Origin of the sequence: Clostridium sp. 29_15 (genome assembly GCF_001916075.1) — a bacterium.
Classification (GTDB): domain Bacteria; phylum Bacillota; class Clostridia; order Clostridiales; family Clostridiaceae; genus Clostridium; species Clostridium lentum.
This window is the reverse complement of the sequence record NZ_MNRT01000036.1, coordinates 1-57671: the sequence shown is the minus strand read 5'-3', so window position 1 is coordinate 57671 and position 57671 is coordinate 1. Positions and strand designations below refer to the sequence as shown.

Here is a 57671-nt window from a genome sequence, read left to right as displayed (position 1 = left end):
GCTGAATTATATTTAGGTTTAGAGATCGAGTATAAAGAGCTACTTGATACTAAAAAATTGGCTATGTTAGTTATGAATCCTATGAAGGTAGTTGCAAGGATAGATTCAGAAGATGAGAATGAGGAGGAAATACTTGAAATATTAGCGGTTCAAGGGAAAACTATACTTATAAATTTAAATGAGTCTAATAATAGAAATGAAGGTGGATTGAGATTTAGTATAGCACATGAAATAGCACACTGGATATTACATAGATTTTATTTGGAAAGTGAAATTGATGATGATATTGAAGTTGAAGCTAATTATTTAGCAGCAGCGCTACTTATGCCTAAAGAAAAATTTAAGCAAGAGATTGAATTGTTAAGATTAGAAAATGATAAATATAAAGGTGAAGAATGGATAACAAATAAGTTAGCAAAAAAGTTTAATGTATCAAAAACTTCCGCCAGGATAAGAATGGAGTGTATTATGGGAAAAAATGAAAATAAAAGTTCGCAAAGTTGCGTACATAATAAGGAAGATAAACCTAAAAAGACGAAGAGTGCAGCTGTAACTAATTACACTTGCTTAAATCAACAGCTGAGTTATGAAATTACAGAAGAATTTTTAAAAGAAAGTTATGTTTATGAAAATAATATAAACAAATCATTTATAGATTTATATGAAAAGATAAAGAAGATAGCAAAAGATAAAGATATAGAACAATGGAAAATAGAAACATTGCTGAATATTCCTAAAAAGATAAGTCAATTAGAACCATATCAATTTATTGCATTTAACGAATGTAGAAATAAGTTTTATTCATTAGATATATTAAGTAAAGGTCAAATAATACAAATAAATAGTAGGTTTAAAAAACAAATAGAAAAATTTGTAAGCGATAATTTAGAGATATTTAAGGAAGCAAAATTAGAGTTGGATAAGTTAGATTTTTCTGTTGAGGAAAGTAAAAGAGTTTCATTAAATGATATAGATTTTAATGAAGAGTTAATAAGTATGAAAATATTAAGAGATATTTCAAGTAAGAATTTTGAATATGATGGTAAAATAATTGATTTTTTACCTTGTTATAATGTAACAATAGGGATAGAAGTTATAAGTGATTTAATAGAAGATAATGAACTTAAAGATGTAATTAGAAGATATTCATTTGTGATACAACCTAATATTGTTGAATATAGGAATAAAAAATATTTTGAACCTAAGATAGTTTTAAGAAGATTTATAAGTAGTATATTAACTGAAGATTCTTTAGGAACACAATTTAGAAGTGAAAGTAATAAGTATATAGATTTAAATAGAACTATATTTATAAAGTGTGATGATAAGTTTATTACTGTTAGAATAGCAAAGAAGAAAGATCTTGAAGAAGGTGAAGCTATTAAAATACGACCATATTATAAGGATTACTTTATATTTAAAGAAATTAAGGAAAATATGGATATAGGAATAGAGAATATAAATTCAGCTTTATTTGCAGAGAAGGCTAATCCAGATATATTAATAGCTTATCATACATCTATGAAATATGATGTAGACACTAAAATAGGTGTAGGGGTTCATAGTAATGATAAGGTATTAATAAAGGATCATATTTTAAAATCTTGTGAAAACTTAAAGTTAATAGAGCCAATTGAATGTATAGTTGCAAATAAAAAAGATTTTATTAACATATCGGGTTCGGCTACTGATCAAGGCAAATTAAAGTTAGATAAGGTATTTGTAAAAAATAATCTTAATGAAGTAAATTTATATGTTTTTAGAATAGCTAATAGTAAATTTAAATTAGAAGATTATATAAGAAGATTTATAGAACATCCATCAATTATAAAAAAGGAAAAATATAAAAAAGAACCTAATATTGAAAAAATCAATAATAATCAATATAGTATTAAACTTTACAATAAAACAATAATTTTTAATATTATTGAGATAATTAGTGATAAAATTGCAGGGCGAAAGATATCGGAAAATGAAAATTATGAAGATAGGAAGAAAATAATATTGAATGCTATGGGACAGGTAAAGGAAAACTCAATAGCAAGTGTATTAATAGATGATTTAAGAAAAAGCCCTAAGGTAGATTCTAAAAATATTATAAGGCTTGCTCTAAATTCAATTGGAATTGTAAATCAATTTATAATTGATGATGTTGGAGCTGAAAATAAGACTGATGAAGATAGAGATAATGCATTTGATAATAAAACAAGAGCAGCCATGTTAGATTTACTAAATGATATTGGATTTGTAAATGCATCAGGAGTAATAGAGAATAAAGTTATATATTCTTTTTGGGTGTATAGGATAGGAAAAAAAGATAATAAGAATAAATATATTCCATTTATAATAAGAACAAATTTTAATGATATTGAGTTTATGATATTAGAAGGTAATGAGTGTTATGAATGGATGCCATTATTTAAGGCTAATAGTGCTATAAGTAGTTTAGGAAGCTGGTTAAATAGTTCTGGAGATATAGAGGAATTAACACAAGAAGAGGTTATTAATGAAATAATAGAGGAAATAAATGAAGATTCAAGAGAAAAAATAGTAATTGTATCACATGAGAATAATTTTGATAATAATTTGTTTGAAAATAAATTTAAAGAATTTATTAATGCATCTGTAGTAATGACTAATATTTCAGAAACTGAAGTTATACAATATCATAAAACGGCAGGAAATACAGGAATAACAAGTTGTATTTATAAGATAGACGATAATTATTATAGAAGTTATGGGCAAAAGGTAATAGGAATGGAGCAGAATTCCGCTTTATATAAAAAGGATTATTTAAAGAAAGAATATAAGCATAGAAATTTATTGGATATTAAAATTTTAAAAAGTAACATAAATAATAATATGTTGACAGAAATAATTCATAGATTAAGATTACCTTTGACAAATAACATACATGCTAATATGGATATACTTACTGAGCATTTAAGTTCTTTTGAAAGACATATAGAAGGGAGTATAACAAAAAAATGATAAATAATGGAGGCGTAGTGGAGAATTTCAACTTATTATTAAGAGATATAAATTTATTTGAAGAAAAAGAAGATTTAAAAAAGTTATATCTTGATTTACAAAGAGCTAAAAATCAATTTATATGTTTTAATGACTGTTTTCAATTAACAGACTTTATAAGGAAGCTTGCTATTATTTCACCAGCTGACTTTGGAATACAAAACGATAGCGGTTATATAAATAAAGGAATATACTCATTATCTATTTTAGATAGTGAGTATAATCTAAGAGATGAATGGAGAAATTATTTATTCAAAAATACTGGAGAAAAATTCTTGAAGAAAAGATTTAGCAAATTAATTAACTTATGTTTAGAAATAGAAAAAAATGAAGGGGATAATTTGGGGCTTAAGTGCTATATATTTTTCAGAATGGACACTGTAATAAGAAATCCTATTACTTCAATAATAAAGTTTAAAGAAGAATTAGCTGTATTATTACAAGATAAATTTGAAGTATATAAAGATAGGTTTATTGAATTATTTAAAGAATTTTATGAAAAGGTAAAAGCAAAGGGCAAATATAAAGTTTGCAATAATTGTGGATATTGGGATGATACAAGTAATAAACATGTGTTTTGTAAAGAAAATAAATTTAAAGAGCTTGAGTTAGGTGTTAATGATTGGATTATAAAGGAATCGGTATATAAGGATTATACGTCAGTAGGTCTTATAGAAAGAGATGTATTTGATAGATTGAAAAAAGAAGGTTTTGAGGTAATATTATATCCAGATATAGAAAGAGAAGGGGATTTAAAAGTTATAATTTATAATAAACAAATATTTATAGATTGTAAGTCGTATAGTAATATTACTGATTTAGTAGATGAAATTAAAAGGGATAAATATTTGGATAGAGTTATAGTGGTACCAGATATTTATTATAAAGAACATAAAGAATATATTGAGGCAGAATTACCTAAGTATTTAAGTAGAAAGTTTTTAAATATAGATAATTTAATAAAGTATTTAAAAGTAGAAGGGCGAAAAGTAAATGAATAATCGTAGTTTTTATGAATTACATAGAGATAATAATCTTAAAGAGATATATAGTTTTTGGGAAGAATTTGATAAAAAGATATTAATATTTGATAATCCAAGTGAAGGAAAAGTATTTGATATTAAGAAAACATCTTTTATATATGCTGAGCATGTTTTATTTTCAGCATATTATGTTTACGGAGAAAAATTTAAAGTAGAGGATGTTTTAGCGTTATACACATCGATGCCTGAAACTTTTATATCTAATATGGATGAAATGAAATATAACTTTGCAGTTAAAGGTATTTATTATTTAAAGAGTTTTTCAAGAAATGAAAGAGAATTATTAACTAATATTAAATTTTATTTAAATCAAAAAAATGATATTATTACTAAATTTAAAATGTTCTTTTTAAATGAAGATAAACAAACTATAAATTTTAAAAGTCCTGATTTTTATAGTGAGAGAATAGGGATATATATAAATTTAATAGAAAATTCATTTTCAAAACATCTAAATAGTGAAAAAAAGCCTGGAAGTAAAGTTGATGATAATAGAATAGGACAGGAAATAACTAATAAACTTAAGGAAAAAAGAAGTTACCATGAAAGTATACTTAAAAATATAAATAATATATTAGATACAATAGATGATTCTTTTATAGAGAACATGGGAGAGAAATATAAATATCAAAATGATAAGATAAAAGTATATGATGTGCTAAAAGATAGTATTATTTATTCGGAAAATAAATTTAGGCTTAATGAGTTTTATACTCACTTAGCAGGTAAAACTGGTGCAGGAAAGACTGTGTATACAGATATAATTATAAATAAACTAGCTAAAGAAAATAAAAGAATGCTAATAATAACTGATAACACTATTAATAGTAAGCATTATAAGGAGCGTCTTGACAAATTAGGAATAAAAAGTACTATTTTAACTGGTAAGAAAAGAAATCATTATATAGAAAGATATTATAAATCTAAGAGACAGAATGTATTGCTAGAAAATAAAGAAGAAGGAGCTTTAAAGAGTATTATATTAAATGAATCTATAATAAATAATTTAGATTATTTTTGTAGTGAAGCAAAAGAGCCAGAAGAAAGTGACTATGATCAAATTGATGTAAAGAGAGATTGTAGCAAATGTAAAGATGGATTCTTAAAGTGTGGATATTATAATATGTATAGAGAAATGATAGACTCTAATGTTATTATAGCGACAGCAAAGACATTATTATTATCTAAGATGCCAAGAATATTTGATTTAGAGGAAAGAACGTTATTTGAGATATGTATTTTATATTCGGATTTAATGATTATTGATGAAGTTGATGAAATACAAAAAGAGTTTGATGGAGCTTTTATTGATGAAATAAAAATATATTCAGGAAATGCTGTAGATGATACTTATAGTAGAGGAGATATAGAAAGTCTTTTAAAAATTGTTAATAATATTGATAGATTAGATATTTCAACTAAATCTGTAGTTAATGAATTTAAAAAGGATGTTAGAATATTAGATAACATTGTTGATATATTAATAGTATTATTTTTAAATAAGGGAAACCAAGATTTTATTAGAGAGTCTATAGGAGTTAATAAGAGTTTTAATTTAATATCTTTAATAGAATTATTTTTTGAGAAATATATTCGTAAAATGCAGGTAAATCAAATGGAAAATAGAAAGGTTAATAATAAATCAGTAATTAATGATTATTATAATTTTTTTGTTAATGAAGATACAATAAAATATATTACATCTAAATATTTTAAGTTGCTAGAGGAGTATGATGTAGATAAGGTTAATTTAGAGAATGAAGAGGGTTATGAGTCTATAGAAGAAGTTTGTCATAAGATATATAATGGATTAATGAAAGACTTAAAGGAATTAAATAATAAATATAATATAAGATTTAAAATTCTTAGAGATAGTAAAAAGAGTTTAAAAACTGAGAAAGAGGAAATGAGAACTAAATTTTTAATATTTATAATGCTTATTTCTTTAATTGATAGTTACTATAAAAATGTGAGAAGAAGATTAAGGTCAGTAGTACCATATGTAAAGGAATCAAAAGACAATGGGTTAAGAGATTTAGTATTTAGGTATTTATATAAAGAGGATATTCCACTTGTTCCAGAAAGTTTTTTAGAAAGTTTTATTAGTGGATATACTTTAACAGAGGAAAAGGAAACTAATAAAAATATTCTTGTTCTTAAAAAAAATAATTATACAGGAATAGGAAGAGAAGTGTTGTTTAATACTACTAAAAATTTAGCAGCATTATACGATACTAAACAAATACCAATGTTTATGGCATCTGCAACTAGCATAGATACTAAAAGTTCATTATATACAATAAAATATAAGGTGAATAGATTATTAGAAAATGATAATCAAAAAAGAATAAGTGATGCATCGCTAACAAGAAAAGAGCTTAAAAAGTTAAAAAGAAAAAATAAAATTCCTATAATATTAAAATGTCATATATTTAAAGATGAAAAAGGATTGTGCTTTATTTCGGGAAGTTCAAATGATAAAGAAAAGGATAATATTCAAAGAATAACCACTCAACTAAATAATAAATTATTACCAGATTTAATTAAGGATTTGTATAATTATTATGATGAAAATAAAATAAAAAAAGGAATTTTAATAACAGCCTCTAGTGCAAGAATTGCAAAAGTTATTTTTGATAATATAAATATTAATGGAGTAACTAAAAAAATGTTATGGATACCTGCTTTTAATGAGGAACCTAATAAGGATATTTATATAGAAAAATCTAATGTTGAAAGAATATCTGATTTAGGTATAGATATACTTATTGCAGTAAATAAATCAATAAGTAGGGGATATAATATAATGGCATCAAATACAAATGAAGCATATTTTAGGCATATAATAATTGCAAATAGATATCTACCGTCTCCAAGTGATAACTTAACAATAATATCATACTTACATGATTATTTAACAAGACAATTTATGAAGGATAAGAAAAAAATTTCTATTGATTTTAAAGTTTTAAAGAAAACATTAGGAAAATTACAGGTTAAATTAAAATTCCAAGATACTTATAATAGTAAAGACGATGATATAAAAAATATGATAGCAGGTAATATGTTTGCAGATTTATGTCAGTTAAAGGGAAGAGCTCAAAGAGGTGGAGCACAATGTATTATTCATATCATAGACTCAAAGTTTTATTGGGAAACGGCAATTTTATCACAGGAAAAAGAAGATATTGGATTAAGTAAAGTTATTGATAAGATAGATTTTTATAAAGATGGAGAAGTTAAATGTGCAGATGATACTGATTGCATATTTAATAAGTTTAAAAATATTTTAGATAAAAATGATCCATTAGTTGTAAGGTTATTTGATGATATGATAGAGGCTTTTGAAAATCATCAATTGATTGTACATTAGATATATAAGTAAATAACTATATAAAAGTTAAGTAAAGCTTTTATATAGTTATTTTTAGTTTGTTCTAAATAAGATTAATATATTATCAGAAATAAAAAGTTTATCATTATATCAACAATAACAGATTTTATCCCATTTAGAGGAACATCTTGTTTTAGGTTCACAAGTTACTCAAGTAACTAAAGAAGTTAAAGAAATGATATTCTCTAAGGGGAAAGTATGTTCTCATCGTACAGGTGAGGATATATTAAGGAATGGTAAGTATAATTGTAAGCAAAGATGCATTTGTAGAAGCTGTAGAAGGACTTTTATCGAGTTTACCAACTATGCAACATATAAAAGCAAGAAGTTTTTAGATAAATGGATGATTAATTTGAAGGAGTAGAGGAATATTGCCTTACTGATATAAGTTCAATGTTTTTAACAGAAATGAGAAGTTAGGGGCCATGTTCAGCGGGGTTTTATGAAGCTATGTATTTAGCACTAGACGATTTAGATTATGCTTTTAAGAAATTTTCTAAAGAAGAGTTTAAAGAGTATGTTGGAAATTTAAAATATGCTGAATATATATGTGAAGAAATATATAAAAGATTTGAAGAAATAGAAGAAGAGGCTTCAGAGTTAGAGAAATAATTAATAAAGTAAAAGAAGTAAGGGCAAAGAGTAGGAAGGTAGATATAAATAGAGCTGATATTGAATATACAAGTTTATTTGGAGAAAAAATGATTTATAGGTATATAGAGTCAAGCAAGTAATTACAAAGGAAGTGATAAATTATATATTCTTAAGGGAGTCAAAACTACCACAAAATAAAGGGAAAACTTTAGAGCTTTTTAATTATGAAAAAATCATTAGAGTTGAATTAAATGTGCAATAAAATACACCTTTATTTACCAATCAGTGCATGACAATTTTCGACAAAGAAAATTTGGTGATTTTGTTATACTTTTAATATCAATAAAAGTTAGAAGGAGAAGATAATGATAAGTATAAAAAATAAAAACTTATGGAAGTTTTCTTCTATTCAAGGAATAGAAGAGTCAACATTTAATAAAGTTTTAGAAAAGTTTTATGATCTTGGAATTTCTGGACTTGTGAGAGAAAATGTTCAAAATTCACTTGATGGTAAATTACCAGGGAGCAATGAAGCTGTTATAGTAACTATAAAAACAGGTAAAATAAATAAAGAATTTATTCCAGGTTTAGAAGATATAAAAGAAAGAATTGCATGTCTTCAAGGAAGAAATAGTTATACTAAAGAAACTGTAGAACATATGCAAAATAAAATGAATGCTGAAGACGTTGATTATATTTCTTTTGAAGATTCAAATACAAAGGGATTAACTGGTGCTAAAAATGGACAAAGTGATTCTAAAAAAGATACATGGGGAATTTATGCTTATAATAAAGGTGTTCATTCAGAAGAAGAGGATTCGGCAGTAGAAAAATCAAGAGGTGGGTCTCATGGTATAGGTAAGATTGCTTCAAATGCTGCTTCAGAATTACATATGATGTATTTTGCCAACTGTGATGCAGAAGGTAATAAACATTTAGGGGGAACAGTTCAGCTTATAGAACATAAATATAAGGATAATTATTATCGTTCAACTGGATATTTTACAGATATAAAGCATATAGATCAAAATAAGACGAAGTTTTATCCTTATGAAAATACATTTAATGAAGTATTTGAAAAGAATACGAGAGGGTTAAAGATTATAATACCTTTTTTAAGAGAACAGTTTAATAATGAGAAAGAAATAATAAAGAGTATTTGTGATAGCTTCTTTATTGCAATTTTAGAAAAGAAACTAGAGGTAGTAGTAAACGATAAAATTATTAATAGCAAAACCATAGAAAAGTATATAAAGAATAAAGATTATTATATTCAAGAAGTTTCTGAAATAAAAGATGAGTTTACTCCTTTATATTTAAATACATATAAAAATATAGAGGCAAGGGAAATTCAAATACAAGATACTAAAGATAAATATAACTTCAAGCTATATTTTAATTATGATGAAGAAATACCAAAAGGTCGTGTTGCTATAATAAGAACTATTGGTATGAAGATAGAAGATAAAAAGGTTAAAGGGAATGTAAACAAGCCATTTAATGCTGTACTTATACCTGAATCAACGAAAGAAGATGCATTTCTAAAATCACTAGAAAATGAATCTCATACTGAATTAACTTTTGAACATATAAAAGATCAAGTTCTACAAAGAAATGCTAAAAGATTTATTAATAATATATCTAAAGAAATAGCAAAGATCATTGAAGGTGAAATTAAAAAGAATAATCCTACAGATGGCGTAATGGATACTAAAGATATTTTATATGTAGTTGAAAGTCAATTTAAGAAAGATTTATCAAAAACTATAGCAACAGTAAAATTGAATAAGGGAAATAAAGAAACAACTATTTCAAAAGTGAAAGAAGATATTCCTAAAAAGGAAAAAAAGAAAAAAGATGAAAAGAAGCCTAAGAAAAATAAGCCGTTAAAGAAAGTAATGAAAGATAGAAGTGAAGAAGATTTAGATGGAGAAAGTAAAGAAAAACTAGATAGATATAGCACATATCCTGATATGGTTGAAAGACTAATTATAGGTAATAAGGAATTTGTTAAGTTTGATTTCAATGGATCAGATGAGATCAAGAAAGCAAAAGTATGTGATATTGCCCTATCAGTGGTTGATGGTATGGGTGATGAGTGTTCTAATGTGGAATTTGACATGAATGATAATTATGAAGCTGCAATAGATAAAGCTACAGGAAAAGCATGTAAAATAGATAATAATTTAATTAAAGATGTAAAAATAATTAAGGGAATAGCACAAATAGAATTAAGGTTAAAAGCTAATTATAATAAAGCTTTAAAATTTGTCTACTATGTGGAGGTGTAAAGATGATTTATAAGAAAGACGTAAACTTTCCATATCCTTTATTAACAAACACATCTAATAGTTATGATGGATGTAACTTTATTTTAGATGTTAATTTAGATGAAAACACAAATAATTATAGATTTCAGATTAATTATGAAATTGGTTCTCCATTCATAAATAACTTGTTAGAAGATGGACAAGCACAGCTAATTTTAGTAATTCAATCAAAGGATAATAAATTTTATAATCTAGGATTAAATGAAAAGGTTAAGGAGATACCAAAAAACAGAATATCACTAAGCAAAAGAACAACGTTGCAGCTTCTTATAAAAGCTAAAGATGAAATATGCTTTAAAGAAAATATGGATTTAAGCTCTTTTTATGAAGAATTTAAAGATGAAATAATTGTACCTAAGAGTTCTATTCTTGGATTTTCAAATAGCGTAATATTTGAAGGAAGTAATGCTAAGCCATTAGAATTATTTGAAAAGAAAATAGATCCAAATTTAAAATCAGATATAAAGATAGAGTTAAATTCAGAAACAATTGTAATTAATTATAAAAATGAGGCATTACAGTTTATTGATTCACCACAAAGTGCTACACTAAATAATCCTTATGTGTATATGGGATTACAAAAGGCTCTATTCCAATTTATCAAGAATAATAGTAGAAATGGAGAAGAAGAGGTTGAGCTAGAAAGTATTGATCCACCAGAAAATGGTTTAGATTTTAAACTTTATAACCTTATGAAAAAGAAAATGATAACTGAAGTTAACATAGATAATATGGATGAAGTTATATATGCTATATCAGATAAGGTTATTGAAAAATATTGTGCAGCTGTAAGGAGATTATATTCTGATGGAAATTAGATTACTTAAAAGTGGATATAAAAAAAGTGAACAATTTTATAAAGATTTTTTAGATGATAATATTAAGAATAATGATGATTATTTTAGCGGAGAAGTAGTTAATATAGATGTAGCACCAGATTTTCCAATATATATGGGTGTTGGATATGATAAATGTAGGGACAAAATGTTTAAAGAAGCTTTTGAGATAATGTCCAAGTATTATCTAAAGACAGACAGAGATATACATTTTGATGAATTATTTTGGCATTCATTGTTATGTGTTTATAAGAGAGAGTATTTATTAGAAAATTATCCTGAGATAAAGGAAGGGATAAATAAGTTTAAAAATATAGTAATTAAGAAGTTTGACTGGGAAAACTACATATATAAGTGCTTATTAGGTGCTCAATATATAAATGATAATGTTGAAGATGAAGAACAAAGAAATAGATATTATGATTTAATAATCGAAAATCTTGATTTATATAACTATATTATTAAATATGAAATCTTTAGAAATGATAAGTTTTTAATAAATTTACTTGATGTTACAGATGAGCTTGGTTTAAGTAAAGTATTAAAAGCTAAAATTAAGGGCAGAGATGACCTAGGTAAAGATGAACGTGTTGGAAGAAGAGTTATCTATGAATTTAATAAGAGCTATCCAATAGTAATGTCTCCAATGATGGATAAAGATGAATTTAAAGAAGTGTTTTTGAAGTATTTAAGCTTTTATTTAAATTAGAATAAGTATTATAACAAAAAAATAGAAGGATTTGATTGGGTAAGTATGGCAATAAGTGAAGTTAGAATAAAAAATTATAAATCTTTAAAGAACATTATTATGAAATTTGACAATGAAAGCAATATTAATTGCTTGTTTGGAAAAAATGGAGTAGGAAAATCTAATATTTTAGATGCGATGAATTATTTCTATAATAATTTAAGCCAGTATAATCTAGAAAGAGATATTATTGATAAAAGCAATCCTTATGTATATTCAATGGAAATAAGTGTACTGTATGATGTGGATAGAATTTATAATATATTAAGCGAGCATGAGAATTGTTTTATAAAAGAGGAATTAGAGAGTATTAATAAATATATAGTTGTAGATAAAAATACTAATAAAAAAATGATTTTACTAAAGTTAATCCAAAATAAAGATAATATACTGAACTTTATTCCGAATGATAAGAAATTGTTAAAATTTATTTATAGATACTTTCCAATATACTTTTTCGATACAAGATTTATTTCATTACAAAACTGGGATATTATATGGGGAATGATAGCTGAAATAACGCAAACTAATTTAAAAATAAATCATGGAGAAGTAATAAGTGAGTTAGATAGTACTTATAAAAATATATATGGAGAAATGTATATAAAAACAGTGAAATCTATTGAAGAAATATTTAAAAGTGAAAATATTGATATTAATAAATATAACTATAACGAAAGATATAAAAATATACTTATATCAAGATTAGCAGGAAATGAATTTATAAAAGAGGGTAATAAACTAAAGTATTATTCAGATGGATTAAATTCTTTGAATTTTTTAAAGTTAACATTAAAATTAATATTTAAATTATCAGAAAACGGTCTTAAAGAGCCAATAGTTATAGTTGATGAAATAGAGATAGGTCTACACCCACAGTATATAATTAAATTAGTAAAAATAATAACTGAGACAATTAATAAATGGGGAAACGTTATAATTTCTACACATTCACCAGTTTTAATAGCAGAATTAATTAAGTGTACTGACTTAGTACATCTGTATAGAGTTGATATGTTTAAAAATATAAGTAAGATTGAAAAGATGCAAGAAATAGTATCCAATGAAGATAGAGACATATTTACTATAAATGAATCATATTGTTACTTTGCAAATAAGCTTGTTTTTGTAGAAGGTGCATCTGAAATGCAACTTTTTTCTCATAAAAAAATAGTAAAACTCTATAGTTTTTTAGATGAAATAGATATATATCGTTACGATTCAAATAATACAAAATTAAATTTTATTTATCCAGATAAGACCAAATTTGATTTGCCATATTTGGTTTTAGTTGATATGGATAAAATACTATCTTATAAAAAAAGTAAAAAATTTATTATAAAAAAAGAATCATTAGTAAATCCATTGTGTAAAGAAAAAATAAAAAGGAAAGAAAAATTTTTATATTACTCTGAGCATAAGCGAAAAACTTATAGTCTTAGAAATAAAATAGAGAGTAAACTAAAAGAGTGTAAATTTGAATTTGATAAAGATAAGCTAGGTATATACAATAAAAAATATGATGAGTTAATTAAGGAAATACAGAGATATTGCTTGAATTATAATGTTTATCCAGTTACAACAACTTTAGAAGGTTTATTGATAAATAATAGCAATGTGAATATATTTATAAAATGGATAGAGAAAGAAATAGTAGGGAGTGACGCTTTAATATTGAAAAATATTCTAGAATATAATAAAGATAATAGTGCTTACTATACTGAAGTATTAAGAGTTATATGTAATGGTAAATTTAATAATTTAAAAACACTAAAAGAAGTTGAGGGTACAATTGATAAAGATCTATTGAAAAATATAAAGTATTTAAATGGGAAAATAGGTAAAAAGACCGGAGGGTGGATAATTAAATTTATAGATTTTTATTTTGATGAAAATATAGATGATAGCAAAGGCGTAAATGTTAATAGAGAAATTTTCAGAAAGTGTTTTCCAGAATTGGATTGTATATTGAAAATAATAAGAGATATGGTATAATTGAATACATAAGTAGAAATGTGATAATAAGAGTAAAATCGTATTATTACTCCTTGATGTTTTATTAGAACTAACTTAAAGAATTAGTTCAATATATTAAAAAGCCAAGGATATGTATATACAAAATGCTAAGTTTATTGTATATATTATGGATCGCATTTAGCGCTACCGCGTGAATATGAGAAGAAGTACTTATGTAAAAAGTTCTCAGAGATGAGAACTTTTTATTATGTAGAGAATTATGAGTTTAGTACAAGTATAAGTTTAAGGGATGTATTTCTATTTTATAAGAGGTAAGAGATGAAAAGATGGAGAATTGATAATTATAGGGATTTTTTTAACAAGATATTAAAAGTTGAAGAAGATGAACTAATAGCGCTTTTAGAAAATAAGAATAATGTATACTCATCATATAAAATTAAAAAGAAAAAAGGTCATAGAACAATTTATTATTTAAAAGATAATTTAGATTTAGCTAAAATACAGGGAAATTTGATAAAAAATTTTCTATCAAATATTATGTTGTCAGAATCATGTTACGGATTTCGTTGTAATTTAAATTATATTGATTTTTTGGAGAGACATACAACATTATCAAATGATAGATATTTTTTAAGATTAGATATTAGTAATTTTTTTGAAAGTATAAGCATGGAACTTCTTATAGATGTACTAAGCTACTATATAGAAGACAGTGAATATGTTACAAGTGATGAAAGTAACAAGATAGTATACTACATAAAAGAAATAGTAACTTTTGACGATAAATTAGTTCAAGGAATAGCTACTTCACCAATAATATCTAATATAGTTTTTAGACAATTAGATATAAGAATTGAAAAATATTGTAGAAAATTAGGAGTAGAATATAGTAGATATGCTGATGATTTGCTTTTTTCAAGCGAAATAAAGAGCAAGATTCATGGGGATTTTTTCATAGGAAAGATAGCAAAAATATTATCGAGTAAAAGTTTTAATTTAAATCATAAAAAAACAATTAAAGCCGATAAAGAATTATGTATTAATGGATATGTTGTTGGGAAAAATATTAGAATATCAAGGAAAAAAATGCAGACTATTTCAAGGGTATTGTTTTTTCTTAATAGTGTAAATATAAAGAAAAATTTAAATTTTTTAGATGAATTAAATCATAAGTTGAAAAATGAAATGAAAGATAATAGAATATACTTTTTAAATAAAATACAATTAATTAATTATTTATCGGGTAATAGGGCTTATTTAATCTCAATTTTAAGATATTCAGATGAATATTTTGGAAAGAGAATAATAAAAAAGATAAATAATATAGAGAAATTAATATTAGAATTAGATGAAAGTTAATAATATGATAGATAAGATAAGTAAAAAAACAATAATAGAAAAAGAAATAAGCGTTACAGAAGAAGTTAGCAATGCAATTACAGGTAACAAAAATTACTTAATTAATAGATTAAAAACAAGTATTAAAAATGCAAAAAGTATAGATATAATAGTTTCCTTTCTTATGGAATCAGGAGTAAAGATGCTTCTTAATGATTTAAAAGAAGCGTTAGATAGAGGAGTTAATATAAGAATACTAACAGGAAACTATCTTAACATAACTCAGCCATCAGCTTTATATCTTTTAAAAGATGAGCTTAAAAATAGAGTTGATTTAAGGTTTTATAATAATCCAAAGAAATCATTTCATCCTAAAGCATATATGTTTCATAATGAATTAGATAGTGAAATATATATAGGATCATCTAATATTTCCAGAGGAGCATTGACCTCTTCAATAGAATGGAATTATAGATTTAATAAAAGTTCTAATCCAAATGATTTTAATGTGTTTTATGAAACCTTTGAAGATTTATTTTATAATCATTCCTATGAAATAACAGATGATGTTTTAAAAGATTATTCAAAGTCTTGGAAGAAACCAAAGGTTCAAAGTGATATTGAAAAAGAGAAAAATAGTGAAGAAAATAATGTGCTTAATATTTTTGAGCCAAGAGGAGCTCAAATTGAAGCTTTATATGGATTAAAGCAAAGTAGAGAAGAAGGATATGATAAAGGTTTAGTTGTAGCTGCCACTGGTATAGGAAAGACTTACTTAGCAGCTTTTGATTCTAGAGAATATGAAAGAGTTTTATTCATAGCTCATAGGGAAGAAATATTAAAACAAGCAGCTATTAGCTTTAAAAATGTCAAAAATTCTGATGATATAGGATTTTTCTATGGCAATCAAAAAGATACTAAAAATAAATTTATTTTCTCATTAGTTCAAACATTAGGAAAAGATGAGTATTTAAATGAAAATTATTTCTCAAAAGATTATTTTGATTATATTGTGGTAGATGAATTCCATCATGCAGTGTCTAATAATTATAAAAAGATTATGGAGTATTTTAAACCTAAGTTTTTACTAGGGCTTACAGCAACACCTGAAAGATTAGATTCTAAAGATGTATTTGCTCTTTGTGATTATAATATGGTTTATGAAGTAAGATTAAAGGAAGCTATTGAAAAGGGATGGCTTGTTCCTTTTAGATATTATGGTATTTATGATGAAACAGTAAATTATGATAATATTGAATATAAAAATGGTAAATACAATGATAAGGAATTAGAAGATGCGTTAATGCTTAATAAAAGAGCAGAACTTATAATAAATCATTATAGAAAATATAAGTCATCTAGAGCTATAGGATTTTGTACTTCAAGACATCATGCAGAATATATGGCAAAAGTATTTAGTGAAAATGGAATAAAAGCTGTAGCTGTATATAGTGGTGAAGGTGGAGAATATTCTTCTAATAGAAATGAAGCATTAAGTGCTTTAGCTAAGGGAGAAGTACAAGTACTATTTTCAGTAGATATGTTTAATGAAGGATTAGATATTCCAGCAATAGATATGGTAATGTTTTTAAGACCTACACAATCTCCAACAGTATTTTTACAACAACTTGGAAGAGGTTTAAGAAAATATAAAGATAAGCAATACTTAAACGTACTTGATTTTATAGGAAACTATAAAAAGGCTAATTTAATACCATTCTTATTAAGTGGACAAAGCTATTCAAAAGAAGTTAGTAGGAGAAATAGTCAAAGTGATTATGAGTTTCCAGATGACTGTTTTGTAGATTTTGATTTTAAGCTGGTAGATATATTTAAAAAGCAAGCAGAAAAAGAAATGACCATTAGAGATAAAATTAGAGAAGAATATTATGCTATAAAAGAAGACTTAGGACATGTTCCTTCAAGAGTGGAATTCTTTAATAATATGGATGATGACATATATGATAATATTAAGACTAAGAAGGGGTTAAGTCCTTTTGCTAATTATATGGTGTTTTTAAATAATATTAATGAGTTAAATGAAGAAGAAAGTGTTTTATATAACACAAGAGCTAGAGAATTTATTAATATGATAGAAACTACAAGTATGAGTAAAACATATAAAATGCCAGTGCTATTAGCTTTTTATAATAATGGTGATATAAAGATGGACATTGATGAAGAAGATGTTTATAAGAGCTTTTATGAATTTTATCACCAGGGATCTAATAAAGTTGATATGTTAAAGGATAAGAGTACAAAGGACTTTATGGAATGGGATAGTAAAAAATATATTAAATTAGCTAAAAGTAATCCAGTGAAATATTTATTACAAACTCATAGTGATTTCTTTAAAGAAAAAGAAGGATATGTTTTAGCTTTAACTGATGATTTAAGAGAATTTATAAATAAAGAAGAGTTTAAAAAGCATATGAAGGATGCAATTGATATAAGGGTACAAAGTTACTATAGAAATAGGTTTGTTAAAAATAAATAAGATGCTTATAATTATCAGAAAGAACATTTTTATTTAATTAATAAGTAACCAGGAGGACATATGAAAAAATATAATAAATTAGTTAGGGATCTTATACCTGAAGTTATAGAAGCAGATGGGAAAAAGTGTGAAACTGAAATAGTTTATGGAGAGGAAAAGACTAAGTTCTTAGAAGATAAGCTTAAGGAAGAGGTAGATGAATATTTAGAAGATAAAAATTTAGAAGAGCTTGCTGATGTTATGGAAGTTTTATTTGGACTTGCACATAATCTTGGATATAGTGAAGAAGATTTACTTAATAAGAGACAAGAAAAGCTTAAAGAACGTGGTGGATTTAAAGACGGAATAGTTTTAAAGAAGGTGTAGTAGTATATATTTACCCTAAAATAGTATTTGAAAATATATAAATATTAATATGAAGAAATCACGGGAAAAATAAATAATGCACTTAGGATGTTAGCAATTCTTAGAAGTAGAAAAAAGTTACAAGAAAAGAATTAGCAGAAGAATTAGAAGTAGATATTAGACAGCTAATCATCAAGAGGAAAGTGAAAAATGGCTTACTATTAATGATGGAATTATAAATAATAGAAAAATAAAAATAAAATATATGGATTCTCAAGGAAATATAACTGAAAGAAAAATTCATCCTTATGGATTATATACTTATTATGGATCTAATTATTTTATAGGAAAATGTGAAGAAAGATATGCATTAAGACAATTTAAATTAGTTAGAATAAAAGAAATTCAATTATTAAAAGAGAAGTTTGAAAAAGATAATTTTAATTTATCAGATTATCTAAAAAATACAATTGGAATTTTTAAAGATAAAAGTTATAAAGTAAAACTAAAGATAACATATCCATATGCCATGGGTTTTAAAGAGTATTCATGGACTGAAGATGAAGAAATAGAAGATTATATTGAAGAGGGATATATCATTTACAATGCAACAGTAGAAGGTAAAACAGAAATTATCCCATGGATAATGGGAATGGGAACAGCTTGTACTGTTTTAGAACCATTAGAATTAAAAAAAGATATTATAAAAGCATATAAAGATGTGCTTAATAATTATAAATAGTATTTAATGAAGCTATATAAGGATAAAATATTAATTCTTATATAGTTTTTTTATTGATTTAAATTTAGTAACTGATCTATAATGATGTATTAAATAATATTTAATTACGGAGATTAAAAGAATGAATAAATATAGATTTAACATAGAAGAAATATTAAATAAGGAAGTAACAGTTGAAGCTGATGACTTTGAGCAAGCTATGAAAATAATTAATAAATTATATAGAGATGAAGAAATTGTATTGGATTATGATGATTTTGTAGGATATACAATAAATTATATTAATGAAGAAAAATAAATTAAAAAAATATTTCAAAAGGACTATATATGTCACTATTAAGATTTATTATATAGACATAGAATAAATTACTTAAGAGGTGGCAGAAATGATAAAAATAAAACATAATTTAGATGCAAATAAATTCAAATGGTTATGGTGTAAATATGTACAAGCAGGAAATGATGAGAAGCATTGTACAAATTCTTTAAAGGGAAAGTATAGTAAAAAATTTAGTAAGCATAATGAAAATTTTAATAATGAAACAACAATAATATTTGATGAACAACCAGAAGATAGCTTCAAGGCCATTTATATATGTGGAGTTATTAGCAAGGGATATAGTGCAAAAAAAAATTATCCGCATAATGTTCATTTAGCAATTGTTCCAAAGAAAGGTGCTAAATGCTTATATCAATTTGAAGAGTGGACTATAGAAATTGAAGGTGGAATGATTTCTATGATTCCTGAAATTGAAGAGCTTCCAGAAAAGTATCAGGATTTACCAGATCAATATGTTACTTGTAGAATATTTAGATGGGCTATTGGATATTTCTTTAATGGGGAGGTTAATAATAATGAAAATATATGTGGTTAATCATATATTATTTATATACTCTCCTCATGAAATTGAAGTAACTAATTATGTGTTTAGTAAAAAAGAAGATGCTTATAAACGTTTTAATTATCTTATAAAGGAAGCTAGAATATTATCTTATGGATTTGAAGCTGAACAAGGTGAATTAAGAAATGATGAGTGTTTTGAAATGGAAGTGGATGAAGAATTTAATATTTTATAAAGTTGAAATAGAGGTATAAATTTATGATAAGTCCAAAAGCAAATGAAATTAAGGGGTTATATTACAAAGATTCATATACATGTTATTAGAGCATTATAATATCAAAAAAGGACAATCACACAATGCATTACAAGATGTTTTGGATCTATTAGATTTATTAAAAGTTATAAAGCCAGAAAGATGGTGTGCTTTAAGTATATCAAGATCAGTTTCAAAGAATGATAATAAACAAGGAAAAGATGGTACTAAAAGCTCAGCAAAGTCTAATAGTTTTAGAAAGTTTGCAAAGGATAAAGAAACAGGTATGAAATAATAACAAAGTGAGGTTTGTTAAAGGATTTGTGTTAGTATAAAGTAGTGGATATATTAACTAAAAATAATATTAGTCTTCTTAGAGATGATTCATTTATACATTTAGATCAAGGAGCTCATTATACAAGTCCGATATTTCAAAAGAAATTTAAAATTTATAATTTAGAAATATATATAGAACAGGCTTATTGAATGCATATACATTTTATGGTAAAATTGAAAGGTGGAAATGATTCAGATAATAGAAAGGAAAACTAATATATAAGATTTATCATAGGAATTGTACATATGGATATACATAGGAGAAAGCAAGAATAGAGGACAAAGGCCTCTTTTTTTAATGTAGAAATAAGATTTATAAGAGAAGACTTATAAGGTCAGTAATATAACTTCAGAAAAGTTTAAAAAGATACCAGTGAAGGATATTAGTAGGTTAAAAGGAGTATGTTTAATAATTGGGAGGAATCAATATGAATATTCAAGATTTCTATATAGGTAAGTCTTTTGATGCATATGAATTTTTTGGAGCACATAAAATAGGTAATAAAATTTTATTTAGAGTATATGCACCAAATGCAGCAAAAGTATCATTAGTAGGCGAATTCAATGATTGGCAAGAAGAAGAAATGGAACAACAGTATCAAAGTGGAATATATAGTATTACCTCTGAAAATGCACGTGTAGGTATGATGTATAAGTATTGTATTCATACACGAGATGGACAAGTGGTTTATCATTGTGATCCTTATGGATTTGCTATGGAATTAAGACCTAATAGTGCTTCATATATAGTGGATTTAGAAGAATATAAGTTTAGTGATGATGAGTGGATGAATAAAAGAGATAAGTGTTATAATAAGCCATTAAATATTTATGAGATTCATATGGGATCATGGATGAAAAAAAATGACGAAACTTATAATAATGGATGGTATCGTTATAATGAAATTGCTGATAGACTTATAAATTATGTAAAGGAAAATGGTTTTACTCATATAGAGATAATGCCTTTATGTGAACATCCTGTAGATTGTTCTTGGGGATATCAAAATACGGGATTCTTTAGTCCAACATCAAGGTATGGTACCAATAAGGAACTTAAAGAGCTTATAGATAAATGTCATAAGGCCAATGTAGGCGTAATATTAGATTTTGTTCCAATACATTTTGCAGTAGATGATTATGGATTAGCAAAATTTGATGGTACGGAACTTTATGAATATCCACATAAAGATGTAGGCGCTAGTGAGTGGGGAACTTGCAATTTTATTCATTCTAGAGGAGAAGTATGCTCATTTCTTCAATCAGCAGCAAATTATTGGCTTAAGGAATATCATTTTGATGGTTTAAGAATGGATGCTATAAGTAGAGCTATATATTGGCAAGGAAATCCTGCAAGGGGGGTAAACTCTTGTGCAATTAATTTTATTAGAAATATGAATGTTGGACTTCATAAACTTCATCCTACTGCTATGATAATAGCAGAGGATTCTACTGCATATCCTAAAGTAACTGCACCTGTAGAATATAACGGATTAGGCTTTGACTATAAATGGGATTTAGGTTGGATGAACGATACATTGGAATATTTTAAGATATCACCGAAAGAGAGACCAAATCATTATTACAAGTTAACTTTTTCAATGGAATATTTTTATAATGAGTTATTTTTATTACCTTTTTCACATGATGAGGTGGTTCATGGAAAAGCTACTATCATTCAAAAGATGTGGGGAGACTATGAAGATAAATTTAAACAATGCAGAGCACTATATATGTATATGTATACTCATCCAGGAAAGAAGCTTAACTTTATGGGTAATGAAATAGCACAATTTAGAGAATGGGATGAAAAGAGAGAGCAGGATTGGCAATTAATTAAGATGCCGTTACATTATGCTTTTAATAAATATATAAAGAGATTAAATGAAGTTTATGATAATTATGAAGCTCTATATAAAAATGAATATGATAGCAGTTATTTTAAATGGCTAGAAGTAAATGCACCAGAAAAGTCAGTATATATATACGAACGTGGGCGTAGTGATCATAGAATCATAGTAGCACTTAATTTTTCAGATAATGAATATGCTCCATTTACATTTAAAGTTGAAGAGGAGCTGAGGTTGAGAGAAATAGTAAATAGCGATAGTGACATTTATGGTGGAAGCACATGGGGAATGAGAAGTGATGTTACTACAACAAAAGAAGATAATTATTTATATAATTTGAGTATTAATTTAAAGCCTTTTTCAGGTATAATTTATGAAGTAGTAAATGATTAGAAAGGCATGAGTATGGTAGCAAAAACTCCATACTCAGAAGTATTAGAGGGTCAATGGTTGACTCCAATGCCAGTAAAAATCTTAAAAAGATTAGAAGATTAATTAAAGAATGCGAATTTAAGATAGCAACTAAAGCTTTTCTAGTAATCAAATTAGAGATTTTTTTAGAGAATACTAGAGTATTATATTTATCATATTCCATAAGATATTTACTATCAATAAAAATAGCATTAAGTTTATAGGCAATTTCTTGAAAGGGAGCATATCAAAGGCATGTTTTTTTTAAAATCATTAAGAACATACTTTCGAGTAAGAAAAAAATATAGTATAATTAAAATAAAAAAGAAAAAGTATGGAGTTGTTAAATGAAAGGTAAGGAACACATGATGATAGGGACTACCGCTACAGCTACCATGGGTATTGGTTTTTTAATGAACAATAATATTGGCGATGTAGTACATTTAGTTCCTTTAATAGCCGGTGGCTTTATAGGCTCATATATGCCGGATATAGATTCTCATAAATCTAAAGCAAGTCAGGTATTTAATAAGATAATTATGATATTAATGGTTGCTTTAGTAGTAGGATATAGTTTTGGCTTAGCTCTTAGTGTGGATGATATATTAAATATTTTTAAATATACTAGTGAAAATTATTTGGGATTAGTTTTTTTCTGTGTCAATACTGTTCTTGGAAAGCTTTCTCCCCATAGAATGTTTACTCATAAAATATTAGGTACAACATCCTTTTGCTGGAGTGTATTTTTAATAGGTAATAAATATTTGGCTCTCGGTTTTACAACAGGTTATATATTACATATTGTATGTGATAGATTTTCGCCAAGAGGAAAAAATCTTAAGTTTTTTGAATTTAAGCTTCCTTGTAGGAATAGTAAAAATAAAACATCTGTTGATTGGTAGAGTTATAAATTCTTAAAAAAAATACGTAGTTAGTGATAAAGCATACATAGTGTATGTTTTATTTTTTTGTGTATAAATTTTAGTGCAAATGGCAAATAATATTCGTAAATGCTTAAAAAGAGAGGAAGGTTATTATGGAATATAGTGAGAGAATGAAGGAAAAGTATATGACCAAGATAGATAAAATAAATAAAATAGATGATGAGGACACAAGAGTGCATTTAAAATTAAAATTAATGGCAGATATAATTAATGAATTAGATAAAAATTAAACAATAAAAAATTTAGATAATATTTTGGAAGTATATATGGTTATGGTGAAGAATTAAATAATTATAGTTGTGGTAAAAATTTTTGATTAAATATATAAATTAATTCATATAATTAAACTTTTGATAATAATATATAATAGATAGAATTAAAGAGGGTGATTGATATGATTAATAATAAAAAAATTATAGAGAAATATTACAAGAAGATGGAAACGATTAACAAGATTGAAGATGAATTCACCAAATCTCAAAATAAAATGAAGTTAATAATCGATATGATGATGTATGAAAAAAATGATAAAAAATGTGAAAAAGAAGCTTAAAATAAAAAAGCAATAATTAATTCTTTTATAGAGTAAATTATTGTTTTTTTTGTTTGTTAAAGAATGTATAATAAAAGTGATAAATGAAAAATTATGCATAAATAATATTATGAGGTGGTGAATTATGACTGTTGATTTATTAAGAATAATTCAGAATATGTTTATGGATAAATACAGTAGAAAAGATATAAATGGCCAGTTTGCTTCATATTTTAACAGGATTATAGGTGTAAGTAATAAGGAAAATTATGATGATATTCTTAGTACATTAAATAAAAAATGTTATGAGAATAGTAATGTATCATTAATTTTTGATGGTGAGATACCTTTAAACGGTGAAATTGAGCTTATTGAATACATTTATAATGAACTTAACTCTATGAATATATTTAATATAGTTAATGAAGATATAGTTATTTTTGATGATTTAGCAATAAATACAGCTTTTTTAGAGGCTTTACAGTATACAATTGAATTATCAGTAAAAAATGAAAGTTTTTTTAATGAATCTATAAGAAATAATTTTATAACTAAACTTATAGTATGGGCATATTCATGGATTAAAAATCTTGATTATAAAAATTCCATTAATCCTAAATGTATATATTATGGAAAGATAAATAAACATGAAATATATTTTTTAATAATGCTTTATAAGATGGGATTTGATGTTTTATATTTAAATCCTTTAAAAGAAGAATACTGGAATGAGGTTGATACTGATAATTTAAGTAAATGTTATGTGAAAAGTAGCATTACTGATCTTGAAAGTTTTAATATTAAGACTCATAGAGGTCATGAAATAGAAGTTGTTGAAACAGTAACAAAGCAAATTGAAAAAAGTATTCATGAAGAATTATTTTCTAATACAGGAATGTATAAACCATGGAAGTTTAGAAAAGGATTTACTAAAAGTGTATTATTAGATACTATTTTAGAGGATATATATATTTATTGGAATGAACCAGCTAAGCTTAGACCAGGATTTAAAGTTGAAGATATGGTAGTTACAGTTCCAAGCATTTTTTATAAAATTGATGGACAGTATTGCAGTATTGCTGAAAATCAGAAAATACTAAAACATTGTTTAAATGCACCAAATACATTGTTTTTTAATGGAGGAAATATTTCTAGAGATATATCAGTATCTAATGATATGTTCGAATTAATGTTTTGTCAGTTAAGTGATGGTACATTTGATGTGGAAGAAATAAAAAAGAGTAGAGTTTATACGTTAGGAAAGTATAATGAAGAGTTGCAAGATTTACTATTAAATAAGTTTAATCAGTTTATTAAAGAAAATAAGATATTAAAGATGAGTTTTGATAAAAAGCTATCTTTAAAGCTTTTAGCATTAATTTTATATCTAAATGAAAGCATAATAAGAATAATAGATAATTTCGATTTTGTTTTTTCTATACCTAAGATAGTTATTTATTTAAATGGTGAAGATACTATTAATGAATGGATGGTTATCTTATTATGCTATTTACATAATATAGGTATTGATATAGTTATTTTTAATCCATCAGGATCTTTCAATATAAATAAATATATTAAGGAGAATAAGATTGTTATTAATAGATTAGAAGAAATACGCTATGATTGTAAATTTGATGAGATAATAAATTATAAGCAAAGCTTTTTTTCAAGGATTATGAATAAGTAATTAATAAAAGAAAGTAAGGAGAGAATAATAGTGAATGGAAATAATTTTAATAGCATGATGAATATGACTGATAACACTATGTTTGCTACTGAAAATAGCATGGCGGAGATCACTAATAATTTAGAAGAATATAAAGAAAGATTAAGGTCTCTTAAGGAAGTACAAGATCTTACAAGTGAAATAGAAGTACAAAATCCAAATTCAATTTTTCAATTTGGTCAAAAAGCTAGTGAAAATATATCAAAAATTTCTGATGAACTTTTAAATTCTATGAAGGAAATAAAAGCTGAGGAAACAACAGAAATGTTAGTTAACTTAACAAAAATAATGGATAAGTTTGATGTTAAAGAAATTAAAAATATAAAACAAGAAAGTTTTGTTTCTAAGATTTTCAAAAGTGCAGGAAATACTATAGCTAGATTATTCCAAAAATATGACACCATGGGATATGAAGTGGAAAAGGTTTATGTATTATTAAAGAAATATGAAAGCGATATTAAGGAATCAAATAATAAATTGAAGAGATTATATGATGGCAACATGGCTTATTATCAAGAATTGGAAAAATATATAGTGGCAGGAGAATTAGCTTTAGAAGAAGTTGAACAATACATTTATCAAATTCCTCTAAATAATACTATCAGTGAAGAGGAAAAGAATATGATGGTACAAAAGCTTGAAATGTGTAAAGAGATGTTAAACCAACGTATATATGATTTAAGAATTGCTGAAAATGTAGCAATACAAGCCGCTCCAATGTTACAAAGCATGCAAATGTCTAATTTTAATTTAATGAGAAAAATAAATTCTTCATTTATTGTAACACTTCCTATTTTTAAACAATGCCTTGCACAAGCAGTTTTATTAAAGCGACAAGAAATTCAAGCTAAGTCATTAAAGCAGTTAGATGATAAAACAAATGAACTTATCATGAGAAATGCAGCTAATACTTCTAGACAATCAGTAGAAATAGCTAAAATGGCTTCAAGTAGCTCTGTTGCCATTGAAACTTTAGAAAAATCATATGAAACAATAATGAGAGGTATTGAAGAAACAAAAGCTATACAACAAAGCAATGCATTAGCAAGAAAAGAAAATACAACTAAGCTTGAAAGTATAAAAATGACAATGAAAAAAAGTATTTCCTTATAAGGGTTGAAAATTAATTCTTAAAGTGGTAATATATACTACATAAAGAAGGGAAAGAAAAGAGGTGCATTGAATATGGCAATTAATTTAGGATCTATGATGGGAAACAGAAGTGGAGAAGTAGTTAATGCGTTGAATTTGCAAAAAAATCAAATTTTAGATTTAACTAAGAAAAATCCAGGCTTAGAAAAAGTAATTTTAGGAGCAGGTTGGGATATAGCAAAGAATGGTTATGATTTTGATTTAGATATTGCTGCTTTCTTATTAAATAGCAATGGTAAAGTACAGAATATACCGCAAGATGTTATATTCTTTAATAATATGGAAGCCCCAGGTATTGCCCTTGAAGGAGATAACAGAACTGGTGCAGGTGATGGTGATGATGAAAGAATAACTATAGATTTATCACAAATTAGAAGTGATATAGCAAAAATAGTTTTTGTAATTACAATTCATGAAGCACAAGTTAAGAGACAAACATTTGGTATGGTAGAAAACTCATATATAAGACTATTAGATGCTAAAAATAATGAAAAAGAAGTCTGTAGATTTAATTTAAAAGAAGATGGGTCTACTAGTACGTCAGTTATCTTTGCAGAATTATTTAGAGATGGATTTGGATGGCAGTTTAAGGCTGTAGGTGAAGGAAAAATGGCAGATTTAAATGGTATTTTATCGCTTTACATGTAAATAAATAAGTAAAAAAAATATATATATAGGAGAAAAAATTATGGGAATTAATTTAGGTGGAAATTTTGGTATGTCAAATAATGATTCAATGCCAGTTTTAAATTTACAAAAAAATGATATATTAGATTTAACTAAGAAAAATCCAGGATTAAAGAAAGTAATTTTAGGTGCTGGTTGGGATATATCAAGAAATGGAGCAGATTTTGATTTAGATATTGCAGCATTTTTGTTAGATAGTAATAATAAGTTCAACACTGTATCTAATGTAATTTTCTTTAACAATCCAAATGGACAAGGAATTACACTAGGTGGAGATAATAGAACAGGTGCTGGTGATGGTGATGATGAAAGAATATTAATAGACTTACAAGCAATTGACTCTAATATAGCAAAGATAGCATTTGTAGTTACTATACATAATGCACAAGCTAAGAGACAAACATTTGGAATGATAGACAATTCATATGTAAGACTATTGGATGCAGAAAATAATGAAAAAGAACTTTGTAGATTCAATTTAAAGGAAGATGGTTCTACTAGTACTTCAGTTATATTTGCTGAGCTGTATAAAGCAGGTTCAGAATGGGAATTTAAAGCTGTTGGTGAAGGACGTATAGCTGATTTAAATGGTATTTTAGCATTATATGCATAATAGATAAAGGAGAATTGAGGATGTTATTAAATTTACAAAAAAATGATATATTAGATTTAACTAAAAAGGATCCTTCTTTAAAAAATGTGATTTTAGCAGCAGGTTGGGATGTAGCAAAAAAAGGTTTTTTTGGATTAGGTAAAGATTTCGATTTAGATTTAGTTGCGTTACTTTTAGATGAAAGTGGAAAGCTAATAGCTAAAGATGGAATGGTCTATTTTGGTAATAAAAGAAATAATGGAATATTTCTGCATGGAGATAACTTAACAGGTCATGGAGATGGCGATGATGAAAGAATTTCAGTTTCATTAAATAATCTTCCAACAAGATGTTGTAGAATAATGTTTGCTGTTACAATATATGAAGGAAAAGCAAGAAAGCAGTCTTTTTCAAAAGTAAAAAATGCTTATGTTAGATTATTAAATGAAGATAAATCATGCCAAGAAATATGTAGATATAATTTAACTGAAGATGCTGGTAATAATACTTGTGTGAAATTTGCAGAGCTTCGTAAAGAAAATGGTGAATGGCAATTTAAAGTTGTAAGTGAAGCTATAGAAGCATCTATACAAGAGCTATATAATAGCTATAGATAACTATAATTATTAAATAGTTAAGAAAATAATAAAAAATTTCATATATTTTTAGTAACTAGGGGGAAGAAAATTGTTACAGGGATTAAATGATCAAGAAGTTTTAGACAATAGGCAGAAATTTGGTGATAATAAAATAATTGAAGCAGAGCCAGAAACATTCTTAGATAAGTTTAAAGATGCTTTTGGAGATCCAATGATAAAATTACTAATAGCCATTGCGTGTATAATGGCTATTATGGCTTTTTTAGGCTATGCTGAATGGGGAGAGCTTATAGGAATAGTTATTTCTGTATTATTAGTTACAGTTATATCAGCTAAAACTGAAATGTCCAGTGATAATGAGTACAGAAAATTAAAAGATGGAGCTAAGAAAGAGCTTTGTAAAGTTTATAGAAATGGCAAAATAGTTGAAATAGAAGTAGATGATGTTGTAGTAGGTGATAGAATTATCATACAAAGTGGAGATAAAATTCCAGCAGATGGAGTATTGTGTTCAGGAGCAATTGCAGTAGATAATTCAGCCCTTAACGGAGAATCAGAAGAGTGTAAGAAGTATGCTATACCTAATGATTTTATTTACAGGGAAGTTGCTATTACTGGAGATACATTTGTAGACAAGCATTCTTTATTTAGAGGTGCTGTTGTGGTAAATGGTGAAGGTGTACTAGAAGTTAAAAAAGTGGGCATGATGACTATGATGGGTGAAATGGCTAAGGACATGCAAGATGATGATGTAGAAAGCCCATTAAAAGTTAAGCTTTCTAAATTAGCTGATAGTATATCAAAGTTTGGATATATAGGAGCAGTGGTTATTGCAATAACTTTAATGATTCATAAAGTTATAGTAGCTGGTGGAGTATCTCCATATTTTGATCTTGGTATGATGTATGTATTTAAAGATTTATTAGAAGTTTTAATGTTAGCAGTTGTTATAATAGTTATGGCTGTTCCAGAAGGACTTCCTTTAATGATTGCCATAGTTTTAATGCAAAATACATCTAAGATGCTACAAAATAATGTATTGGTAAGAAAGCCTATAGGGATTGAAACAGCTGGTTCATTAAACATATTATTTTCTGATAAGACAGGAACAATTACTAAAGGTGAGCTGGAAGTAGTTGAATTTTTTGATGGAGATTTAAAAGATAGCTATCAATCTAGTAAGTATACAAAAGAATATATGGGACTTTGTATTGGAAAAAATACAGGTGCTATGTTTGATAATAATGATAAAGTTATCGGTGGAAATGCTACAGATAAAGCTTTATTAAATTTCTTAGGTAAAAATGAAATGAACTCTTTAAATGATATAAAAGTTGTTAAGAGTCAAGGTTTTAACTCTGCTAACAAATATTCAGCTGCTGAGCTTGAAAATGTTACAGTATATAAAGGGGCACCAGAAAGATTGCTTGGTAAGGCCACTAAGTATATCAATCAAAATGGACAAGTACTTCCAATAGATAAAGATAAATTAAATGCTAAAATAGATTCATTAGCTGATAAAGCAATGAGAGTTTTATCATTTGCTTACTCTGAGAGTGAATTAATTGAAGATGCATTACCAGATGATTTAGTTATTGTAGGTTTTGTTGGTATAAGGGATGATGTAAGACCAGAAGCAAAGCAAGCAATTAAAGAAGTACAAAACGCTGGTGTACAAGTTGTTATGATTACAGGTGATAGAAAAGAAACAGCTGTAGCTATAGCAAAAGATAGTGGGTTAATTAAATCAGATGATGAGTTAGCATTTACTTCTGAAGAATTAAATAAAATGACTGATGACGAGATAAAAGCTGTTATTACAAAGATAAGAGTTATTGCAAGAGCATTACCAACAGATAAATCAAGAATGGTAAGAATTGCACAAGAGTTAAATCTAGTTTGTGGTATGACTGGTGATGGTGTTAATGATGCACCAGCATTAAAGAGAGCAGACGTTGGTTTTGCAATGGGATCAGGTACTGATGTTGCAAAAGAAGCTGGTTCAATAGTTATCTTAGATGATAATTTTAAATCTATAGAAAATGCTATTTTATATGGTAGAACTATTTATAATAACATATTGAAGTTTATTAAATTCCAATTAACTATAAATGTAGCAGCTGTTGCAGTATCGGCTATTTCGCCTTTCTTTGGTGTTGAAGAGCCATTAAAGATTACACATATCTTATGGATAAACTTAGTTATGGATGGATTAGGTGCTTTAGCTTTAGGAGCTGAGCCAGCTTTAAAGAAGTATATGAGTGAAAAACCTAAATCAAGAACTCAAAGTTTAGTGAATAAAAACATGATGTCTCAAGTTTTATGTGCAGGGGCATGGCTTGGGGTAATAAGTTTTGCATTCTTAAAGCTTCCATTCTTTAAAGAGTTCTTTGAAAATGAAGGACAACATTTAACAGCATATTTTTCAATGTTTGTTTTTTCTGCTGTAGCCAATGGATTTAATGTACGTAGTGAAGGTATTAATATATTTGATCATATCAAAGAAAATAAAGGTTTTATAAAGGTAATGTTAGCGATTGTTTTAGTTCAAATAATTTTAACATTTGTAGGTGGGGAAATATTCTCATGTACACCTTTTGGAATTAAAGGATGGTTAATTATTATAGTTATGTCATTGACAATGATACCGGTAGATATGTTAAGAAAGATAATAATGAAATCATCTGAAAAATCTTTAACATATGAAAATGATGTTGAAGCAGTTTAATTGAAGATGAATTAATGAAAAAGACTATTTCTTTTGAGATAGTCTTTTTTTATTAATTTTCAATTGAAAATATTTATATATTTTGTTCATAATTATATTTTATATTATAGGTAATCGATAAATGGGCTGGAAAAACCTCTAGATGTCAGCGCAATAATTTTATAATATGAAGACCTTACAAGTAAGAAAGCTTTTTTTATCCATAATTTGATATACTGATGGAAATTAGGAATTGAATCAGCATCAAGACTATTATCTTTAATATATGATTTTATATCAAGTAATTTAATGTAGCTTTCTTTGGAAAATGGAATATAGAAGCCAGGTATGCTTTTACATATATCATATACCTCATATTTATTGTAGTTTATTACTCCTGCAGTATAGGCTAAGATTGTTAGGGTATTACGGATTATATAGCCAATTCGCTTAATTAAGGTAGCATTTGAAACAGTCTTAGTATTAAAGTCATAAGATATGTTTCTTAACTTCTTATAATTTGAAGCAATATCATTAGTCATGTTGGTATATAGTCTAAGATTATATAGGCAGTATTCGAAAAAACCGCTACGAGAATAAAGGATTAAACCTTCTAGCTTGACACTCCAGAGAAAACTATCGCCATATAAGCATAAATCATAAATTTCATCGGTAGTATAAATTGATATCCATGAAGGAGGAATTTGCATTTCTTCAGCAATATTAAGTTTAGTTATTAATTTTTCACTATAGGAACAGTTATCGATTACTATCAAAAAATCAATGTCGCTATGGATATTATTATCACCACGAATAAATGATCCAAAAACTATAATACTTTCTATGGAGTAGTCTTCAGGATTTACATTATAAATTTTATCATTTAAAGTAATTTCCATATATTTTACTCCTTTATCTATAAATATAAGAGTTCTTTATATTTATAGTATATGTAATGGAAATATTATTGTCCTACTTAGAAAAAAGTTATGAGTGATAAGCATTTTTTGTAGAAAATATTTAAAGAATATTGAAGCTTGGTAGCAATAAATATATAATTGTAGTAAAAAAGTAAAAGTGGTGATTTGTTTGTAAAGCGTTGAGGTAAATAAACAATAAAAATATTTTATTAAATGGCTCTTTAGTATATAATATATCTAAAATATGTTAAGGATATTTAATGTATATTATAAAAAGTAAGGAGTGGTTTTTTGTTTGGTTATGTTACTCCGCTTAAACCAGAGTTAAAGATAAGGGAATATGAATCTTTTAAAAGTTATTATTGTGGAGTATGTATGCATATAAAAGATGGTTTTGGAAATATACCAAGAATGTCATTAAATTATGACATGACTTTTCTTGGGTTGTTACTAGATGGATTGCATGAAGAGGAAAGAAGCTTTAAGATACAGCGATGTATAGCACATCCATTGAAGAAGAAACCTATGATAGTTAATAATAAGGCTTTAGCTTATGCGGCAGCAATGAATGTTTCCCTTGTATATTATAAATTATTAGATGATGTTGCTGATGATAGGAGCATGAAAAGTAAAGTAAGTTCAATAATATTATCACCATATAAAAGTAAATTTAACAGAAATGTTACAATAATAAATGATATAATAGAAGAAAATTTGAAAAAATTATCATATTTGGAGGTTGAAAAGAGATTTTCGTCTATCGATGAAATAGCTCATCCTTTTAGTGAAATAGTAGGTAAAATATTAAATTTATATCCTGAGGAGTTTGAAGGTGACAGTGAAGAAATAAGAGGTAATTTATATGAATTAGGATATTCACTAGGAAAGTGGATATATATTATTGATGCGCTAGATGACTTGAAAGAGGATATGGAAAAAAATAAATTTAATCCTATTAATTACTTGTATAATACCAATAATAAAACGTATGAAGAGCTAATGGGAGAAATAAGGGATAGAATGGAGTTTACAATTTTTAATTGTGGATATACATGTAGAAATGCCTTAGAAAAGCTTCCAATTAAACGTAATAAAGAGATATTAGAAAATATTATAAGCTTAGGTATGATGGACAAGTACACGAAAATAACTAATGAATGCGAATGTAATAAGAGGAGTGGTAAAAATGAATCCATATGAAGTGCTTGGTATTAAACCTGGAGCCAGCCAGGATGAAATAAAATCGGCATATAGAAAATTAGTAAAACAATATCATCCAGATCAATACGTTGATAATCCATTAAAGGATTTGGCAGAGAAAAAGCTTGCAGAAGTAAATCAAGCTTATGAAATGCTTAAGAACAATTCAGGAACCAGCAGTAGTTCTTATAATAGCAGTAGTAATAATTCCTATACTAATGGAGAAAGCTATAGTTCTGATACAGCACAATATGCTGAAATAAGAAGAATGATACAAAGCGGTAATAATATCGCTGCAGAAACTAGATTAAATAGCATAAGTAATAAAAATGCAGAATGGCATTTTCTATATGGAATGGTGATGTTAAACAAGGGTTGGTTTGATGCAGCTATAAATAATTTGGAAACTGCTTGTAGAATGGATCCAAATAATTTTGAGTACAGACAAAATTTAAACAATCTAAGAATGAGGGCTAGGAGTTATACTAATACATATAGAACTACTGGTGGAAATGCCAATGCATTTGATTGCTGTATAAACTTATGGTGTTTAGATAGCATATGTGAATGTATGGGTGGCGATTTAATTGGTTGTTGTTAGAAAAAAATAGGGGGAATAAAATGAAGTCGGGAAATATAACATTAGGTGGAATTCTTATAGCACTAACTATAATAATATTATATTCAGCATCTATATTGCCTGTAAGCACAATTTCGGTGTTGACTATTGCATCAGCAATAGTTCCTGTATGCATAATCAGGAGTGATATTAAGACTGCAGTGATGGTTTATTTAGCATCTAGTATTATATCAGTATTTTTTATTCCATTAAATATATGGCTTTTATATACTCTTATTTTTGGAGGATATGGTATTGTAAAATACTTTATTGAAAGATTAAGAAAAGAGAAAGTTGAAATTATTTTAAAGTTTATTTATTATAATGTAATATTTATTTTGGCAGTAATATTAGCAAAAGCTATTTTAGGAATAGATGTATTGTTAGCTGCTGAAAAGATTATTTCTAAATATATTGCAGTTAATGGAAGGCTGCTTAGCGGAGTGTTGTATTGGGCTATTGGAGCAGTTGTATATTATTTATATGATTATGCAATGACTTTAATTATTACTTTCTATATGGAGAGAATACACAATAAAATTAAGTAATTATAAAAGATTAATTGAAATTTTTCGATTAATCTTTTTTAACAATTCAGATGAACTTCTATTAGAATTATATTAAAAGTATCAGTATTTTTAAAATTACTATAATAATTAATATCTGTATAATATATAATGATTTATATTAAGAGTGAGGTGTAGCATGGCTAAAGAAAAAATGTTAAAAACAAATGCAATGAGGATTTTGGATTCTAATAAAATAAATTATGAGATTCTTATGTATGAAAGTAAGGATGGGAAGATAGATGGTATATCTGTAGCTCATAAGATAGGTATAGATGAGAAGGAAGTATTTAAAACTTTAGTAGCTCAAGGAACAAGCAAAGAATTATATGTATTTGTTATACCAGTTGCAGAAGAACTGAATTTAAAAGTAGCAGCTAGTATTACAGGAGAAAAGAAAATAGAAATGATTAATGTGAAGGATATGCTTAAATATACGGGATATATTAGGGGAGGTTGTTCACCTATTGGATTAAAAAAGAATTACAAGACATATTTAGATAAGAGTTGTAAAGTATTAAAGTACATTATTGTAAGTGCAGGTAAAATTGGATATCAAATAAAGATATCACCTAATGATTTATTGAATGTAGTATCTGGAGAAGTAGAAGAGTTAACTAAATAATTATTAAAGGGACTGTTGAAATAATTGTGTAATATCAATTCTATCAGCAGTCCATTTAAGTATGATCTATAAAATATCAGTTATTTTTATCTATTAATAGCATAATCAATAGTATCAATTTTAAAAATTTTCTTGTATTATTTTATTAACTTAATATGCTCCTTTATTCCAAAGACATCTTTTTCTGTATCAGCTACTTTATGATTCAAGAACTTAACATCTGATTTCAATTCTTGTAACTGATTAGAAAGTAGATTTCTAACTTCTTTACTAACTATTTCACCTAATTTACAAGAAAGATTATTCATTGCTGTAATATTAGCTATTTCATAGCTATTTTCTTTAGTTATTGCGCTCACATTAACTTCAATTAAATTATCAGTTTGCTCTATAACACTATCTAATTTTTTTTTAGTTTTTCTTGAGAAAGTTCAAGAGTGGTTAATCTTTCATTAGTTTTAATGTGTTCTGTCTTTAGAGCATTAATATCATTTCTTAAGCTGTTAATTCCGTTAAGTATTTCATTTAATATTTGTTCCATAAATTTCACCTATTCTATTTTTAATTTATTAGAATGAGTATAACATATTAATTAGAAAAGTTATAGTTTTTTAAATAAAGTATTTGACATTCTTGTTAAAATAGTAATAATAACCATAGTATTGGCAAATACTATGGTTATTATATTTTACCTTAAAGAATGTAGAGGTGTTTATGATGATAAAAACACGATATTTCAATTTAATGAAGGTATATGATGTCACTGGAAAATATCTAGGTTCAGTGCAGGACATTGCAATAGATTTTTATAGTGGAATGGTTACGGGAGTTATTATAAATAGCTTTAGCATAAATAAGAAAAAAAATTATATAGCCATATCAGATGTTATTTCTTTAGAAAATGTAATAATAGCTAAAAGGGTAAGTGATTTTTCTGGAATGAGATTAAAGGAAATTCAAGCAATAGACATTGTCAATGAGAAAAATGTACTAAAAGGTATACTAGAAGATTTGATAATTGATGAGAGAAACTTTGAAATAAAAGGTATTATAATGTGTTCAGGGATATTTGATCGAATGTTTAGGGGAAAAGAGATTTTGCTTATAAAACATTGTATCTTATGTGAATCATATATTCTTTATAAAGAAAATGAAGGTGTAGTATTTAAGACTTTACCTCATATATTTAGGAGTGTAGATAAATGAGACGAGAAAAAAGAAAAAAAATAATAAAGAATATAGTAATTATAGTAATACTTTTAATATTATTTTTAAGCTATTTATATGTAGAAGGGATAAGAGATGTGGTAAATTTGGTGGTTATATCATTTATTGTTTCGTATACTTTGAAGCCTATAAGAGATTATATTGTGGAAAAGTATAGGCTTTCTATAAGAAAGGCAGCAATGATTATAGTGTTGTTTTGCATAGCGTCTTTTATAGGAATAATGTATTTTATGGTTCCATCATTGCTAAGTGAAAGTAGAAATATAGGGGGGATGTTGGATAATTTAGAGGCATATGCTATTTTAGCGGCAGAAAAATTTGATCTTGATCAAATACCTTTATTTGAAACAGTTTATATTCAAATTGGTGATAAGATTAATACAATACTTTCAAAGGAAGCAACAAGTCTATTTGATAATATTATCGCCATATTAGAAAATTTAATAGGACTTGCAATAGTACCTGTAGCTGCATATTATTTTCTTGCTGATGGTAACGTTTTGTATAATAAAGTATTGCTTATTTTCTCTACGGAAAAACGAATAATTGTTAGAAAAATTAATTCCCACATAGATAGAGTTTTAAGTAGATATATAATAAGTCAGATAATATTATCATTAATAATAGGGGTACTTACATTTATTTTAATGATAAGCCTTAGATTGAAAATGCCATTAGTTTTATCAGTTGTTAATGGACTAGTTAACATAATACCTTATTTCGGACCTATAATAGGTGGGGTGCCTATTGTATTTATTGCTATGACTTCTTCTGTAACAAAAGGGATAATTGCATTAGTAGGAGTATTTATCATTCAACAAGTAGAAGGAGATGTTTTAGCACCTAAGATTACTGGGGATTGTATAAGTATGCATCCAGTAACTATTATATTGCTTTTGATTTTAGGAGAAAAGCTTGCTGGAGTAGCTGGTATGGTTTTATGCGTGCCTATAGCTGTAATAATTAAAGTCATATATGATGATATTAATTATTATTTATTTTAATCATATAATTGACATAATTCTAGAAATGCAATATAATTTTCCTATAAAATAATTGTATAAATTGTTTGGAAAATGTTTATAAAGTTCAAAATATATTAAAGCTATGATAAGGATGAGTAGATATGACTTGAATATATTAGAGAGGAAGTGGATGGTGAAAACTTCTTATTTTTCATATTGAAGCTACCTTGGAGCTTATTTTACTTTAAGTGATGCATATTATTTATGCATAATTAGGGTGGTACCGCGGAAATATTGTTTTCGTCCCTTGCTGTTTATATAGTGAGAGATGAAGACTTTTTTTATTATATAAAATAAAATATAGTTAAAAAATAAAAGTCGAAATTGATAGTTTAGACAAAAATCTTCAAATGGTTTTATCTTAAATTATTAATTATCAATTAATACTGGAGGTAATATTACATGAAATTCATGGGAGCAAATGAATTAAGAGACACATTTACAGGTTTCTTTGAAGAAAAAGGTCACTTAAAAATGGAAAGTTTTCCACTAGTACCTAAGAATGACAATAGTTTATTATTAATAAATGCAGGTATGGCACCATTAAAACCATATTTCACAGGTTTACAAAAACCACCAAGAACTAGAGTTACTACATGTCAAAAGTGTATAAGAACAGGTGATATTGAAAATGTAGGTAAAACTTCAAGACATGGTACATTCTTTGAAATGTTAGGTAACTTCTCATTTGGAGATTATTTTAAAGATGATATAATTCCATGGTCATGGGAATTTGTAACAGAAGTATTAAAACTTCCAAAGGAAAAATTATATGTAACTATATATCTAGAAGATGATGAAGCGTATGATATATGGACTTCTAAAACTGATATAGATCCAAATAGAATATTTAGATTAGGTAAAGATGATAACTTTTGGGAAGTTGGAACAGTTGGTCCATGTGGTCCATGTACTGAAATACATTTTGATAGAGGAGAAGGTTTAGCTCCAGTTATTAATGTTGATGAGTTTGTTGCTGCATCAGATGCTGATAGAATAGTTGAGTTCTGGAACTTAGTATTTATCCAATTCAATAAAGAAGAAGATGGAAGCTATAGTCCATTAAAGAACAAAAATATAGATACAGGTATGGGATTAGAAAGAATTGCAACTATAATGCAAGGTGTTGATAACATATTTGAAATAGATACAGTTAAGAACATATTAAATAAGGTATCAAGTCTTTCTGGTGTTGAATACGGAAAAGATAGCAACTCAGATATTTCATTAAGAATAGTAACAGACCATGTTAAAGCTGTAACTATGCTAATATCTGATGGAGTACAACCAAGTAATGAAGGAAGAGGATATGTTTTAAGAAGACTTCTAAGAAGAGCTGCAAGACATGGAAGATTACTTGGAATAAAAGGATTATTCTTAAAGGAAGTTGTTGATGCTGTTGTTGAAAACTATGGTGGAAACTATCCTATATTAGTTGAAAATAAAGATTATATCACTAAGATAATCACTTTAGAAGAAGAAAGATTCAATGAAACTATAGACAGTGGAATGAACATATTAAATGGTTATATTGAAGAATTAGAGGCAGAAAAATCAAAAGTATTATCTGGTGAAAAAGCATTTAAATTATATGACACATATGGGTTCCCTATTGAATTAACAGAAGAAATCCTAGAAGAAAAGGGAATGTCTGTTGATAATGACGAATTCAAAAAAGAAATGGAAGCACAAAGAGAAAGAGCAAGAAGTGCAAGAGGAGAAACTTCTTATATGGGAAGTGAAGAAACTCCAATCAATAAAATAAAGGCAGATGTTGAAACAGAGTTTGTAGGATATGGTTCTACTGAAGGAAAAGGTAATATACTAGTACTTGCAACAGATGATGCTTTTGTAGATGAATTAAAATCAGGAGACAAGGGTTATATAGTAATTGATAAGACTGTATTCTATCCTGAAATGGGTGGACAAATCGGTGATAAGGGTATAATTAAAGGAAGAAATGGTAAAGCTTATGTTGTAAACACAAAGAAAAATGTTTCTGGAAAAATTATTCACTATGTTGAAGTTAAAGAAGGAAGCTTTAGTGCTGGTGAAGAAGTTAATTTATTTGTTGAAAAACAAAGAAGAAGCTTTATAGCTAAGAACCATACAGCAACACATATGTTACAAGCTGCCTTAAAAGAAATAGTAGGTTCACATGTTCATCAATCAGGTTCATATGTAGATAATGAAAGATTAAGATTTGACTTTACTCACTTCCAGGCTTTAAGTTCTGAAGAACTTCAAAAAGTTGAAGATTTAGTAAATGAAAAAATCATGGAAGTTGCAAATGTAGAAACTAATCTTATGACTATTGAAGAAGCTAAGGAAAGTGGAGCAACAGCTTTATTTGATGAAAAGTATGGTGATAAGGTAAGAGTTGTAGCTGCAGGAGAATTTTCAAAAGAACTTTGTGGTGGAACTCACGTTTCAAATGTAGGAGAAATAGGATTATTTAAAATTGTAGCTGAAACAGGAGTTGCTGCTGGTATAAGAAGAATTGAAGCTGTAACAGGAATGCAAGCTATTAAATTTATGGAAGAAAAGCAAAGACTTTTAAGAGACGCTTGTGCTGGATTAAAATGTACAGAAAAAGACATATTAAAGAAAATTTCATCACAAAATGCTGAATTAAAAGAAAAAGATAAAGAAATATCAGAACTTAAATCAAAATTAACTTCAGGAGCTGAAGATGATATCTTAAATTCTGCAAAAGATATAAATGGTGTAAAAGCTGTAGCATATGCTTTAGAAGATGTTGATGGAAATGCACTAAGAGATTTAGCAGATAAGATTAGAAATAAGATGGGAAGCGGTGTAGTGGTACTTGTAAGCAAGATGAACGATAAAGTAAATCTTGTGGCAATGTCAACTAAGGATGTTCTTGATAAAGGTGTTCACTGCGGAAAAATCATTAAAGAAGTTGCAGCTGTAGTAGGCGGTGGCGGAGGAGGAAGACCAGACATGGCACAAGCTGGTGGTAAGAATCCGGAAAAAATTAATGAAGCTGTAGAAAATGCATATGAAATAATAGAAAAATTAGTTAAGTAGTATACATTTGAAGGAAAATAGGTTATAATTATTATAAGATAAGTGAATACAAAATATAATAAATGTTGATAATTAAGTATAGGTATTAAACTTCGTAAGGGGGTGAGCTGCTTTGGCAGCAAAGAATATGGATAATAACATTGATAAAACTATGCAGTTCGACTTGAATGTTAATAAAGAGGATATGACAAAAGCCATCTTAAATGATGTATATAATGCATTAAAGGAGAAAGGATATAATCCTATAAATCAATTAGTAGGTTATCTAATTTCCGGAGATCCTTCTTACATTACTAGTTATAACGGAGCAAGATCTTTATTAAGAAAGCTTGAGAGAGATGAAATTATTGAAGAAGTAATAAAATCTTATTTAGAGATAAAGTAGAAAAGTGCCCGTATTTATCGGGCACTTTTAGTTTAAGGAGTACCATATGAGAATATTAGGGCTAGATGTAGGGTCTAAGACAATAGGAGTAGCAATAAGCGATCCTTTAGGATGGACTGCTCAAGGTATAGATACCATAAGAAGAAAGAATAAAGAGCAGGATATAGAATTAGTCCATAAGATATGTAAGGATTATGGCGTTGAAACGATAGTTATAGGGCTTCCTAAAAATATGAATGGAACTATAGGAGAATCTGGAGAGAGAGTTTTAGCATTAGCGGAACTTATCAAGGAAAAAACTAATCTGCCTATAGAAATGTGGGATGAAAGATTAACTACAGTTGCAGCACATAGAGCAATGCTTGAAGCTGATCTTTCGAGAGGAAAGAGAAAGAAGATTGTTGATAAGGTAGCAGCAACGTATATATTACAAGGATATCTTGATAAATTAAGACTAAGCAAATAATGTTTTGTATATAAAATAAAATCTAAGGAGAATTTAATATGAAAAAAGACGATAAAATTATTAAATTATTTGATGAGGAAGGAAATGAAGTAAGTTTTAACGTAGTAGCTTTCTTTGATATAGTAAATCCAGAAACAGATGAAAAAAATGAATATGTAATTGTATATGAAGAAGGATACAGCGAAGATGATACATTTGCATTAAAAGTTATTAATGGAGAAGATGGCGAAGAATTATTAGAAGCAATAGATAATGAAGTAGAGTTAGCAGCGGTACAAGAAGCTTATAACACTATTTTTATAGATGAAGAATAATTAAAATAGAAAGAGGTGTTAGTGTGAGTGCTATCAATATTGATATAGAAGCATTAAAGGAAAGTTTAAAGCAAAAAGGTTACAAGTTAACGCCTCAAAGAAGATCAATTTTAGATATCATAATTGAAAAAGAAGGAATGCATTTAACAGTTGAAGAAATATATGACGAAGTTAAGAAAGTATGTCCTGAAATTGGTTTAGCAACAGTATATAGAACTGTTTTATTGTTTGAGGAACTAAATGTTATTTACAAATTAGATTTAAATGATGGGTGTAGCAGATATGAATTAGTTCATGAAGATGAAGAACATAGGCATCATCATTTAATATGTAATAAATGTAAAAAAGTTATTGAAGTGCAAGATGATCTTCTAGAGGAATTGGAAGAAAGAATTCGAAATACCTATGGCTTTGACATATTAGATCACAGTGTGAAATTTTTTGGAATATGTTCTGAATGTAAAAATAAAGAAGAAAAGTAAGAAGAAAGGTATAACTCAAAAGTGTTGAGAAAAACCCTTTTATATACATATTAAAGAAGAAAAAGGAGGGGACATATGAAAGGAGAAAAAGCCAAGGTTAAGATTATTCCATTAGGAGGACTAAATGAAATAGGAAAGAACATGACTGCTATTGAATATAAGAATGATATAGTTATCATAGATTGCGGTTTGAAATTTCCAGATGAAGATATGTTTGGAATAGATGTTGTTATACCAGATATAACATATTTATTAAAGCATAAAGATAAGGTTTCAGGTATATTCTTAACTCATGGCCATGAAGATCATATAGGTGCGTTACCATATGTTTTAAAACAACTTAATGTACCGGTATATGGTACAAAATTAACTTTAGGAATTGTACAAAGTAAATTAAAAGAACATAATTTATTAAGTACAACTGAGCTTATTACAGTAAAACCAAGAGATGTAGTAAGATTGAATTCTGTATCAGTAGAATTCATTAAAACTAACCACTCAATTGCGGATTCTGTTGCTATAGCAATTCATACTCCATTAGGTGCTGTTCTGCATACAGGAGATTTTAAAGTAGATTATACACCAATTGACTGTGAACCAATGGATTTTGCAAGATTTGCAGAGTTAGGCAAAAAAGGAGTATTATTAATGATGGCAGATTCTACTAATGTAGAAAGGCCAGGATATACTATGTCTGAAAAAATAGTTGGAGAAAGTCTTTGTCGTATTTTTGGTAAGAGTAAAGGAAGAATTATTGTTGCAACATTTGCATCTAATATTCATAGAATACAACAAATAATTGATGCTGCAGCTATGTATGGAAGAAAGGTAGCTGTTTCAGGCAGAAGTATGGAGAATATAGTACAAGTAGCTATAGAGCTTGGTTATATTAAAATCGAAAAAGAAAACTTAGTAAGTATTGATCAAATTAACAAATATAATAATGATGAGATAGTTATTATTACAACAGGAAGTCAAGGAGAGCCTATGTCAGCATTAGCGAGAATGGCTACTTCTGAGCATAGAAAAGTCAATATAGTTTCAGGAGATACAATTATTATTTCAGCTACTCCTATTCCAGGAAATGAAAAATTAGTATCTAGAGTTATTGACCAGTTATTTAAGAAAGGTGCTGAAGTTGTTTATGGTTCTTCAGAAGCGGTACATGTATCAGGGCATGCTTGTCAAGAAGAATTAAAATTAATGCAAACTTTAGTTAGACCAAAGTATTTTATTCCGGTTCATGGAGAATATAGACATCTTAAACAACATGGTGAATTAGCTAATAGTATTGGAGTGCCAAAGTCAAATATATTAATACCTGAAATTGGTGATGTTATTGAAGTTACAAGAAATAGCATTAAGAAGAGTGGTTCTGTAATTTCGGGACAAATATTTGTAGATGGTCTTGGTGTTGGAGATGTTGGAAATATAGTTATTCGAGATAGAAAACATTTATCTCAAGATGGGATATTGACAGTTGTTGTGACGTTATCAAAAGAAAATAAAGCTATAATTGCAGGTCCAGATATTATTTCAAGAGGTTTTGTATATGTAAGAGAATCAGAAAAATTAATGGATGAAGCAAGAGATATAGTTAGAAATGTCTTTGCTAAATGTGAAGAGCAAAAAATAACTGACTGGTCTACTTTAAAATCAACAGTTAGGGATGAACTAAGATCATTCCTATATGAAAAAACTAAGAGAAAGCCTATGATTTTACCAATAATCATGGAAATTTAACACTTAGTTGACAAGAATACTATATGATAGTAAAATATCTAAGAGATTTTAAATTGGGTACTTGTGTATCCAATTTTATTTTTGGGTAAAATATTTATAGGTTTACATAGTAAGAATAAAATTACTGATTTAAATTAATTGGAGGAAAGTAAATGGAATTAGTTACTAGAAATGATATTAGAAATATAGCAATAATAGCCCACGTTGACCATGGTAAGACTACTTTAGTTGATGCTATGTTTAAGGCAAGTCATGTTTTCAGAACAAACGAAAAGATGGATGAGAGAGTAATGGACTCTAACGACTTAGAAAAGGAAAGAGGAATAACAATACTTTCTAAAAATACAGCAGTTATGTACAATGACATAAAGATTAACATTGTTGATACACCAGGACATGCTGATTTCGGTGGAGAAGTTGAACGTGTACTTAAAATGGTTGACTCAGTTTTATTAGTTGTTGATTCATATGAAGGCCCAATGCCACAAACTAAATTCGTTCTTAAGAAGGCATTAGAATTAAAATTAAAACCAATAGTTGTAATAAACAAAATTGATAAGCCAAATGCAAGACCTGAAAATGTTATTGATGAAGTATTTGATTTATTCTTAGAATTAGGAGCAGATGATGAACAATTAGATTTCCCAATAATATATGCATCAGCTAGAGAAGGATTTGCAAGATTTAATGTTGAAGATACGAATGAAGATATGGAACCACTATTTAAAACAATAGTAGACCATGTTGAACCACCTAAAGGTGAAATAGATGGACCTTTCCAAATGTTAGTTACAACATTAGATAGCAGTGAATATGTTGGAAAGATAGCTATAGGTAAGATACATAGAGGTACAGTAAAGAAAAACCAAAGTGTTGCATTGGTAAGACAAGATGGGACTAAATCAAATTATAGAATTACAGCTGTATTTGGATATAATGGATTAAAGAGAGAAGAAGTTGAAGAAGCAGGACTTGGAGATATCATAGCTGTAAGTGGTGTTTTAGATGCTAACATAGGTGAAACTATAGCAGATGCTCAAAATCCAGAAGCTTTACCATTCATCAAGATTGATGAGCCAACTCTGAGCATGAACTTCATGGTTAATGACTCACCTTTCGCTGGTAAAGAAGGTGAATTTGTAACTTCAAGACACTTAAGAGATAGATTAATGAAGGAATTAGAAACTAATGTAAGTTTAAGAGTTAAAGAAATAACTCCAGACTGTTTCGAAGTTTCAGGAAGAGGGGAACTTCACTTATCAGTACTTATTGAAACAATGAGAAGAGAAGGATTTGAATTACAAGTTTCTAAACCATCTGTTATTTTTAAAGAAGAAAATGGTAAGAAGGTTGAACCAATAGAACACTTAACAATTGATGTACCAGAAGAATTCATGGGAGCTGTAATGGAAAAAATGGGTCCTAGAAAAGGTGAGATGGTTAATATGACATCAGCTGTTAATGGATATACAAGACTTGAATTTAGTATTCCAGCAAGAGGACTTATAGGATTTAGAAATGAATTTATGACTGATACAAAAGGTAATGGGATCATGAACCATGTGTTTGAAGGATATGCTCCATATAAAGGAGAGATAGAATCTAGAAGTAGAGGTTCAATAGTATCATTTGAACAAGGGGATGCAATTGCTTATGGATTGTTCAATGCACAAGAAAGAGGAAGATTATTCATAACTCCAGGAACTCCAGTATACCAAGGTATGGTTGTTGGTGAATGTTCAAGAGCTGATGATTTAGATATAAATGTTTGTAAAGGAAAGAAACTTACAAATACTAGAGCTTCAGGATCAGATGATGCAGTTAAGTTAGTTCCAATTACTCCAATGACTTTAGAGCAATCAATAGAATTTATAGGAAATGATGAATTAGTGGAAGTAACTCCAGAAAGCATCAGAATAAGAAAGAGATACTTAGATGCTGCTGAAAGAAAGAGAATGATTAGTAGAGGAAAAAAATAATATCGAAAATCAGCTAAAAAACTTTTAAAATTCATCAATAAGGTTTATAATAGTGAATAGTCATAAGGCTATTCACTAATTATATATAGGGGGTATTTATGAAAAAAAATAAAAGAATTATCAGAGTTGCAAGAATTTTTGTAATAATGATAATCATAATTACCATTTGGCAATGTTTTAAGATAGTAGATACACCACTTAAAATAAACAATGAAGAAATTGTTGAGGTAGCTGAAGGTGATAGTTTTTATGGAATTCTTGATAAATTATCAGAAGAAGGTAAAATAAAAAATAAGTTTTTAGTAAAATTATATTTGAAGATATGTGGAATAAAACCAGAGGTTTTGGAAGGAACATATAAATTAAATAAAAGTATGACATTAAATGAATTTGTCAACCTTTTAACAGATTCAAATAAAGATAAAGTATACATAACTATTCCAGAAGGATATACAATTGATGATATTGCAGAAAAATTAGAGGAAAATAATATATGCAATAGCAAAGAATTTATTGATTCAGTAAAAAATTATGAGTTACCTAAGTATATAAGCAATAATCCTAATAAAAGATATAACCTTGAAGGATTTTTATTTCCAGATACATATAGTTTTAATAAAAATGAAAATGCAGATTTTATAATAAAGACAATGCTTAATAGATTTGAGAAAGTTTGGCAGGAAATTGTTGAAGATTTAAATATATCAATACCAGAAGAGGAAATTGAAAAAAAAGTTAATGTTGCTTCTATAATTGAAAAAGAAGCAGTAGTTGATAGTGAAAGAAGTTTTATTTCTTCGGTAATATATAACAGAATTGCAATAGGAATGCCTCTTCAAATAGATGCAACAGTGATATATTCGTATGGATATCACATTGAAAAGATGTATGAAAAGTATTTAGAGATTGATTCTCCTTATAACACATACATGTATTATGGACTTCCTATAGGTCCTATTTCAAATCCGGGCAGAGCATCATTAATGGCAGCTTTAAAGCCAAAGGAAACTGATTATCTTTATTATCTTTTAGAAAGTGAAAATACACACTATTTTACTGATAATTATGATGATTTCCTAAGAAGGAAAGAAGAATTAGGATATTAATGGAGGAATATGATGAGTGGAATAACATATGATTATATGGAAGAATATATTAGAAGTTTAATACCAGATAGTACAGGTAAGTTCAATGAGTTGGAAGAGTTTGCTAAGGAAAAAGGCGTTCCTATAGCTCAAAAAGAGACAATAAAGTTTTTAGAATTTATGGTGAGTATGAAAAAGCCCATAAGAATTCTTGAATTAGGAACTGCTATAGGTTATTCTGCCATAAAGATGTATAAAGCAGCAGGTACTTCTCCACATATTACAACTGTGGAGAGAAGTGAAGAAATGATTAAGTTAGCAAAGGAAAATATCAAGAGCTTTAATTTAGAAAGTAAGATAGAAATTAAAGAAGGAGATTGTTTAGAAATTTTAGAATCTTTAGATGAACCATATGATTTAATATTCATGGATGCTGGAAAAGGACAGTATAATCACTTTTTACCCCATTGCTTAAGATTATTAAAGGAAGATGGAATAATAATAGCAGATAATGTGTTATTTAGAGGGATGGTTGCAAGTGATGAACTTGTGAAGAGAAGAAAAATTACAATTGTGAAGAGAATGAGAAAATATTTAGAATTAGTTTCAGAAGATGAAAATCTAATTACATCAGTTATTCCTATGGGAGATGGCATAGCTGTAACAAAGAGGAGGTAACTTAATGAGAAAACCGGAAATACTAGCTCCAGCTGGTAATTTAGAAAAATTAAAGATAGCAATCGATTATGGTGCAGATGCTGTATATTTAGGTGGAGCAAAGCTAAATTTAAGAGCATTTTCTAATAACTTTAGCAATGAAGAAATGCTTGAAGGAATCAAGTATTGTCATGATAGAGGAAGAAAAGTATATGTTACTTTAAATGTTTTTGCAAGAAATCATGACTTAAATGGTGCAGAAGAATACATAAAAGGATTATATGAAATTGGTGTAGATGCAGTTCTTGTAGCAGATCCAGCATTAATTGCAATTTGTAAAGAAGCAGCACCAGATCTTGAAATACATTTAAGTACTCAAGCAAATACAGTAAACTGGAAAGCAACAAAGTTTTGGTATGACTTAGGGATAAAAAGAATAGTATTAGCTAGAGAGTTAACTTTTAAAGAAATAAATGAAATTACATCTAAGATTCCAAAAGAATGTGATATTGAAGCATTCGTACATGGATCAATGTGTGTAGCTTATTCAGGAAGATGTTTAATATCTAATTATATGATTAAAAGAGATGCTAACAAAGGAATTTGTGGGAATGTATGTAGATATAAGTATCATTTAGTTGAAGAAACAAGACCAGGTGAATATTATCCAGTGGTAGAAGATGATAATGGTACATATATAATGAATGCAAAGGATTTATGTATGATTCACTATATTCCTGAGCTAGTTAAAAGTGGAATATATTCATTTAAAATAGAAGGAAGAATGAAGAGTGAGTTTTATGTTGCTTCTGTAGTTAAGGCTTATAGGGAAGCATTAGATAGTTACTGGGACAACCCAAGTGCTTATAGATTTAAAGAAGAATGGATGGATATGCTTAAAAAAGTAAGCCATAGACCATATCATACAGGATTCTACTTAGGTATAAACGGTGAACAAAACTATGAAGATTCATCATATGTTAGAGATTATGAAATAGTGGGAATGGTTAAAGAGTATGATGCTGAAACTAAAACTGCTACAATACTTCAAAAAAATAGAGTGTTTGAAGGTGATGAGGTGGAAGTACTTAGACCAGATGTACCTTATTTCAAAATCAAGTTAGAAGATATGTATGATTTAGATAAAAATAAGAAAACGGACGTAGCTAATAGAGCACATATGATGTTTAAGGTAAAGGTAAGTGAGCCATTAAAAGTAAATGATATGCTTGTAAAAGCAAATAATACAATTAATATAAACAATAACTAAGGAGGATCATATAAATGAAAAAGCCTATTTTAATTGGTATTACTGGAGGGACAGGTTCAGGCAAGAGTACCATTGCAGATGCATTATATTCTAATTTTTCAAATGAGCGTATCACAATGATACAACAGGATATGTACTATAAAGATCAAAGTAATTTATCAATGGAAGAAAGAGTTAAAACTAATTATGATCATCCAATGGCTTTTGATAATGATCTCTTAGTAGAACACTTACAAAAACTAATTAAGGGCAAATCAATAGAAAAGCCAAGATATGATTTTACTGTTCATAATAGAGCAAAAGATACTACAACTGTAGAACCAAGGGAAATAATAATTGTTGAAGGTATCTTAATCTTAGAAGATGAAAGAATAAGAAACCTTTTAGATATTAAGGTATATGTGGATACTGATGCAGATATAAGAATATTACGAAGATTAGTAAGGGATATTGATGAAAGAGGAAGAACAGTTGAATCAGTTATAGATCAATATTTAACTATGGTTAGACCAATGCATATGGAGTTTACAGAACCAACTAAAAGATATGCAGATATAATTATTCCAGAAGGTGGACATAATTATGTGGCAATAGATATTTTAATGGCTAAAATTAGAGATATATTAAAATAATTGTATAGAAACCATTTCCAAAGGCTAGAATTTAGCTGAAGGAGATGGTTTTTTTGTTTTTTAAGAAAAGTATAATATATAGAAGCAAGATTATAGCTATAGTATTTTTTGCTTTACTTTTTATGCTTATTTTAAGACTATATTATATTCAAGTACATCCTACAAAGTTAGTGCAAGGAGAACTTAAAAACTATCAAACAGAAATATTTAATGGAAGTAGATATTCGGTATTTGATACCAATGGCGAAAGCTTAGTGAATGATAGTGAAAAATATGTTTTAGTTATTGATTCCAAACCCTTTAGATTAAATAACTATGAGGATACTATTGAAGATTTACTAGCTTTAAATTTTATAATGAAATCAGAATATGGGGACTTTTCCTATACAGATGTTATGAGTTCAAGTGGAAAGTTGTATTATTATCTTACTTACGAAAGCTATGAAAAAATTAATAAATTAAAAAGCATTAAAGGAATTTATACTTATGTATATACTGAAAGAAAGGCTAGTGAAGCAGGTAAGATAGAGGATATAATGGCAACAGTTGAAGAAAGTGAAATTTCTGAAGGTTCATTACAAGAAAAAGTTTATAACTGTATAAAGGATAATAAATATGAAGAAGGTGAATATTCATTAAATGATAAATCTATCTATGAACTTACCAATAAAAGTGATACCTCTGGCAATAAGAATATTCAGCTTACAATAAACAAAGAGTGGAGTGAAAAAATCAAGGATGTATTAAATGATGAAAGTTATAGTTTTTTAGAAAATGTAGGTGTGGTGCTTCTAGAGAGTGATACAGGAAAAATAAGAGCATTGGTGCAAAAGGATGATAAAATGGCTAATGTTGATTTAGCTATAGGTAGCATAGGTTACGAACCAGGTTCAATATTTAAGATCTTAACAGAAGCTATAGTTCTTGATATGGGGCTTACTGATAGCAATGATGTTTATTCTTGTATTGGTTTAATATGCAGTAAAAATGGAGAATCATATGCTCATGGACCATTGAGTGTTGATGAAGCATTGCAGATATCTTGTAATGATATTTTTGCACAATTAGGTACCATGGTGGGATATGATAATATGGTTAGATATACTGAAAAACTAGGATTATATCAAAAAGTATTAGGGTTGAGTGGTGAAAATAAAGATGAGGCAGTAGGTACAAAACCAACTTTAGAAGAAGGAGTCTCCAATTTCTCAATAGGACAATGTGTTACAGTTACACCACTACAAATAGCTGGTGCCATTAATGCTGTGATAAATGATGGAGTATATATTAAGCCATATATAATAGAAAGTATTGTTGATAATGATGGCAATTTAATTTCTGAGGAAGAAAGTGAGAGTAGACGGGTTTTTAGTACAACAACCAGTGAAATAGTACAAAAAAGTATGAGTGATGTCATATGGTTAGGAACAGGTTATGAGGCTAGGGTGGAAGGTATAAATGAAGGTGGTAAAACAGGAACATCAACAGGAGAAGGAGGAGGTACTAACCATGGATGGTTTGCAGGATATTTTGAATATAATGGAGAGAAGTATACTTTAGTTGTTGTGGCACCTAATATAGGAGAAACTCATCCTGATGGTAGAGAGCTGGGAGGAGGAAATTTAATTCTTTGATAAAATAATTTAGTTATTATAAGCAATATTTTAGTATAGCTTCATATGATATAATAAGCACTATTAGGAGGAACTCTAAGTGATATTATTATCAAATTTCATGGAGTTTTTATGCAGTAATATATTCTTAACAGGATATATATCTGGAAACAATACCTTTCCAAAACCTTTAGATGAAAAAGAAGAGGAAAAATATTTACAGCTTTTAAAAACAGGGGATAAGAAGGCTAAGAGTATATTGATTGAAAGAAATCTTAGATTAGTGGCACATATTGTGAAAAAATATCAAATTCCAAATAAAGATATAGATGAGTTGATTTCTATAGGTACTGTGGGACTTATAAAGGCAATTGATTCATTTGATGTATCAAAAGGAACTAGACTAGCAACTTACGCATCAAGGTGTATAGAAAATGAGATTTTAATGCTTTTTAGAAATAATAAGAAGCAGAAAAGTGAAACTTTCCTGCAGGATCCTATAGGTGTGGATAAGGAAGGTAATGAAATTAGTTTAATAGATGTATTAAGTAGTGAAAAGGATTCAGTTATAGATAAAGTTGAAATGAAGCTACAGATAAAAGCTCTTTACAATAAGATAAATAGTGCTCTTACTGAACGAGAAGGTGAAATTTTAAAAATGAGATATGGTTTAAAGGATGGTAAATGTAAAACACAAAGAGAGATTGCAGGAATGTTAGGAATTTCTAGATCATATGTTTCTAGAATAGAGAAGAAAGCTTTAAAAAAGTTAAAGAAAGAGTTATACCCTAAATAGCATTTTTGTATATTTTTGCTAAAATATGTTGAATTTATAAGATGAATGAAATAAAATAATAGAATAGAATATGTTTTTTACATTAGGAGGAATAATAATGTACTTATTAAAAGATTTATTAATAAAAACAATCGAGCTAGGTGCATCAGATTTACATTTAACTGTTGCGTTACCTCCTACAATTAGGGTTAATGGTAAATTTAATCAAATAGGTAGCGAGAAATTATTGCCTGATTATATAGAGATATTTGCTAAGGAAATATTAAATGATAGCTATGATGAATATGTAGCAAATGGAGAGTTTGATACTTCTTATTCATTACCAGGTATAGGAAGATTCAGAGTAAATGTATTTAAGCAAAGGAATAGTGACGCCATAGCTATAAGAGTAATAGCACCAAAAGCTCCTACAATAGATGAATTAAAACTTCCTGGCACATTAAAAGAAATTGTGAAGGAACAAAGAGGATTAGTTTTAGTAACTGGACCAACAGGATCTGGGAAGAGTACTACTTTAGCTGCTATGATAAATGAAATCAATAATACAAGACAAGGTCATATAGTAACTTTAGAAGATCCAATAGAATATCTTCATAAGCACAATAAGTGTATAGTAAATCAAAGAGAAATAGGTAAAGATACAAAAAGCTATCAAAGTGCTTTAAGAGCAGTTTTAAGAGAAGATCCTGATGTAATTTTAGTTGGAGAGATGAGAGATTTTGAAACTATATCTGTAGCAATTACAGCAGCAGAAACAGGACATTTAGTATTTTCAACATTGCATACAATTGGAGCAGCAAAGACAATTGATAGGATAATTGATGTTTTTCCACCACATCAACAACAACAAATTAAAATACAATTAGCTTCTGTACTTAAGGCAGTAGTATCCCAACAGTTAGTGGAAACTATTGATGGAAATGGACGTGTACCTTCTATGGAGATAATGGTTACTACTCCAGGAATACAAAATTTAATTAGAGAAGGTAAAACTCAACAAATAGAATCAGCTGTACAAACAGGAAATAAATATGGTATGAGAACCATGGATATGTCTCTTGCTGAACTATGTAAGAGAGGTGTTATTTCTCAAGATACAGCAATGACATATGCAGTTGATGGAGAAACTTTAAAAAGATTATTAATGTTATAACATATGAAAGATGCATTTCGTGCATCTTTTTTTAACGCTTAGAAAAGTATAAAATTTTTTAGTTGTAAATTTAAGTATATCAATGGATTTCAAGATTTAAAACTGTCAAATTAATACTACGAAGTGGCCATGTCCATAGCCATTTTGGTCTTTTAAATTAATCAGCAAATATATATAGAAAGGAAAATTTTGATTTTTGTGGAATAATTATTTATAATAAAAAAATATAGTCAAAGGCATTATAGTATTAAATTTTTAATTTATTTATGGTATTATATATTAGGTATAAAGCGATACTACATAATTACGACAATATAGTAGTAATTATGTAAAGTTTAATAAGTTATAAAAATAATATATTTTACCTATATTTTACAAAAGTTTCGATTTGATTACAAAATTCTAATATAATTAGTATTTTTGCTATTGTTAAATAAGGCAAAAATGTTGTAAAATATAGAATATACTATATTTTATATTGTTATGTATTATATGAAAATTGAGGGATTGTGAGATAATCAAGAGAGTAATATGAGAATATTAAAGTTACAAATAGAGAGATTTTAAAGGAGGAGTTTATTTTGTTAGATTTTGAATTAGATATGCAAGAGTTAACTAATATAAAAGTTATTGGTTGCGGTGGTGGCGGTGGTAATGCCGTTAATAGAATGATTTTAGAAGGCTTAAAGAATGTAGAATTTATTGTGGTGAATACAGATAAGCAAGCTTTATTATTATCTCAAGCTAATACGAAGATTCAAATTGGAGAAAAATTAACAAGAGGATTAGGAGCAGGTGCTAATCCAGAAATAGGTAAGAAAGCAGCTGAAGAAAGTAGAGATGAAATTTCTGAAGCAATTAAAGGTGCAAACATGGTATTCATAACTGCTGGAATGGGCGGTGGAACAGGTACAGGTGCAGCACCAGTAGTAGCTGAAGTAGCAAAATCAATGAACATATTAACAGTAGGTGTAGTAACTAAACCTTTCCCATTTGAAGGAAAGAGAAGAATGAGACATGCTGAAATGGGAATTGAAAATTTAAAGCAAAAAGTTGATACCTTAGTTATAATTCCTAATGAAAGATTATTATCTATGGCTGATAAGAAAACTACTCTTTTAGATTCATTTAGATTAGCTGATGATGTTTTAAGACAAGGTGTTCAAGCTATTTCTGACTTAATTACTATTCCTGGGGTAGTAAATGCCGATTTTGCGGATATTGAAACGGTAATGAAAAACAAAGGTTTAGCTCATATGGGAGTTGGATATGGTAAAGGTGATAACAAAGCACAAGATGCAGTTAGACAAGCTATATCATCACCACTTCTAGAAACATCAATAGATGGTGCAACAGGCGTTATTATTAACTTTACAGGTGGAGTTGATTTAGGAGCTATCGAAGTATATGAAGCTGCAGAAATTGTTAGAGAAGCAGCAGATATGGATGCAAACATAATTTTTGGTGCTGTTATTGATGAAACTTTAAATGATGAAATTAGATTAACAGTAATTGCCACTGGTTTTGAAGATGATAGCGACAAGAGTGTTTTATCAACACCAGAACAAAAGATAGAACATAAGATTGAGCCAACTGTAAAGCTTAAAGAAGAAGTAAATACTGAAAAAATTGATCCATTACTTGATTTAGATAGAGAAAGCGTTAATATACCAAGCTTCTTAAGATCAAGAAAGTAGTATAATAAGAGAAACTGTCACAAAAGTGGCAGTTTTTTTATTGCTTTAAAATATTATGATTTTTTTATGGAGTATATGTAAAAAAAGGTTGAGTAAAATTTTGAATTATCGTATCATTTATGACAAAAAAATTTTTGGTATGAATGTATAATTTAATGCATAGGAGGAGGTTATATGGAAGTATATTTAGATGTTGTGTTTATAGAAAATGCTATTATTGACTTATTCCTAATACTAGTTACTTTACGATTGTTACGATTAAAATATAGAAAAGGTGGAATTTATATTGCGGCCATTATTGGAGGAATATATGGTTTGACACCTATTGTAGATTCAGTAGTTTTGAGTAATGCTTTTTTAAAGGTGATTTTTGCTATAGTTATGATAGTATTATCGCTTAAAGAAAAAGTTTTAAGAAATATATTTAAAGCTACAGTAATGTTTTTTATGCTATCATTTACAATGTGCGGAGTAATGTTTATAAGTTTATTATCATCCAGTACATATACAATATCTGGAGGGATGAATACATCAAATTATTCTATTAGATGGGTCATGATTTCTCTTTTATTTGTAGGGGTTATAGCTATAAGGATTTATGATACTATTAAAGAACGTGCAGTGATAGATAACTTTATTTATGATATTTATATTAAAAATGATGAAAAAATATTAATGCTTAAAGGATTTTTAGATACAGGAAATGAATTAAGAGAACCAATTACTAATTTACCATGCATTTTAATTGAAGATGAATACTTATTACAGCTTGAATTAAAGAAAGAAGATGAGTATTTTATAAGATATAAGACCATAGATAGTAGTGATATCTTACATGGATTTAGAAGTGACTTTATCAAGATTAAGGGAAAAGATGATTCTGCTTGGAGAGAAATAGATGCGATAGTTTGTGGTTGTAAAACTACATTAAGTAAAGAAAATGATTATCAAGTATTACTATCAAGAGGAATTATTTAGGAGGGTTTATGAGAAAACTGATTTTATTTATAAATAGGATATTTGCTAAGTTGAATATATTTTCAAAGAAGGTATATTATGTAGGAGGAAATGATTCCTTACCTCCACCATTAAAAAAGGACGAGGAAGAAGAATTAGTACAGGAACTTATAAATGGAAAAGAAGGTGTAAGAGATATACTTATAGAAAGAAATCTTAGACTTGTAGTATATATAGCTAGAAAGTTTGAAAATACAGGAGTTGGCGTGGAGGATTTAATTTCTGTAGGAACAATTGGACTAATAAAGGCTGTAAATACCTTTAATCCTGAAAAAAAGATAAAGCTTGCCACATATGCTTCAAGATGTATTGAAAATGAAATTTTGATGTATTTAAGAAGAAATAGTAAAATTAAAGCTGAGGTATCATTTTATGAACCTTTAAATATAGATTGGGATGGTAATGAACTATTATTATCAGATATATTAGGAACAGATAATGATACTGTATACAATTTAATTGAAGATGAAGTAGATAAGCAGTTATTATTTTTAGCTCTTAAAAATTTAAATGAGAGAGAAAAGGAAATTGTTCGCTTAAGATTTGGACTTAATGGCAAGCGAGAAAAGACACAAAAAGAAGTGGCGGATATGTTAGGTATTTCTCAATCATATATTTCTAGATTAGAAAAAAAGATAATAAGTAGACTTAAAAAAGAAATAAATAAGATGATTTAAAATAAATTTAGTATAAAAGAACTTTATGCAGGGAATAATTTTAAATGCAGTATGTTATTACTTCATAAGGAGTTGATGATTTTGATCATTAACAAAGTCGAAATTTGTGGAGTTAATACTTCAAAATTACCTGTAATAAAGGAAAAAAAAGAGTTAATTATTAAGATGAGAGAAGGCGACAAAAAGGCAAGAGAAACTTTTATCCAAGGAAACCTACGATTAGTATTAAGTGTTATTCAAAGATTTAATAACAGGGGAGAAAATGTAGATGACTTATTTCAAGTGGGATGTATAGGCTTAATGAAGGCTATAGATAATTTTGATTTAGAGCAAAATGTAAAATTTTCTACATATGCAGTTCCAATGATAATAGGTGAAATCAGAAGATATCTTAGAGATAATAATGCTATAAGAGTAAGCAGATCATTAAGAGATATTGCTTATAAAGCATTATTAGTAAGAGATCGTTTAGTGAAGGATAATAATCAAGAACCTACTATGTCGCAAATTGCTAAGGAGCTCAATATTCCTAGAGAGGAAGTTGTTTTTGCATTAGATGCAATTCAAGATCCAGTATCTTTGTTTGAACCTATTTATCATGATGGTGGAGATGCTATATATGTAATGGATCAAATTAGTGATTCTAAGAATAGTGATGATAGCTGGCTAGAGAATATATCCATAAGAGAGGCAATGAAAAAGTTAAATAATAGGGAAAAATTAATTTTAACCTTACGTTTTTTTAATGGCAAGACTCAGATGGAAGTAGCAGATGAAATAGGTATTTCACAAGCACAAGTTTCAAGATTGGAGAAAACAGCTCTAAAGCACATGCGTAAATATGTTTAGGACTCGTAAGAGTCCTTTTTTTAAAGTACAGGAAAGTATAAAATTTTCGATGGCTGAAAGTTATATGTTATCTAGCATTCAGCCTTTAAATATGTTAAATTTATTAATTATAAAT

At 27.5% G+C, this 57671-nt stretch carries 53 protein-coding genes, 1 pseudogene and 1 other annotated feature (1 of these 55 running past the window's edge); of the genes and pseudogenes, 51 read left to right on the top strand and 3 right to left on the bottom strand.

The window, feature by feature from the left end; all coding sequences use genetic code 11:
* The 27 genes and pseudogenes from BHW04_RS08425 to BHW04_RS08295 all read left to right on the top strand — a co-directional run.
* Positions 1-2991, top strand: the 3' portion of a protein-coding gene (locus tag BHW04_RS08425) for an ImmA/IrrE family metallo-endopeptidase (protein ID WP_302699382.1). 111 nt of this gene lie to the left of the window's left edge; the window shows 2991 of its 3102 coding nt (coding positions 112-3102); its start codon lies off the left edge, out of view; its stop codon occupies positions 2989-2991.
* On the top strand, positions 2988-4031 hold the full coding sequence (locus BHW04_RS08420) for a restriction endonuclease-related protein (RefSeq protein ID WP_302699381.1): 1044 nt from the start codon (positions 2988-2990) through the stop codon (positions 4029-4031). The genes BHW04_RS08425 and BHW04_RS08420 overlap by 4 nt, the downstream gene beginning before the upstream one ends.
* Complete coding sequence (locus BHW04_RS08415; RefSeq protein WP_302699380.1) at positions 4024-7446, top strand: hypothetical protein; 3423 nt, start codon at positions 4024-4026, stop codon at positions 7444-7446. The genes BHW04_RS08420 and BHW04_RS08415 overlap by 8 nt, the downstream gene beginning before the upstream one ends.
* A 73-nt stretch (positions 7447-7519) precedes the next feature.
* Positions 7520-7813, top strand: a pseudogene (locus tag BHW04_RS08410) (IS1595 family transposase); the annotation flags it as partial.
* Positions 7814-7917: 104 nt separating this feature from the next.
* Positions 7918-8079 carry a hypothetical protein gene (locus BHW04_RS08405; RefSeq protein ID WP_302652281.1) on the top strand — a complete coding sequence of 54 codons (162 nt, stop codon included), beginning with the start codon at positions 7918-7920 and terminating at the stop codon, positions 8077-8079.
* Positions 8080-8426: 347 nt separating this feature from the next.
* Positions 8427-10352 carry a hypothetical protein gene (locus tag BHW04_RS08400; protein WP_302699379.1) on the top strand — a complete coding sequence of 642 codons (1926 nt, stop codon included), beginning with the start codon at positions 8427-8429 and terminating at the stop codon, positions 10350-10352.
* A gap of 2 nt (positions 10353-10354) precedes the next feature.
* A complete protein-coding gene (locus BHW04_RS08395; RefSeq protein WP_302652285.1) occupies positions 10355-11209 on the top strand; it encodes a hypothetical protein in 855 nt (284 codons plus the stop codon).
* Positions 11199-11936: a hypothetical protein gene (locus BHW04_RS08390; RefSeq protein WP_302652287.1), complete on the top strand. Its 738-nt coding sequence runs from the start codon at positions 11199-11201 to the stop codon at positions 11934-11936. The genes BHW04_RS08395 and BHW04_RS08390 overlap by 11 nt, the downstream gene beginning before the upstream one ends.
* A gap of 45 nt (positions 11937-11981) precedes the next feature.
* Positions 11982-13970, top strand: a complete 1989-nt coding sequence (locus BHW04_RS08385) for a retron Eco8 family effector endonuclease (RefSeq protein ID WP_302652289.1) — start codon at positions 11982-11984, stop codon at positions 13968-13970.
* Between the two features lie 300 nt (positions 13971-14270).
* Positions 14271-15311 carry a reverse transcriptase family protein gene (locus BHW04_RS08380; RefSeq protein ID WP_302652291.1) on the top strand — a complete coding sequence of 347 codons (1041 nt, stop codon included), beginning with the start codon at positions 14271-14273 and terminating at the stop codon, positions 15309-15311.
* 4 nt (positions 15312-15315) lie between these two features.
* Complete coding sequence (locus BHW04_RS08375) at positions 15316-17787, top strand: DEAD/DEAH box helicase family protein (protein ID WP_302699378.1); 2472 nt, start codon at positions 15316-15318, stop codon at positions 17785-17787.
* A 60-nt stretch (positions 17788-17847) separates the two neighbouring features.
* Complete coding sequence (locus BHW04_RS08370) at positions 17848-18153, top strand: nucleoside triphosphate pyrophosphohydrolase (protein WP_302652295.1); 306 nt, start codon at positions 17848-17850, stop codon at positions 18151-18153.
* Between the two features lie 199 nt (positions 18154-18352).
* Complete coding sequence (locus tag BHW04_RS08365) at positions 18353-18874, top strand: WYL domain-containing protein (RefSeq protein ID WP_302652555.1); 522 nt, start codon at positions 18353-18355, stop codon at positions 18872-18874.
* A gap of 121 nt (positions 18875-18995) precedes the next feature.
* Positions 18996-19172, top strand: coding sequence for a DpnD/PcfM family protein (locus tag BHW04_RS08360; protein WP_302633402.1), 177 nt, complete (start codon positions 18996-18998; stop codon positions 19170-19172).
* Positions 19173-19260: 88 nt separating this feature from the next.
* Positions 19261-19749 carry a hypothetical protein gene (locus tag BHW04_RS08355; protein WP_302699377.1) on the top strand — a complete coding sequence of 163 codons (489 nt, stop codon included), beginning with the start codon at positions 19261-19263 and terminating at the stop codon, positions 19747-19749.
* Complete coding sequence (locus BHW04_RS08350; RefSeq protein WP_302699376.1) at positions 19730-19951, top strand: hypothetical protein; 222 nt, start codon at positions 19730-19732, stop codon at positions 19949-19951. Before BHW04_RS08355 ends, BHW04_RS08350 begins: the two co-directional genes overlap by 20 nt.
* A 79-nt stretch (positions 19952-20030) precedes the next feature.
* Positions 20031-20264: a hypothetical protein gene (locus tag BHW04_RS08345; protein ID WP_302699375.1), complete on the top strand. Its 234-nt coding sequence runs from the start codon at positions 20031-20033 to the stop codon at positions 20262-20264.
* A gap of 469 nt (positions 20265-20733) precedes the next feature.
* Positions 20734-22548, top strand: a complete 1815-nt coding sequence (glgB, locus tag BHW04_RS08340) for a 1,4-alpha-glucan branching protein GlgB (RefSeq protein WP_186834955.1) — start codon at positions 20734-20736, stop codon at positions 22546-22548.
* Positions 22549-22913: 365 nt separating this feature from the next.
* A complete protein-coding gene (locus BHW04_RS08335; RefSeq protein WP_022211601.1) occupies positions 22914-23468 on the top strand; it encodes a metal-dependent hydrolase in 555 nt (184 codons plus the stop codon).
* 134 nt (positions 23469-23602) lie between these two features.
* The gene (locus tag BHW04_RS08330; RefSeq protein WP_022211600.1) at positions 23603-23740 is read left to right on the top strand and encodes a hypothetical protein; all 138 of its coding nucleotides are present in this window, start codon (positions 23603-23605) and stop codon (positions 23738-23740) included.
* 164 nt (positions 23741-23904) lie between these two features.
* Positions 23905-24063, top strand: a complete 159-nt coding sequence (locus BHW04_RS08325; RefSeq protein WP_302654409.1) for a hypothetical protein — start codon at positions 23905-23907, stop codon at positions 24061-24063.
* 124 nt (positions 24064-24187) lie between these two features.
* A complete protein-coding gene (locus BHW04_RS08320; protein ID WP_302699374.1) occupies positions 24188-25732 on the top strand; it encodes a YceG family protein in 1545 nt (514 codons plus the stop codon).
* Positions 25733-25762: 30 nt separating this feature from the next.
* The gene (locus tag BHW04_RS08315) at positions 25763-26884 is read left to right on the top strand and encodes a toxic anion resistance protein (RefSeq protein ID WP_302699373.1); all 1122 of its coding nucleotides are present in this window, start codon (positions 25763-25765) and stop codon (positions 26882-26884) included.
* Between the two features lie 72 nt (positions 26885-26956).
* On the top strand, positions 26957-27571 hold the full coding sequence (locus BHW04_RS08310; protein ID WP_302699372.1) for a TerD family protein: 615 nt from the start codon (positions 26957-26959) through the stop codon (positions 27569-27571).
* Positions 27572-27611: 40 nt separating this feature from the next.
* Positions 27612-28223: a TerD family protein gene (locus BHW04_RS08305; protein WP_022167968.1), complete on the top strand. Its 612-nt coding sequence runs from the start codon at positions 27612-27614 to the stop codon at positions 28221-28223.
* A 20-nt stretch (positions 28224-28243) separates the two neighbouring features.
* The gene (locus tag BHW04_RS08300; RefSeq protein ID WP_022211594.1) at positions 28244-28819 is read left to right on the top strand and encodes a TerD family protein; all 576 of its coding nucleotides are present in this window, start codon (positions 28244-28246) and stop codon (positions 28817-28819) included.
* A gap of 70 nt (positions 28820-28889) precedes the next feature.
* Positions 28890-31529 carry a calcium-translocating P-type ATPase, PMCA-type gene (locus tag BHW04_RS08295; RefSeq protein WP_022211593.1) on the top strand — a complete coding sequence of 880 codons (2640 nt, stop codon included), beginning with the start codon at positions 28890-28892 and terminating at the stop codon, positions 31527-31529.
* A gap of 104 nt (positions 31530-31633) precedes the next feature.
* Here BHW04_RS08295 and BHW04_RS08290 read toward each other — a convergent pair whose 3' ends face one another.
* Positions 31634-32407 carry a nucleotidyltransferase domain-containing protein gene (locus BHW04_RS08290; protein ID WP_302630877.1) on the bottom strand — a complete coding sequence of 258 codons (774 nt, stop codon included), beginning with the start codon at positions 32405-32407 and terminating at the stop codon, positions 31634-31636.
* 312 nt (positions 32408-32719) lie between these two features.
* Here BHW04_RS08290 and BHW04_RS08285 point away from each other — a divergent pair, with 312 nt between their 5' ends.
* The 4 genes from BHW04_RS08285 to ybaK all read left to right on the top strand — a co-directional run bounded on the left by BHW04_RS08285 (position 32720) and on the right by ybaK (position 35438).
* Positions 32720-33628 (top strand): DUF5685 family protein, encoded by a 909-nt coding sequence (locus tag BHW04_RS08285; RefSeq protein ID WP_022211591.1) that lies wholly within the window; start codon positions 32720-32722, stop codon positions 33626-33628.
* Positions 33615-34229, top strand: a complete 615-nt coding sequence (locus BHW04_RS08280; RefSeq protein WP_302630876.1) for a J domain-containing protein — start codon at positions 33615-33617, stop codon at positions 34227-34229. The genes BHW04_RS08285 and BHW04_RS08280 overlap by 14 nt, the downstream gene beginning before the upstream one ends.
* A gap of 20 nt (positions 34230-34249) precedes the next feature.
* Entirely contained in the window at positions 34250-34795 is a 546-nt protein-coding gene (locus BHW04_RS08275; RefSeq protein ID WP_186834950.1) for a hypothetical protein, read from the top strand.
* 157 nt (positions 34796-34952) lie between these two features.
* On the top strand, positions 34953-35438 hold the full coding sequence (gene ybaK / locus BHW04_RS08270) for a Cys-tRNA(Pro) deacylase (protein WP_022211588.1): 486 nt from the start codon (positions 34953-34955) through the stop codon (positions 35436-35438).
* A 137-nt stretch (positions 35439-35575) separates the two neighbouring features.
* Here ybaK and BHW04_RS08265 read toward each other — a convergent pair whose 3' ends face one another.
* Both BHW04_RS08265 and BHW04_RS08260 read right to left on the bottom strand, forming a co-directional pair.
* Entirely contained in the window at positions 35576-35797 is a 222-nt protein-coding gene (locus tag BHW04_RS08265; RefSeq protein ID WP_302699371.1) for a hypothetical protein, read from the bottom strand.
* A gap of 41 nt (positions 35798-35838) precedes the next feature.
* Entirely contained in the window at positions 35839-35979 is a 141-nt protein-coding gene (locus BHW04_RS08260) for a hypothetical protein (RefSeq protein WP_302699370.1), read from the bottom strand.
* 173 nt (positions 35980-36152) lie between these two features.
* Here BHW04_RS08260 and BHW04_RS08255 point away from each other — a divergent pair, with 173 nt between their 5' ends.
* From BHW04_RS08255 to sigG, 20 genes are all read left to right on the top strand, one after another.
* Positions 36153-36644 (top strand): PRC-barrel domain-containing protein, encoded by a 492-nt coding sequence (locus BHW04_RS08255; RefSeq protein ID WP_302630874.1) that lies wholly within the window; start codon positions 36153-36155, stop codon positions 36642-36644.
* Positions 36641-37669, top strand: coding sequence for an AI-2E family transporter (locus tag BHW04_RS08250; protein ID WP_022211585.1), 1029 nt, complete (start codon positions 36641-36643; stop codon positions 37667-37669). Before BHW04_RS08255 ends, BHW04_RS08250 begins: the two co-directional genes overlap by 4 nt.
* A 94-nt stretch (positions 37670-37763) precedes the next feature.
* Positions 37764-37941 (top strand) — a binding site (T-box leader).
* Positions 37942-38092: 151 nt separating this feature from the next.
* Complete coding sequence (gene alaS, locus BHW04_RS08245; protein ID WP_302630873.1) at positions 38093-40741, top strand: alanine--tRNA ligase; 2649 nt, start codon at positions 38093-38095, stop codon at positions 40739-40741.
* Between the two features lie 127 nt (positions 40742-40868).
* Positions 40869-41126 carry an IreB family regulatory phosphoprotein gene (locus BHW04_RS08240; protein ID WP_302699387.1) on the top strand — a complete coding sequence of 86 codons (258 nt, stop codon included), beginning with the start codon at positions 40869-40871 and terminating at the stop codon, positions 41124-41126.
* A 46-nt stretch (positions 41127-41172) separates the two neighbouring features.
* A complete protein-coding gene (ruvX, locus tag BHW04_RS08235) occupies positions 41173-41592 on the top strand; it encodes a Holliday junction resolvase RuvX (protein WP_022167983.1) in 420 nt (139 codons plus the stop codon).
* 38 nt (positions 41593-41630) lie between these two features.
* The gene (locus BHW04_RS08230; protein ID WP_022211582.1) at positions 41631-41906 is read left to right on the top strand and encodes a DUF1292 domain-containing protein; all 276 of its coding nucleotides are present in this window, start codon (positions 41631-41633) and stop codon (positions 41904-41906) included.
* A gap of 23 nt (positions 41907-41929) precedes the next feature.
* On the top strand, positions 41930-42388 hold the full coding sequence (locus BHW04_RS08225) for a Fur family transcriptional regulator (protein ID WP_022211581.1): 459 nt from the start codon (positions 41930-41932) through the stop codon (positions 42386-42388).
* A 75-nt stretch (positions 42389-42463) separates the two neighbouring features.
* Positions 42464-44131, top strand: coding sequence for a ribonuclease J (locus BHW04_RS08220; RefSeq protein WP_302699369.1), 1668 nt, complete (start codon positions 42464-42466; stop codon positions 44129-44131).
* A 152-nt stretch (positions 44132-44283) separates the two neighbouring features.
* On the top strand, positions 44284-46110 hold the full coding sequence (gene typA / locus BHW04_RS08215) for a translational GTPase TypA (RefSeq protein WP_022211579.1): 1827 nt from the start codon (positions 44284-44286) through the stop codon (positions 46108-46110).
* 98 nt (positions 46111-46208) lie between these two features.
* The gene (gene mltG / locus BHW04_RS08210; RefSeq protein WP_022211578.1) at positions 46209-47216 is read left to right on the top strand and encodes an endolytic transglycosylase MltG; all 1008 of its coding nucleotides are present in this window, start codon (positions 46209-46211) and stop codon (positions 47214-47216) included.
* Between the two features lie 12 nt (positions 47217-47228).
* Positions 47229-47873 carry an O-methyltransferase gene (locus BHW04_RS08205; RefSeq protein WP_302699368.1) on the top strand — a complete coding sequence of 215 codons (645 nt, stop codon included), beginning with the start codon at positions 47229-47231 and terminating at the stop codon, positions 47871-47873.
* 4 nt (positions 47874-47877) lie between these two features.
* On the top strand, positions 47878-49122 hold the full coding sequence (locus BHW04_RS08200) for a peptidase U32 family protein (protein ID WP_022211576.1): 1245 nt from the start codon (positions 47878-47880) through the stop codon (positions 49120-49122).
* 14 nt (positions 49123-49136) lie between these two features.
* Positions 49137-49754, top strand: coding sequence for a uridine kinase (gene udk, locus BHW04_RS08195; protein WP_022211575.1), 618 nt, complete (start codon positions 49137-49139; stop codon positions 49752-49754).
* A 53-nt stretch (positions 49755-49807) separates the two neighbouring features.
* Positions 49808-51388: a penicillin-binding transpeptidase domain-containing protein gene (locus BHW04_RS08190; RefSeq protein ID WP_302699367.1), complete on the top strand. Its 1581-nt coding sequence runs from the start codon at positions 49808-49810 to the stop codon at positions 51386-51388.
* A 79-nt stretch (positions 51389-51467) separates the two neighbouring features.
* The gene (sigK, locus tag BHW04_RS08185) at positions 51468-52163 is read left to right on the top strand and encodes an RNA polymerase sporulation sigma factor SigK (protein WP_022211573.1); all 696 of its coding nucleotides are present in this window, start codon (positions 51468-51470) and stop codon (positions 52161-52163) included.
* 97 nt (positions 52164-52260) lie between these two features.
* On the top strand, positions 52261-53316 hold the full coding sequence (locus tag BHW04_RS08180; protein ID WP_186834944.1) for a type IV pilus twitching motility protein PilT: 1056 nt from the start codon (positions 52261-52263) through the stop codon (positions 53314-53316).
* Between the two features lie 581 nt (positions 53317-53897).
* A complete protein-coding gene (ftsZ, locus tag BHW04_RS08175; RefSeq protein ID WP_302623083.1) occupies positions 53898-55013 on the top strand; it encodes a cell division protein FtsZ in 1116 nt (371 codons plus the stop codon).
* A gap of 174 nt (positions 55014-55187) precedes the next feature.
* Complete coding sequence (locus BHW04_RS08170; protein ID WP_302699366.1) at positions 55188-55991, top strand: sigma-E processing peptidase SpoIIGA; 804 nt, start codon at positions 55188-55190, stop codon at positions 55989-55991.
* 8 nt (positions 55992-55999) lie between these two features.
* Positions 56000-56707 (top strand): RNA polymerase sporulation sigma factor SigE, encoded by a 708-nt coding sequence (sigE, locus tag BHW04_RS08165; RefSeq protein ID WP_022211569.1) that lies wholly within the window; start codon positions 56000-56002, stop codon positions 56705-56707.
* Positions 56708-56788: 81 nt separating this feature from the next.
* Positions 56789-57556 (top strand): RNA polymerase sporulation sigma factor SigG, encoded by a 768-nt coding sequence (gene sigG, locus BHW04_RS08160; RefSeq protein ID WP_022167998.1) that lies wholly within the window; start codon positions 56789-56791, stop codon positions 57554-57556.
* The last annotated feature ends 115 nt before the right edge of the window (positions 57557-57671 follow it).

What these genes read in the sequence shown, in the direction of transcription:
- BHW04_RS08420 (WP_302699381.1), top strand. Translation starts at nt 2,988, where the DNA reads ATGATAAATAATGGAGGCGTAGTGGAGAATTTCAACTTATTATTAAGA.
- BHW04_RS08415 (WP_302699380.1), top strand. Translation starts at nt 4,024, where the DNA reads ATGAATAATCGTAGTTTTTATGAATTACATAGAGATAATAATCTTAAA.
- BHW04_RS08405 (WP_302652281.1), top strand. Translation starts at nt 7,918, where the DNA reads ATGTATTTAGCACTAGACGATTTAGATTATGCTTTTAAGAAATTTTCT.
- BHW04_RS08400 (WP_302699379.1), top strand. Translation starts at nt 8,427, where the DNA reads ATGATAAGTATAAAAAATAAAAACTTATGGAAGTTTTCTTCTATTCAA.
- BHW04_RS08395 (WP_302652285.1), top strand. Translation starts at nt 10,355, where the DNA reads ATGATTTATAAGAAAGACGTAAACTTTCCATATCCTTTATTAACAAAC.
- BHW04_RS08390 (WP_302652287.1), top strand. Translation starts at nt 11,199, where the DNA reads ATGGAAATTAGATTACTTAAAAGTGGATATAAAAAAAGTGAACAATTT.
- BHW04_RS08385 (WP_302652289.1), top strand. Translation starts at nt 11,982, where the DNA reads ATGGCAATAAGTGAAGTTAGAATAAAAAATTATAAATCTTTAAAGAAC.
- BHW04_RS08380 (WP_302652291.1), top strand. Translation starts at nt 14,271, where the DNA reads ATGAAAAGATGGAGAATTGATAATTATAGGGATTTTTTTAACAAGATA.
- BHW04_RS08375 (WP_302699378.1), top strand. Translation starts at nt 15,316, where the DNA reads ATGATAGATAAGATAAGTAAAAAAACAATAATAGAAAAAGAAATAAGC.
- BHW04_RS08370 (WP_302652295.1), top strand. Translation starts at nt 17,848, where the DNA reads ATGAAAAAATATAATAAATTAGTTAGGGATCTTATACCTGAAGTTATA.
- BHW04_RS08360 (WP_302633402.1), top strand. Translation starts at nt 18,996, where the DNA reads ATGAATAAATATAGATTTAACATAGAAGAAATATTAAATAAGGAAGTA.
- BHW04_RS08355 (WP_302699377.1), top strand. Translation starts at nt 19,261, where the DNA reads ATGATAAAAATAAAACATAATTTAGATGCAAATAAATTCAAATGGTTA.
- BHW04_RS08350 (WP_302699376.1), top strand. Translation starts at nt 19,730, where the DNA reads ATGAAAATATATGTGGTTAATCATATATTATTTATATACTCTCCTCAT.
- BHW04_RS08345 (WP_302699375.1), top strand. Translation starts at nt 20,031, where the DNA reads ATGTTATTAGAGCATTATAATATCAAAAAAGGACAATCACACAATGCA.
- glgB (WP_186834955.1), top strand. Translation starts at nt 20,734, where the DNA reads ATGAATATTCAAGATTTCTATATAGGTAAGTCTTTTGATGCATATGAA.
- BHW04_RS08335 (WP_022211601.1), top strand. Translation starts at nt 22,914, where the DNA reads ATGAAAGGTAAGGAACACATGATGATAGGGACTACCGCTACAGCTACC.
- BHW04_RS08330 (WP_022211600.1), top strand. Translation starts at nt 23,603, where the DNA reads ATGGAATATAGTGAGAGAATGAAGGAAAAGTATATGACCAAGATAGAT.
- BHW04_RS08325 (WP_302654409.1), top strand. Translation starts at nt 23,905, where the DNA reads ATGATTAATAATAAAAAAATTATAGAGAAATATTACAAGAAGATGGAA.
- BHW04_RS08320 (WP_302699374.1), top strand. Translation starts at nt 24,188, where the DNA reads ATGACTGTTGATTTATTAAGAATAATTCAGAATATGTTTATGGATAAA.
- BHW04_RS08310 (WP_302699372.1), top strand. Translation starts at nt 26,957, where the DNA reads ATGGCAATTAATTTAGGATCTATGATGGGAAACAGAAGTGGAGAAGTA.
- BHW04_RS08305 (WP_022167968.1), top strand. Translation starts at nt 27,612, where the DNA reads ATGGGAATTAATTTAGGTGGAAATTTTGGTATGTCAAATAATGATTCA.
- BHW04_RS08300 (WP_022211594.1), top strand. Translation starts at nt 28,244, where the DNA reads ATGTTATTAAATTTACAAAAAAATGATATATTAGATTTAACTAAAAAG.
- BHW04_RS08290 (WP_302630877.1), bottom strand. Translation starts at nt 32,407, where the DNA reads ATGGAAATTACTTTAAATGATAAAATTTATAATGTAAATCCTGAAGAC.
- BHW04_RS08280 (WP_302630876.1), top strand. Translation starts at nt 33,615, where the DNA reads ATGAATCCATATGAAGTGCTTGGTATTAAACCTGGAGCCAGCCAGGAT.
- BHW04_RS08275 (WP_186834950.1), top strand. Translation starts at nt 34,250, where the DNA reads ATGAAGTCGGGAAATATAACATTAGGTGGAATTCTTATAGCACTAACT.
- ybaK (WP_022211588.1), top strand. Translation starts at nt 34,953, where the DNA reads ATGGCTAAAGAAAAAATGTTAAAAACAAATGCAATGAGGATTTTGGAT.
- BHW04_RS08260 (WP_302699370.1), bottom strand. Translation starts at nt 35,979, where the DNA reads ATGGAACAAATATTAAATGAAATACTTAACGGAATTAACAGCTTAAGA.
- BHW04_RS08255 (WP_302630874.1), top strand. Translation starts at nt 36,153, where the DNA reads ATGATGATAAAAACACGATATTTCAATTTAATGAAGGTATATGATGTC.
- BHW04_RS08250 (WP_022211585.1), top strand. Translation starts at nt 36,641, where the DNA reads ATGAGACGAGAAAAAAGAAAAAAAATAATAAAGAATATAGTAATTATA.
- alaS (WP_302630873.1), top strand. Translation starts at nt 38,093, where the DNA reads ATGAAATTCATGGGAGCAAATGAATTAAGAGACACATTTACAGGTTTC.
- BHW04_RS08240 (WP_302699387.1), top strand. Translation starts at nt 40,869, where the DNA reads ATGGATAATAACATTGATAAAACTATGCAGTTCGACTTGAATGTTAAT.
- ruvX (WP_022167983.1), top strand. Translation starts at nt 41,173, where the DNA reads ATGAGAATATTAGGGCTAGATGTAGGGTCTAAGACAATAGGAGTAGCA.
- BHW04_RS08230 (WP_022211582.1), top strand. Translation starts at nt 41,631, where the DNA reads ATGAAAAAAGACGATAAAATTATTAAATTATTTGATGAGGAAGGAAAT.
- BHW04_RS08220 (WP_302699369.1), top strand. Translation starts at nt 42,464, where the DNA reads ATGAAAGGAGAAAAAGCCAAGGTTAAGATTATTCCATTAGGAGGACTA.
- typA (WP_022211579.1), top strand. Translation starts at nt 44,284, where the DNA reads ATGGAATTAGTTACTAGAAATGATATTAGAAATATAGCAATAATAGCC.
- mltG (WP_022211578.1), top strand. Translation starts at nt 46,209, where the DNA reads ATGAAAAAAAATAAAAGAATTATCAGAGTTGCAAGAATTTTTGTAATA.
- BHW04_RS08205 (WP_302699368.1), top strand. Translation starts at nt 47,229, where the DNA reads ATGAGTGGAATAACATATGATTATATGGAAGAATATATTAGAAGTTTA.
- BHW04_RS08200 (WP_022211576.1), top strand. Translation starts at nt 47,878, where the DNA reads ATGAGAAAACCGGAAATACTAGCTCCAGCTGGTAATTTAGAAAAATTA.
- udk (WP_022211575.1), top strand. Translation starts at nt 49,137, where the DNA reads ATGAAAAAGCCTATTTTAATTGGTATTACTGGAGGGACAGGTTCAGGC.
- BHW04_RS08180 (WP_186834944.1), top strand. Translation starts at nt 52,261, where the DNA reads ATGTACTTATTAAAAGATTTATTAATAAAAACAATCGAGCTAGGTGCA.
- BHW04_RS08170 (WP_302699366.1), top strand. Translation starts at nt 55,188, where the DNA reads ATGGAAGTATATTTAGATGTTGTGTTTATAGAAAATGCTATTATTGAC.
- sigE (WP_022211569.1), top strand. Translation starts at nt 56,000, where the DNA reads ATGAGAAAACTGATTTTATTTATAAATAGGATATTTGCTAAGTTGAAT.